The 57,671-nt window shown below is 46.4% G+C and carries 49 protein-coding genes (1 of these 49 running past the window's edge); 25 read left to right on the top strand and 24 right to left on the bottom strand.

Translation table 11 applies throughout. The features are described 5' to 3' along the window. The 4 genes in view from BLV62_RS21400 to mnhG are tightly spaced (at most 2 nt apart) and all read left to right on the top strand, a layout consistent with a single transcriptional unit that may run on beyond the window. Window positions 1-231, top strand: partial view of a proton-conducting transporter transmembrane domain-containing protein gene (locus BLV62_RS21400; protein WP_089764157.1) — the final stretch only. Its footprint begins 1,302 nt before the window's first position; 231 of the gene's 1,533 nt are visible here — the last part of the coding sequence; the start codon falls outside the window, past its left edge; the stop codon is at window positions 229-231. 2 nt (window positions 232-233) lie between these two features. Next, window positions 234-710 (top strand): Na+/H+ antiporter subunit E, encoded by a 477-nt coding sequence (locus tag BLV62_RS21395; RefSeq protein WP_089764156.1) that lies wholly within the window; start codon window positions 234-236, stop codon window positions 708-710. Beyond that, a complete protein-coding gene (locus BLV62_RS21390) occupies window positions 707-982 on the top strand; it encodes a monovalent cation/H+ antiporter complex subunit F (RefSeq protein ID WP_089764154.1) in 276 nt (91 codons plus the stop codon). Before BLV62_RS21395 ends, BLV62_RS21390 begins: the two co-directional genes overlap by 4 nt. Beyond that, window positions 975-1,343 carry a monovalent cation/H(+) antiporter subunit G gene (mnhG, locus tag BLV62_RS21385; protein ID WP_089764152.1) on the top strand — a complete coding sequence of 123 codons (369 nt, stop codon included), beginning with the start codon at window positions 975-977 and terminating at the stop codon, window positions 1,341-1,343. Before BLV62_RS21390 ends, mnhG begins: the two co-directional genes overlap by 8 nt. A 75-nt stretch (window positions 1,344-1,418) precedes the next feature. Here the strand turns inward: mnhG and BLV62_RS21380 are convergent, their stop codons facing one another. Together BLV62_RS21380 and BLV62_RS21375 are read right to left on the bottom strand one after the other, a co-directional pair. Beyond that, window positions 1,419-2,384: a phosphatidylinositol-specific phospholipase C gene (locus BLV62_RS21380; protein ID WP_089764150.1), complete on the bottom strand. Its 966-nt coding sequence runs from the start codon at window positions 2,382-2,384 to the stop codon at window positions 1,419-1,421. Between the two features lie 154 nt (window positions 2,385-2,538). Next, the gene (locus BLV62_RS21375) at window positions 2,539-2,970 is read right to left on the bottom strand and encodes a PepSY-like domain-containing protein (protein ID WP_089764148.1); all 432 of its coding nucleotides are present in this window, start codon (window positions 2,968-2,970) and stop codon (window positions 2,539-2,541) included. A 307-nt stretch (window positions 2,971-3,277) separates the two neighbouring features. On the opposite strand from BLV62_RS21375, the gene BLV62_RS21370 reads away from it, so the two are divergent. Next, window positions 3,278-4,183: an alpha/beta hydrolase gene (locus BLV62_RS21370; RefSeq protein ID WP_089764146.1), complete on the top strand. Its 906-nt coding sequence runs from the start codon at window positions 3,278-3,280 to the stop codon at window positions 4,181-4,183. A 305-nt stretch (window positions 4,184-4,488) separates the two neighbouring features. Here the strand turns inward: BLV62_RS21370 and BLV62_RS21365 are convergent, their stop codons facing one another. Both BLV62_RS21365 and BLV62_RS21360 read right to left on the bottom strand, forming a co-directional pair. Then, window positions 4,489-5,571 (bottom strand): acyltransferase family protein, encoded by a 1,083-nt coding sequence (locus BLV62_RS21365; protein WP_089764144.1) that lies wholly within the window; start codon window positions 5,569-5,571, stop codon window positions 4,489-4,491. Window positions 5,572-5,594: 23 nt separating this feature from the next. Continuing rightward, window positions 5,595-6,692 (bottom strand): acyltransferase family protein, encoded by a 1,098-nt coding sequence (locus BLV62_RS21360; protein WP_089764142.1) that lies wholly within the window; start codon window positions 6,690-6,692, stop codon window positions 5,595-5,597. 147 nt (window positions 6,693-6,839) lie between these two features. On the opposite strand from BLV62_RS21360, the gene BLV62_RS21355 reads away from it, so the two are divergent. After that, window positions 6,840-7,748, top strand: a complete 909-nt coding sequence (locus BLV62_RS21355; RefSeq protein ID WP_089764141.1) for an SAM hydrolase/SAM-dependent halogenase family protein — start codon at window positions 6,840-6,842, stop codon at window positions 7,746-7,748. On the opposite strand, the gene BLV62_RS21350 is transcribed toward BLV62_RS21355, so the two are convergent. Further along, on the bottom strand, window positions 7,731-8,330 hold the full coding sequence (locus BLV62_RS21350) for a hypothetical protein (RefSeq protein ID WP_089764139.1): 600 nt from the start codon (window positions 8,328-8,330) through the stop codon (window positions 7,731-7,733). The genes BLV62_RS21355 and BLV62_RS21350 overlap by 18 nt on opposite strands. Before the next feature lie 38 nt (window positions 8,331-8,368). Next, window positions 8,369-9,115 carry a DUF4184 family protein gene (locus tag BLV62_RS21345; RefSeq protein WP_089764137.1) on the bottom strand — a complete coding sequence of 249 codons (747 nt, stop codon included), beginning with the start codon at window positions 9,113-9,115 and terminating at the stop codon, window positions 8,369-8,371. Window positions 9,116-9,287: 172 nt separating this feature from the next. On the opposite strand from BLV62_RS21345, the gene BLV62_RS21340 reads away from it, so the two are divergent. After that, window positions 9,288-9,812, top strand: coding sequence for a YceI family protein (locus tag BLV62_RS21340; RefSeq protein ID WP_089764135.1), 525 nt, complete (start codon window positions 9,288-9,290; stop codon window positions 9,810-9,812). Between the two features lie 65 nt (window positions 9,813-9,877). Then, window positions 9,878-11,128: a DEAD/DEAH box helicase gene (locus BLV62_RS21335; RefSeq protein ID WP_089764133.1), complete on the top strand. Its 1,251-nt coding sequence runs from the start codon at window positions 9,878-9,880 to the stop codon at window positions 11,126-11,128. Between the two features lie 125 nt (window positions 11,129-11,253). Here the strand turns inward: BLV62_RS21335 and BLV62_RS21330 are convergent, their stop codons facing one another. From BLV62_RS21330 to BLV62_RS21310, 5 genes are all read right to left on the bottom strand, one after another. After that, complete coding sequence (locus tag BLV62_RS21330; RefSeq protein WP_089764131.1) at window positions 11,254-11,841, bottom strand: YceI family protein; 588 nt, start codon at window positions 11,839-11,841, stop codon at window positions 11,254-11,256. Window positions 11,842-11,867: 26 nt separating this feature from the next. Continuing rightward, window positions 11,868-12,302 carry a DoxX family protein gene (locus tag BLV62_RS21325; RefSeq protein WP_089764130.1) on the bottom strand — a complete coding sequence of 145 codons (435 nt, stop codon included), beginning with the start codon at window positions 12,300-12,302 and terminating at the stop codon, window positions 11,868-11,870. 51 nt (window positions 12,303-12,353) lie between these two features. After that, window positions 12,354-12,806, bottom strand: a complete 453-nt coding sequence (locus BLV62_RS21320) for a MarR family winged helix-turn-helix transcriptional regulator (protein WP_089764127.1) — start codon at window positions 12,804-12,806, stop codon at window positions 12,354-12,356. Between the two features lie 151 nt (window positions 12,807-12,957). Beyond that, window positions 12,958-13,698, bottom strand: coding sequence for an SDR family oxidoreductase (locus BLV62_RS21315; protein ID WP_089764125.1), 741 nt, complete (start codon window positions 13,696-13,698; stop codon window positions 12,958-12,960). Window positions 13,699-13,793: 95 nt separating this feature from the next. Continuing rightward, window positions 13,794-14,306 (bottom strand): DinB family protein, encoded by a 513-nt coding sequence (locus BLV62_RS21310; RefSeq protein WP_089764123.1) that lies wholly within the window; start codon window positions 14,304-14,306, stop codon window positions 13,794-13,796. 95 nt (window positions 14,307-14,401) lie between these two features. On the opposite strand from BLV62_RS21310, the gene BLV62_RS21305 reads away from it, so the two are divergent. Then, a complete protein-coding gene (locus tag BLV62_RS21305) occupies window positions 14,402-16,624 on the top strand; it encodes an alpha-L-rhamnosidase N-terminal domain-containing protein (RefSeq protein ID WP_089764121.1) in 2,223 nt (740 codons plus the stop codon). Between the two features lie 72 nt (window positions 16,625-16,696). Here the strand turns inward: BLV62_RS21305 and BLV62_RS21300 are convergent, their stop codons facing one another. Continuing rightward, a complete protein-coding gene (locus BLV62_RS21300) occupies window positions 16,697-17,083 on the bottom strand; it encodes a transmembrane 220 family protein (protein ID WP_089764118.1) in 387 nt (128 codons plus the stop codon). A 1,022-nt stretch (window positions 17,084-18,105) separates the two neighbouring features. On the opposite strand from BLV62_RS21300, the gene BLV62_RS21295 reads away from it, so the two are divergent. From BLV62_RS21295 to eboC, 6 genes are all read left to right on the top strand, one after another. After that, window positions 18,106-21,330, top strand: coding sequence for a SusC/RagA family TonB-linked outer membrane protein (locus tag BLV62_RS21295; protein WP_089764116.1), 3,225 nt, complete (start codon window positions 18,106-18,108; stop codon window positions 21,328-21,330). Window positions 21,331-21,360: 30 nt separating this feature from the next. Continuing rightward, entirely contained in the window at window positions 21,361-23,133 is a 1,773-nt protein-coding gene (locus tag BLV62_RS21290; protein ID WP_089764114.1) for a RagB/SusD family nutrient uptake outer membrane protein, read from the top strand. Window positions 23,134-23,371: 238 nt separating this feature from the next. Then, window positions 23,372-24,865 (top strand): FG-GAP repeat domain-containing protein, encoded by a 1,494-nt coding sequence (locus BLV62_RS21285; RefSeq protein ID WP_089764112.1) that lies wholly within the window; start codon window positions 23,372-23,374, stop codon window positions 24,863-24,865. Window positions 24,866-25,292: 427 nt separating this feature from the next. Then, complete coding sequence (locus BLV62_RS21280; protein WP_211117910.1) at window positions 25,293-26,189, top strand: EboA domain-containing protein; 897 nt, start codon at window positions 25,293-25,295, stop codon at window positions 26,187-26,189. Between the two features lie 13 nt (window positions 26,190-26,202). Then, window positions 26,203-27,189 carry a TatD family hydrolase gene (locus BLV62_RS21275; protein ID WP_089764110.1) on the top strand — a complete coding sequence of 329 codons (987 nt, stop codon included), beginning with the start codon at window positions 26,203-26,205 and terminating at the stop codon, window positions 27,187-27,189. Between the two features lie 94 nt (window positions 27,190-27,283). Further along, the gene (eboC, locus tag BLV62_RS21270) at window positions 27,284-28,162 is read left to right on the top strand and encodes a UbiA-like protein EboC (RefSeq protein WP_089764107.1); all 879 of its coding nucleotides are present in this window, start codon (window positions 27,284-27,286) and stop codon (window positions 28,160-28,162) included. A 233-nt stretch (window positions 28,163-28,395) separates the two neighbouring features. On the opposite strand, the gene BLV62_RS21265 is transcribed toward eboC, so the two are convergent. Both BLV62_RS21265 and BLV62_RS21260 read right to left on the bottom strand, forming a co-directional pair. Then, the gene (locus BLV62_RS21265) at window positions 28,396-29,034 is read right to left on the bottom strand and encodes a response regulator (RefSeq protein ID WP_089764105.1); all 639 of its coding nucleotides are present in this window, start codon (window positions 29,032-29,034) and stop codon (window positions 28,396-28,398) included. 10 nt (window positions 29,035-29,044) lie between these two features. Continuing rightward, window positions 29,045-31,030 carry a tetratricopeptide repeat-containing sensor histidine kinase gene (locus BLV62_RS21260; protein ID WP_089764103.1) on the bottom strand — a complete coding sequence of 662 codons (1,986 nt, stop codon included), beginning with the start codon at window positions 31,028-31,030 and terminating at the stop codon, window positions 29,045-29,047. A 595-nt stretch (window positions 31,031-31,625) separates the two neighbouring features. Here BLV62_RS21260 and BLV62_RS21255 point away from each other — a divergent pair. The 3 genes from BLV62_RS21255 to BLV62_RS21245 are packed head-to-tail and all read left to right on the top strand — an operon-like array spanning window position 31,626 to window position 35,412. Further along, window positions 31,626-32,780, top strand: coding sequence for a 3-dehydroquinate synthase (locus BLV62_RS21255; protein WP_089764101.1), 1,155 nt, complete (start codon window positions 31,626-31,628; stop codon window positions 32,778-32,780). Next, a complete protein-coding gene (gene eboE, locus BLV62_RS21250) occupies window positions 32,781-33,989 on the top strand; it encodes a metabolite traffic protein EboE (protein ID WP_089764099.1) in 1,209 nt (402 codons plus the stop codon). 55 nt (window positions 33,990-34,044) lie between these two features. Beyond that, window positions 34,045-35,412 (top strand): alkaline phosphatase family protein, encoded by a 1,368-nt coding sequence (locus tag BLV62_RS21245; protein ID WP_089764097.1) that lies wholly within the window; start codon window positions 34,045-34,047, stop codon window positions 35,410-35,412. A 133-nt stretch (window positions 35,413-35,545) separates the two neighbouring features. Here BLV62_RS21245 and BLV62_RS21240 read toward each other — a convergent pair whose 3' ends face one another. Then, window positions 35,546-38,590: a DEAD/DEAH box helicase gene (locus BLV62_RS21240; protein ID WP_211117912.1), complete on the bottom strand. Its 3,045-nt coding sequence runs from the start codon at window positions 38,588-38,590 to the stop codon at window positions 35,546-35,548. Window positions 38,591-38,838: 248 nt separating this feature from the next. On the opposite strand from BLV62_RS21240, the gene BLV62_RS21235 reads away from it, so the two are divergent. Together BLV62_RS21235 and BLV62_RS21230 are read left to right on the top strand one after the other, a co-directional pair. Then, complete coding sequence (locus tag BLV62_RS21235) at window positions 38,839-40,176, top strand: Gfo/Idh/MocA family protein (protein ID WP_089764093.1); 1,338 nt, start codon at window positions 38,839-38,841, stop codon at window positions 40,174-40,176. A gap of 234 nt (window positions 40,177-40,410) precedes the next feature. Then, complete coding sequence (locus BLV62_RS21230; RefSeq protein WP_089764091.1) at window positions 40,411-41,190, top strand: sulfite exporter TauE/SafE family protein; 780 nt, start codon at window positions 40,411-40,413, stop codon at window positions 41,188-41,190. 4 nt (window positions 41,191-41,194) lie between these two features. Here BLV62_RS21230 and BLV62_RS21225 read toward each other — a convergent pair whose 3' ends face one another. From BLV62_RS21225 to BLV62_RS21215, 3 genes are all read right to left on the bottom strand, one after another. After that, a complete protein-coding gene (locus tag BLV62_RS21225) occupies window positions 41,195-41,551 on the bottom strand; it encodes an MmcQ/YjbR family DNA-binding protein (protein ID WP_089764089.1) in 357 nt (118 codons plus the stop codon). Between the two features lie 289 nt (window positions 41,552-41,840). After that, window positions 41,841-43,631, bottom strand: coding sequence for a DUF885 domain-containing protein (locus BLV62_RS21220; protein WP_225889668.1), 1,791 nt, complete (start codon window positions 43,629-43,631; stop codon window positions 41,841-41,843). 133 nt (window positions 43,632-43,764) lie between these two features. Then, entirely contained in the window at window positions 43,765-45,132 is a 1,368-nt protein-coding gene (locus BLV62_RS21215; RefSeq protein WP_089764087.1) for a 3-keto-disaccharide hydrolase, read from the bottom strand. Window positions 45,133-45,322: 190 nt separating this feature from the next. Here BLV62_RS21215 and BLV62_RS21210 point away from each other — a divergent pair, with 190 nt between their 5' ends. The 4 genes from BLV62_RS21210 to BLV62_RS21195 all read left to right on the top strand — a co-directional run bounded on the left by BLV62_RS21210 (window position 45,323) and on the right by BLV62_RS21195 (window position 48,771). Continuing rightward, entirely contained in the window at window positions 45,323-45,904 is a 582-nt protein-coding gene (locus BLV62_RS21210) for a DJ-1/PfpI family protein (protein WP_089764085.1), read from the top strand. A 169-nt stretch (window positions 45,905-46,073) separates the two neighbouring features. Next, window positions 46,074-46,958: an ATP synthase F1 subunit gamma gene (gene atpG, locus BLV62_RS21205; RefSeq protein ID WP_089764083.1), complete on the top strand. Its 885-nt coding sequence runs from the start codon at window positions 46,074-46,076 to the stop codon at window positions 46,956-46,958. A gap of 119 nt (window positions 46,959-47,077) precedes the next feature. Continuing rightward, complete coding sequence (gene scpB, locus BLV62_RS21200) at window positions 47,078-48,301, top strand: SMC-Scp complex subunit ScpB (RefSeq protein WP_089764081.1); 1,224 nt, start codon at window positions 47,078-47,080, stop codon at window positions 48,299-48,301. Between the two features lie 17 nt (window positions 48,302-48,318). Further along, window positions 48,319-48,771, top strand: coding sequence for a DUF6265 family protein (locus tag BLV62_RS21195; protein WP_089764079.1), 453 nt, complete (start codon window positions 48,319-48,321; stop codon window positions 48,769-48,771). 2 nt (window positions 48,772-48,773) lie between these two features. Here BLV62_RS21195 and BLV62_RS21190 read toward each other — a convergent pair whose 3' ends face one another. The 6 genes from BLV62_RS21190 to pheT all read right to left on the bottom strand — a co-directional run bounded on the left by BLV62_RS21190 (window position 48,774) and on the right by pheT (window position 55,232). After that, entirely contained in the window at window positions 48,774-49,559 is a 786-nt protein-coding gene (locus tag BLV62_RS21190) for an SDR family oxidoreductase (RefSeq protein ID WP_168927943.1), read from the bottom strand. 73 nt (window positions 49,560-49,632) lie between these two features. Beyond that, window positions 49,633-50,247 carry a 3-keto-disaccharide hydrolase gene (locus BLV62_RS21185; RefSeq protein WP_089764075.1) on the bottom strand — a complete coding sequence of 205 codons (615 nt, stop codon included), beginning with the start codon at window positions 50,245-50,247 and terminating at the stop codon, window positions 49,633-49,635. Window positions 50,248-50,359: 112 nt separating this feature from the next. Then, the gene (gene rny, locus BLV62_RS21180; RefSeq protein WP_089764073.1) at window positions 50,360-51,925 is read right to left on the bottom strand and encodes a ribonuclease Y; all 1,566 of its coding nucleotides are present in this window, start codon (window positions 51,923-51,925) and stop codon (window positions 50,360-50,362) included. A 173-nt stretch (window positions 51,926-52,098) separates the two neighbouring features. Next, window positions 52,099-52,392 carry a cell division protein ZapA gene (locus BLV62_RS21175; RefSeq protein WP_089764071.1) on the bottom strand — a complete coding sequence of 98 codons (294 nt, stop codon included), beginning with the start codon at window positions 52,390-52,392 and terminating at the stop codon, window positions 52,099-52,101. Between the two features lie 14 nt (window positions 52,393-52,406). After that, on the bottom strand, window positions 52,407-52,715 hold the full coding sequence (locus tag BLV62_RS21170) for a hypothetical protein (RefSeq protein WP_089764068.1): 309 nt from the start codon (window positions 52,713-52,715) through the stop codon (window positions 52,407-52,409). Window positions 52,716-52,802: 87 nt separating this feature from the next. Continuing rightward, window positions 52,803-55,232, bottom strand: coding sequence for a phenylalanine--tRNA ligase subunit beta (gene pheT, locus BLV62_RS21165; protein ID WP_089764067.1), 2,430 nt, complete (start codon window positions 55,230-55,232; stop codon window positions 52,803-52,805). 509 nt (window positions 55,233-55,741) lie between these two features. Between pheT and dnaB the strand changes: the two genes are divergently transcribed. Next, window positions 55,742-57,298, top strand: coding sequence for a replicative DNA helicase (gene dnaB / locus BLV62_RS21160; RefSeq protein ID WP_089764065.1), 1,557 nt, complete (start codon window positions 55,742-55,744; stop codon window positions 57,296-57,298). Window positions 57,299-57,671 lie beyond the last annotated feature (373 nt).

The raw sequence follows: 57,671 nt of genomic DNA, 5'->3' as shown, positions 1-57,671 counted from the left end.
CAGGAGATGGAAAATAAGCTGACAGATGATTTTAGTGGAATGAACTGGAAGAAGCGGGGAATGCTGATAACCCCTGTTGTATTCCTGGCGGTTCTTTCGTTGTATATAGGATTTTTTGCGCAACGTATCAATGTATTATCTGAAAGGATAGCGAACGACCTGCTGCACCCCGAACCATATATACAGGCGGTGCTGGGAGCAGATGCAGTTAAAACACCTCAAAGTGAATAGGCATGATAAAACAATTTCTATTAAATATTATGCTCACCCTCATTTGGGTTATGCTAACAGGGGAACTGGTAGTAGTGAATTTTGCATTTGGGTTTATTTTGAGTTATGTGATATTGTGGATAGTGGGAGAAGAAGATGACTCCAAGAGATATTTTACCCGTGTGCCGGCGATCATCAGCTTTATTTTCTTTTTCATTTATGAGATGCTGAAAGCTAACCTGCATGTGGCGTATGATGTGATCACGCCCCGCTTCTTCATGAAGCCTGGAATTGTAAAATACCCGCTGGATGCAAGAACAAACCTGGAGATCACTTTCTTTACTAACCTTATTTCCCTGACCCCGGGTACCCTGATACTGGATGTAAGCGATGACAAAAAAGTTGTTTATATACATGTGATGTACCTGGAAGATAAAGACGCCTTTATCCAACAGATCAAAGGAGGATTGGAAAAACGTTTGCTAGATATTTTACGATGAACCTGAACGAATATTTGACATATGTTGTATTGCCTATCCTGTTGCTGGCTGTGCTGCTGGTAGCATACCGCTTTTTCAAAGGGCCTGCCATTGTGAACAGGGTAATAGCGCTGGATCTGCTGATCACCATCGGTATAGGGATCATTACCATCTACAGTATCCAGACGGGGCAATCCACGTTCCTGGACGATGCGATGATACTGGCGCTGATCGCATTTTTGGGAACGATAGCATTTTCTTATTACCTGGAAAAAAAGAAAGAGAATGAGTGATATATTAATCATGTTTTTATGTACCGTTGGATCGATAGTGGTGTTGATTGCGGCAATCGGGATAGCAAGAATGCCGGACTTCTACCTGCAATTGTCTGTCACTATCAAAGCAGCTACGTTGGGTATAGGTTTGTTGCTGGCTGCAGCCGCTGTTTTCTTTGCAGACGTTTCTATCAGTACCAAGGTACTGGCTATCATCTTCTTCCTGGTATTAACGGCCCCGGTAGCAGGACATATGATCGGAAGGGCGGCTTACCTGATAGGAACAAGGCTTTGGAAGCATTCGGTGGTAGACGAACTGAAAGGAAAGTATAACGACCAGACGCACCAGTTGGAAAGTGAGGAAGGGGAGAAACAATGACCTTTTGCTGTAAGGGCGGGGTTGCCCCCGCCCAAAGACCTATGATCAGAAACCAGAAATTATCAGTATCGCCAGCTAGAAGTTTGTATTAATGATAAGGGTATTCCTGCTGGCTGTGGCGAAATCCATCGGTATAACTCCATACCTGCCATGAGTGTTGGTAGTAAAATAAGTATCAGTCTTTGGATTGATCGCATTTGATACGGTAGTGATACTCGGAATGCCAAAGATCAGGGATTTATATCCGCTGGTGTAGTTAAGGTAAAGTACAGAAGAACTACCGCTGTAGGCTTCTGAAAGTAAGTTAGTAATGCTTGTCCACTTTCCGTTATTGTCAGGAACCACGTACTGATCCTGTACCCTCAGATTGGCGTTGCCGTTATTGATGGAAAAAGTAGTGTTGTCGGCCCAGTTGGTGGCATCAATACCCTTTGGAGTATTGCTGGCGCCGAACCTGCGGAGCAGCACAATTTTTCCCCTTACGGAACCCAGGGTTGGGATAGTAGCGCCCAGTACCCATTTGCTGGGATTAGCCTGTGTGTAGCTATCGAAGGTTTGCTCAAACGACCGGGTGTTGTTGCTTGGGTCGTACTCTTCTTTGACGCTCATGATAATGGTTTCCGTAGGATTGGTTGCAAGGAAATCGTAACAGGCAGTTATTACATCATTGAAGTTAAGGTTTTGATAGATGGAGCCATGATGAATGGCAAATGCATCTCCAATGTGCCTGCATCGGATGTCGAGATACCTTGTACCGGCGTCTAATTGTTCACGGATAGATAGGTTCTGGCATTTTGCTGTACCACTGACTGGTTCTACACGTGCGCCGCTGTCGTGGGTGCCGGGAATGGAAAGCGCCGATAACGAAGTGTTGTCGTTAATAGCTCCCATCCATGCAGTTAGCGAAACGGTGAGTGCAGATGCAGTGATCAGGCTGTTGTTGCTGTTCTCTGGTAACCTGGTTTCTGGATTTGTGAGGTCTTTTTTGCAGCTGAATAATCCTAGTGTCAGCAATGCCAGTAAATAGGTGTGACGCTTCATAAGAGGAATTTTTTATGTTATATAAACATAAGGCGGCCCGCTGCGGAAATAGCGCGGTAACATTTTTTTAAAATACCCAACCATTACTTTTTACTTAACCGTTTACGTAATAAACTGCCGGGGTATTCCATGCCTCTTTCAGCAAACAGCCTGTTCACCAGAAAGCCTCATCGTTCAGGATAGCGCCATCAGGGGAGAAGATCACCTTTGCATCCGCAGGGCGACCATCCAACTCAACCTGGTAATAGATTTTACCGCTATTATCTACTTTATCCACATCGTCTATCGTATATCCTTTGTATTGTTTCCGGATAGCTTTTAAAACAGGAACTGGCAGCTCGGCGACGGGAATTTCCATTTTGTAAATGGTGAGGCGTCCCGTTTCATCAAAACAGGCTTTGTGGTCCGCTCGCCCGATTTCAAACTCGGCCTGGTAAATATCACCTTTTCTTTCCCATTCCGTTTTGGCAGCGGCAGGGAATTTTGCTTTGAATGTTTTCATAACGGCGTTGGGTATGTCGTTGCCCTGGGAATGCCCGGGTAGATAAGCCGGTAAGATTAGAAGTAAAGAGATAAAGTATTTCATGGTCCTGATGATTTAAAAGTGATGATTCTACCGGGTTAACCGCCTGCCGTTTTATGCCCGTTTCCTGCCTGGCTTTGCCATTTGTTCATGCAGCCGGTTGCCGCTTTGCTGCGTGGTCAGTAACTACGCTTCTCCAACAGGTTTAACCTGTACGATACAATGATTACAACAACGGCGATAAATTGTTGCGTGAACGCTGTTTTTGTTAATCAGTTGTTAAGCAGATCCGCTTTACCTCGGTGAAACAAACGTCCAGGCCCTTTGTTCTACTTTCATATGCTTAAATCCAGTTTCTTAAACAAAGATCATGAAAGTATTAACATTAGGATTGTTATTAGCCATTTTAGGAACCGCCGGCACACTGCAAGCACAACAGGAAATCCCCCTTTATAAAGATTCTATTCCCAATAGTATTGGTAAACTAACCACAGAAGATATTCCGACGCTAACCATTTTCAAACCTGCACCCGGTAAAGCCAACGGTACTGCTATCATTATCTTCCCGGGAGGCGCATACGCTTTCCTGGCATTCAAAGAAGAAGGGTTGGATGTGGCAAAAGCATTCGCCGATAAAGGTGTAACCGCTTTTGTATTGAAATATCGTCTCCCATCTGATACTAAAATGAGAGATAAAAGCATAGCTCCATTGCAGGATGCCGAACAGGCAATCCGGGTGGTAAGAAGCCGGGCCAGCGAATGGGGCCTGGATAAGAACAAAATAGGAATTGCAGGTTATTCTGCAGGAGGACATCTAGCCGCAACACTGGGTACGCATAGCTTTAAAACGCTGATACCCAACCCCGAAAAAACAGACCTACGCCCCGATTTCATGATACTGGTATACCCCGTTATCAGTATGCAAAAAGGGCTCGCACATGAAGGCTCACTGAACAGCCTTTTAGGACCTAATCCCTCCAAAGAGAAGATAGAATTCTTCTCCAACGAAGAATGGGTGAACAATAACACCCCACCGGCTTATATAGCCCATACCAACGACGACCAGGTAGTGAACGTAAACAACAGTACTGTATTTTATCAAAGCCTGGTCAAAGTAGGTATACCCGCGGAACTTCACCTTTACCCGACAGGCGACCATGGCTTCGTACAACGGGAACCGACGGAAGACTGGCTGGCCCCCATGCTTTCATGGATGAAGCGTGGCGGCTGGTATCCCGCGAAAGCTAATAGTTCCAATACAGGAAAAGCAGATTAACAAGAGGTCAGATTCACACTTTTTATGTATGCTGCCGGTCATTTTTATGCCGGCAGTTTTTGTCTGGTCGTCTGGAAATAAGCTATAACGGCTGCCCGCCCACCGGTAAAAAATATCCTGCTCAATCCCCCATTAATCATATTGCACCCCGCAATCATCCAACCTATAAAAAGGCTGTTGATAAGAATGGGCAAACTGGCTTTGCAAACGCATCGCATGGATATACGTAACAGATACAACGGCTAAAGCCCGCAATACCTGTATACTGTTTAGTTTCATAAATATCCGGCCAGTTACTAAACCTGTTAGGCTGTCAGCTTTTGCACAGGTGGATGGAAATAGGCGATAACAGGCTTTTCAATCGTTTTGTAGAAAAGCAGTCCTCCCGCTACCCCCAGCATCATTTGTAAAATAACCGCCAGATCAGCGTTGAGGAAGAAACCGATTTTAACATAAATGAACATCAGGATATAATACACGATCGGATGGCACAGGTAAATAGAGTAAGACGCATCGCCAAGCAACAGCACAAAGGGATGGCTCCATAACTTGCGCCATACCCCGGCCTTTTCCAGGAAAACTGACCCCGCAAATAGGAACAGGCTGGGCACTCCCCAGAGCAGGACCCTGTTCAGTTGATCATCGGCCTGCAGGATGTTCGGCAACTCCGCGATGTCTTTGAAATTATGGAATATATTGAAGATGTACCCGCCCCCTCCAAGCGCGAATAACATAAATGCAACGCCTCTTCCTATACGAACATGGTTGTATACCCAATGCATGATCACCCCAAACAGGAATTCAAGCAACAACGGGTGACTGTAAAAGGTTACCCAGAAATTTGGATGGTAGATACGACCCAATGTCACTATTACAACTATCAGCACCACGAGAAAAGGAACTTTATACTTTATCCTCAGCAGGATAGTTAGGCAGAAAAAGAGATAGAACATCCATTCGAAGCTTAAAGACCAACCAACGCCCAGTACCGGTACAAACGGGTGTAACTGGGGTTCAATAACAGGAATGATCAGCAGCGCATTTAACGCCCTGATAAATAATTCATTCAATCCCATCCGCGCATCCAGGAAGCATATCAGCACAAAATATATAGCCGTTGCCAGGTAGTAGACAGGATTGATGCGCAGGAAACGTTTTTCCAGGAACTTAAGCGCGTCGCTGGTTCCGCTATAACGTCCCGCAACATGACTGATAATAAAACCCGATATCACGAAAAAGAGATCTACCCCAATAGCCCCAAGGTTTTGCAGGTAGTAAAAGCTTTCCTGGAATGACCTGGCAAACATCATTTGAAGGTCGATAGAGTGCACATGCGTTACCAGTATTACAGCTAACGCACGTAACGCCTGAATGCTGTTAATTTTCATAGCGCATGCTTTGAATGGTTAACCTATGCGTTGGCATAAGTTGTTGGGGTATGAGGGGTTTCAAACATAGCCAGTAAAGGGATTTCCACTTTCCTGTAAAATAATATACCCAGACCCCAGGCAATAGGCATGTGCAGCCAGATATTCAGGTCGGGGTTCGGCGCTTTCCCTATTTGTATATATCCCATGATCAACAGGAAGTAAACGGTCGGGTAAACCAGGAAGATAGAATAAGCGGCATTGCCGGTCAGCAAAAACCAGCGGTTGTTCCAGACCGGCATCAATTTCCCGTTGCGTTCCATCTCTATGCAACCTGCAACCAACATAACAGCCGGAACTCCCATCAACAATACATGTCTTAATTCATAGATCTGGTCAAGATCTCCCTTTGTTCTGAATATATCATTATCTCCAAAGAAGATGTTATAGATATAACCTGCTACTCCCAATATCAGGAAAGCTGTAGCCGCATATCCGGGTATCTTCCGCTCCCTGTACAACCAATAGATAAGCAGGCCGGATAAATACTCCAGCATAATAGGACTGGTAACATATTTAGCACGGAACTGCACATAAGCAGTAATATAAAAACCAGCTATGCTTAATACTAACAGCAACAGACCTAATACCAACAATTTCTTTTTGATCCTGAAAAAGATGGTTAATGCAAATAAGATATAGAAAAGCCAAAGAAAGGTGAAGGGCCACGAATCTACCAGCAACAGGTAAAATTGCTGTTGCGCATTTAGTACCCTGAATGGAAGGAACATATCGCGCAACCCGGATAATACCAGCACGAAAGGAAAGTTCTTATGAAGGAAGCATACAAACACCATAAAGATCAACGTGCCGATATAGTATAATGGATTGATACGCAGAAAGCGGTTCTTTAAAAACTCTATCCCGTCTTTCTTCCCACTGTAATAATAGAAAGAATAGCCAGTCATAAACCCGGCGATCACCATGAAAAGGTCGAGGCCCATGAAACCGAAATAACGCAGATGAAAGAATTGTTGTTGTTGCGATTTGGCAAAGGTAGACGCCAGTTGTATAGCTCCGGCGTAGATCAGTAATAAGATGGCAAAGGCGCGGAGGAACTGGATACTATTTAGCTTCTTCATATTACGGGATGTTATTCGAGGGTGAAAGGATTGTAACCAGATAAAGTACCAAGTTAATGGCGCCTGCTGTAATAGCACTTCAGTCATATTTTTTGGATTACAACTTCATTGCGTAATTTCCGGGTAATTATAATATGCTTATTTGCCATGAAAACTATCCGGTTACTGCTGCTTTCTTTTCTTCTTGCCTGCAACCTGGCCGCATTCGCCCAGAACAAAACAGTGGTCATGCAATCTGATTTTGGATTGAAAGACGGCGCTGTAGCAGCCATGAAAGGCGTGGCTATTACAGTTGATCCCTCGCTCAGGTTATTTGATCTAACCCATGAAATTCCCGCTTACAATATTTGGGAAGCAGCCTATCGCCTGGAGCAAACAGTTGCCTACTGGCCCAGGGGAACTGTATTTGTTTCGGTTGTAGACCCTGGCGTTGGAACAGATAGGAAGTCAGTTGTTCTGAAAACCAGGTCCGGGCATTTCATTGTTACACCCGATAATGGAACGCTTACCCTGGTAGCCTCCTCGCTCGGTATAGCAGCGGTACGGGAGATCAATGAAGCAGTGAACAGGCGACAAGGCTCCAAAGGCTCTTACACTTTTCATGGTCGGGATGTTTACGCCTATACAGCGGCAAGACTGGCGTCAGGCAAGATATCTTTCGAACAGGTAGGCCCTTTGCTGGCGGCAACGGTAGTTACTTTGCCTTACCAGGAAGCCACTGTAGAGAATAATGTGATCAAAGGAAATATTCCCGTGCTGGATGTGCAATATGGCAACATCTGGACTAACATCGGCCAGGATATTCTCAATACGCTTCATCCCGGGTATGGAGATGTATTTCACGTCATATTCTATCACCAGGGTAAGAAAGTATTTGAAACAGACGCGCCATATGAACAAACATTCGGGGAGGTGCCGGTAGGGCAACCTTTGGCTTACCTGAACAGCCTGATGGAATTATCGTTTGCTTTAAACCAGGGGAATTTTGCTGCCGTACACCAGATTGGCAGCGGAAACGAGTGGAGCGTGGAAGTAAGTTTACCAGCCAAACGTTAACTGTATGCCTATCACATCGGCATCATGTTTAAGAAAGCTCTTCATGTATGAGCCCCTTGCTTCAATGTAATTGTTATCATTTTTTCCGAACCGGAGCCTGAAACCACCGTTGAGCACAGGACCAGCGGCGCTTTGAGTTGTTTCATCGTAGTTCAGGTAGCCGTAGCTGTCTACCTTCTCCTTGGTAACAGGACCAAAATGATACCCTATACCGCCGCCAACAAAACCCCCGAACAACTGTTTGTTGTCAGGAGTTGATAAACCAGCGAAATTGAAATTGACCACTAAAGGGATATCTATCATAAAGCGGAAGTTTTTAAGATAGGACGCATCGTAGTAGTAGCCGCCATATTCGCCGTCTTTCGCAACGCCTCCCAGGCTCATAGGCAAGCCAACGGAGATCGACATCTTCTCTTTTTCCATGAAGTTATACCGGACAGTGTATGCCAGGCCGGAGCTGATAGTGGTTTTAGACTGGTAGCGGTCCATGAAGCCATTGATGCCAAAAGTTTGCATGAAAGACTGGGATACAACAATATGTGTGCTGAACAGGCAGAATACTAGCAGTACTATTCTTTTCATGGCGTGGAAGTTGACAGTACTCAAATATACAGCAACTATTAAGAAAGAATAGTGACGGTATGTTTGCGGAATGCAAATACGCTGATCAATAATCCGTAGAAAGCCCCGCCCAATATGATGGCCAGGTAATCCATCCCCTTGCAGTCGATATGGTGGAAAATTTCATTCATGATAAGTATCAGGCTTGCTGTAATTGCCGAGGTTGCCCAGAACCTGGTTTTCACCGGCAGAGTGGCGCTGGGAGCATCAGCTAACGGCATCTTCATATAATACCAGTATAATACCAGCAATCCTGCTATCGAGGTGAGATATTGAAGCAAATACCAGGCTTTCATCGTATGCCCGAGAACGATAGTGTCGTTTTGCAGGGATGGAAGCAATAAAACAAAATAACCGTCTTCATGGGTAAACCCATCCAGGAAGAAATGGGTCAGCACACCAAGGATCAGGGAACTGATCACAGTCAGTGAATTTGCTTTAAAATACCTGTTCCAGTTGAAGTCGTGGAATGCTGACAGCCTGCCGCCCAGGAACTTTGGTAAATAGAAGCCGAGAGCCTGTTTTACGCCATTATGGTACAGGAATGCCAGTACTATTCCTAACGGGATATCGTAAACAAATATTCCCCACCAGGTATGCCCCAGGGAAAAATAGGGGTTGAGAAGGATAAAGTAAAAGAAATCAGGGACCATGCTTCCTATAATGAGGCCGGTAGCAGAAAGGTATTTGTTATTCGTGGTAGTGAATGGAGTTACTATCGCCGCATGTGAAATAGTGAATGGCATCGGTTAATGGTTATTGTTTGCGAAGTTAGGGGATTGGGATTGATTAATGCCAGGCTTAAGGAAATGTTAAAGGTTTTTTGGTCCAAGCTTTTCGGATAATTGTCCACGCTTTATATATGTGATAACACGTAAATTTATTAGGTAATTCTTTGAAAACAAAAAAATAAGATCTATGACTAATTGGATAATTGATGAATCACACAGCGAAATTGGATTCAAAGTAAAACACCTGATGATCACCAATGTAAGTGGTTATTTTACAAGGTTCAACGGACAGGTACAGACAGCGAGCGATGATTTTCATGACGCCAGCATTTCTTTTGAAGCGGCTGCAGACAGTATCGATACGCAAAACAAGCAGAGGGACGAGCACCTGAAGAACGGCGAATTTTTTGACGCTTCCAACTATCCGAAGATCAGTTTCGTTTCTAAAAAAGTGAAAAAGATCGATAATGAAAATTACAAGTTAACCGGCGATCTGACTATTAAGGGCGAAACTCATCCCATTGAGCTGGACGTGCATCACACCGGCCTGACTGTTGATCCTTACGGTCAGCAAAAAGCAGGCTTCTCGCTTAAAGGCCGGTTGCACAGGACCGATTACGGCCTGCGTTGGAACGCAACCACGGAAGCAGGAGGCATCGTCTTGAGCGATGAGGTAAAACTGAATATGGAAATCCAGTTGGTTCGACAATAGATTTTCTTATAAAGCTGCGTTGCGAGGAACCCTTTCGTTATCTTTGTGGTTTCCAATAGCAGCACATGAAGTTTGAACAATATAATCTTGCTCCAGAAATTAAGGAAAGTCTGGCAGCCATGGGGTTTAAAAGACCTACAGACATCCAGTTTAAGGCAATACCTTCTATCCTTAAAGGGGATGATGTAATGGCTATTGCCCAGACCGGAACTGGGAAAACCGCGGCTTTCGCCATTCCGATCCTGCATAAATTATTGCAGCAGGAACAAAGATCGAGGAGGCCGCGATTTGGTGTAAAGTGCCTGGTAATGGTGCCTACGAGAGAACTGGCTATCCAGATCGCGGAGGTATTCCAGTCTATTGCCGAAAGAACAGACCTGGTTGTGCTTGCCCTTGTTGGCGGAGTAGACCAGGGGCCGCAGGTAAAGATGCTCGAAAAAGGAGTGGATATACTGATCGCTACTCCCGGTAGAATGTTCGACCAGCTTCACCAGGGAAACCTGGATCTCAGCGGTGTGCAAACATTAGTGCTCGATGAAGCAGACCATATGCTGGATCTGGGATTTATCAAAGACATCAAAGATGTTATCAAACATATTCCCCGCCAGCACCAAACCCTTTTCTTCTCGGCTACGCTGAACAAGGACATCAAAGACCTGGCTTATTCAGTAGTGAATAACCCGATCAGGATACAGATCTCGCCAAAAGATCCCGTGTCTAAGAATGTAACCCATGCGGTGGCATATGTAGGAATGGATGATAAGCGCTTCTTCCTCGAGCGCCTGGTGAAAGAATTTCCCGAAAGTAAAATCCTGGTGTTTGTTCGTACCAAGGTGAGAGCCGAAAGAGTGGTAGCCGCAATGGACCGTGTCGGTATTCAGGCGGTAGCGATGCACGGGGGAAAAGAACAGGACGACCGTTTAAAGGTCATGGCTGATTTTAAAGCAGGTAATCCGAAAGTTCTCGTGACAACGGATGTAAATGCACGGGGAATTGATATTCCTAATGTTGATTATGTTGTGAACTACGACCTGCCTGATGTTCCTGAAAATTATGTTCACCGTGTAGGCCGTACAGGCCGTGGTGTGCAGAAAGGACAGGCGGTTTCTTTCTGTAGTGAAGAAGAAAAACCTTTATTAGCTGAAATTCAGAAATTCCTGGGTAAAGAGATCACAGAAATGAAGATCAATAAAGATGATTACCGGGAAACCATCAGCTTTTCTGAAGATATCCCCAACGATAACTGGCAGCTGTTGATAGACCAGCATAATAAAGAGATGGAGGCGTTGAAGAAGAAAAAGAAAAAGAAGAAATAAAAGGAAGAACAAAGTAAAAAGAGGTTATCTCAAAAGTAATCTGAAGGAGTTGCTCCATATCAGGGCCCGGATGGAACCGGGTTAACAATTACTTTCGGGATAACCTCTTTTGTTATATAAACAGTTTATTTTTTTACTGCTTCCACGTTAACGGTGATGTCAACGTTCGGAGCTACTGCATCTACGCCGGAAGGTAGCTTGTCGGCATATTTGATGCCGTAATCCAACCTGTTGATAGTGGCTTTAGCAGTAAAACCAGCCCTTCTCAAACCCCATGGATCAGTGATCACGCCATTGTAAGTAACATCAAAGGCTACACGTTTGGTAGTGTTGCGGATGGTCAGGTCGGCCAGCAGCACATATTTGTTGCCTGCTACTTTTTTCATTGACACGCTTTTCAGTGTAATGGTCGGGTACTCGGCAGCATTAAAGAAATCGTCAGTTTTCAGGTGGCCATCGCGCTGATCCACGCCGGTAGAAATGCTGGCTACATCAACGGTGAAATCTACTTTCGCGTTCTGGAAACTGGTGCTGTCGGCAGTTTCGATAGTACCACTGAACTTGTTGAAATGGCCTTGTACGAAACTTAAACCTAAGTGCTTAACGCTGAAAAGGATGCTGGTATGCGCAGGATCGGCATTCCACTTTACCTGTGCAAAAGAAGCAATACTTGCTAATACCATCAGGGCAGTAAAAAAGAAACTTTTTTTCATGTTGTAGTGTGTTAATTATTGTGGGATTATTTTGTTAACTGACGATCAACAGACCAACGGCCGGCGCCTTTGAGAATAAGGGCCAGGCAGATACCGATCACCAGTAAGTGATATTCAAATCCTTCGCCTGCCTGGTTGCCTGCCCAGTTCATAAAGAACCCGTTCGGCATGTGCACATTCATCGCTACCACCATGATCACTGTAAGCAAGGCCGCCCATATCCTGGTAGTGAAGCCCAATAAGATCAGTAATGATCCTATACTCTCTGTGAAGATAACAAGAAAAGCGAGGATGGCAGGAGTTCCCTGTGAAGTGAAATACGACATAGTACCGCTGAAACCATGGCCACCGAAAGCGCCGAACATCTTCTGCGCACCATGCGGGAACATTACCAGGGCAACGAATACACGCACAATAAAGGATACAAGGTTATCGTCTGTTTGCAATAAACGTTTAAACATAGTATTTAAGTTAGTACTTTAATTGTATATACAAGAGTTATAACAAAAAAATTAGTCGCGCAGTTTATCCAGGATCACATTAATGTGATTAGCTTCTTCAACCGTTAATTTGCCGGAAAAGCTTTTATGCAGCTCCTCCATCAAAGGGTCCAGCGTACCAAGCAACTCCATGCCTTTATCAGTGATCTCGATTTCTACCTTACGCCTGTTCTGATCGCATTGCTTCCTCGTCAGCAAACCTTTCTGGCGCAGCTTCTCTACCAACCTGGTAGCATTGCTCATCTTATCCATCATCCGCTCCTGGATGTCCAGCAGGTTTAAAGGGCGAGGCCTGCTTCCACGAAGTATCCTCAATACATTGAATTGCTGAGACGACAGGTCGAACGGCTTTAATACCTGGTTAGTACGTACTTCAAGCCAGCTCCCGGTAAATATAATGTTCAACATGGCGCGTTGGTATTCGTCCTTGAACCTGGGTTGTTTTAATTCGTCTTCCAGTTTCATAATTACAATTACTATTGTTGTCTATACAACAAAGGTATATACATTTTTCAGAAATTTGCAAAGATTTTGATTTTTTGGAGTAAGTGGTTGATTTATAACGATGTATTCCGGAATAACATCCTGGGGTTATCTCAAAAAGTAAACAACAAAACTAACTATTTGTTCCCCCGTCTATGGTCAGGGCTGTACCGGTAATATAACCGCTGTCGGGACCTGCAAGGAACGCTACCAGCTCGGCTATATCCTTTGCAGTACCATAATGCCCCAACGCAATATGCTGACGCTGGAAATCAGAGAATGGCCCATCTGCCGGGTTCATATCCGTATCTACCGGGCCGGGTTGCACCAGGTTCGTGGTAATTCCCCTGCTGCCAAGATCCCTGGCCAGCCCTTTGTTAAAAGCTGTTAATGCGGATTTGCTCATACTGTATAAAGTGCCATGAGAACCCACAACCCTGTCGGCCATGCAGCTTCCGATAGTGATCACCCTTCCGCCTTCCGGCATATGCCTGAGCGCTGCCTGCGTACCTACAAAAACAGCCCGGGTATTAATGGCCATAGTGGCTTCATAATCTTCCAGGGTGTAGTCTTCAAACGCTTTTGCAACGTAGATGCCGGCATTGTTCACGAGAACGTCTATACGTCCGTAGGCGGCTGCCACTTCATTGATCGTATTGGCCAGTGAAACCGGGTCTGCACTATCTGCCGGCCTCGAAGCAACATCCAGGCCCTCTTCCTGTAAGGCAGCGATCAATGCCTCTGCTGCCGCCGCTCCCTTTACATAAGTAAAAATAACCGTGGCGCCTTCTCTTGCTAATTTGGTTACAATAGCTGCGCCCATACCTTTGCTGCCCCCTGTTACGAAGGCAATTTTGTTTGCTAGTCGTTTCATACATGAACTGTTTTACACTCGCAAAACTAAACTACAGGCAGGGCCGGGAGAAGAGCGGCTATAATTGTTAATTACTAACCAAATTGTAAGCGCCTCTATAATTGGTACTTTTCACGAAGAATGTTCAGGTGGTGTATTTGGTGGCCAGCTATTATAAATCCAACTCCTAAAACAGACATTTCCCATTTCCAGCAGATGCCTGTTCTCATCAGGGCTGCGGGGGTGAAGCTATAAAACAAAGCAATGGTTGCTTTGCGCAGCGAGATCAATTCATCCAGCAAGTCTTTCACGGTTCTGTGCCCCGTTTCGGCATTGTCGGCAAACAAGTCCTGGTCCATACCCGGGATGGTTTGCTTGTCATTTCTCGCAAACATCAACGCTCTGTATGTAAAAACCCTTTCTGTATCAATGATATGCTGGAACAGGTCCTTTACTGTCCACTTCCCCGGGGCATATGCATAACTACCCTTTTCTTCCAGCGCTGCTCCATCTAATGCGAGTACGGCTTCCAACGATGCTTCCAGCGCTTCGGCCAGGTCAACATCCGGCACAAGGTTGATATACCTGCTGAAATATCCCGGATCTGTAGTGATGGCGTCTTTTTTCATGCCCCTGTAATTTGAAACGTTAAGATAAGAAAAGTAATCTATTTTCACGTTATGAATATATTTAATATATTTGATGGTCCTACAACCATATAACTATGAAATACTGGCAACGATGCAAGTTGTTACTTGTTTTGAGTGGCCTAACGCTATCTCTTCATGCTGAAACATCTTCTTCACCTGCCCGCTGGGACGCCAGCTGGATCTCCCTGCCCTCGGCAGACCGGGCCGGGTATGGCGTATATCTTTTCAGGAAGCAATTTGACCTGACCAACTACTCGGGTCCTTTTGTTATTCATTGCTCTGCAGATAACGGGTACCGCCTGTACGTAAACGGGAAATTTGTGGCAATGGGACCGGCAAAGTCCGACCTTTCCAACTGGTATTATGAAACAATAGATATAGGACCTTTCCTGAAATATGGCGTTAATACGCTGGCTGCAGAAGTCGTGAATTTTGGTGAGTTTAAACCGAGATCGCAGTTCTCGCATGCTACAGGGCTGCTGGTACAGGGCAACACAGCAAAGGAAGCGGCTATCATCAATACCGGTACCACCTGGAAAGGGATGGAAGACGCTTCGGTTACTGTATGGCCTGTGAGTACCAGCGGCTTTTACGGCGCTTACCCCGGCGACAGCATTATCTCTCAATACAAATTCTGGGGATGGGAACAACCTGGGTATGACGATTCGAAATGGGAGAAGGCCGTGGTTACAGGACCCGTAGCGTTGCAGGGAAACAGTTCGCAGAACTGGCGATTGCTTGCTCCCCGTGAAGTGAATGCACTGATGATGGAAAAACGCCGTTTTGTGCAGTTGAAAGAAAATGGAGAAGTGAAGCCGTCCGGCCGCTTCCTGGAAGGCGTACAACCCCTGACCATTCCGGCCAAACAGAAGATCAGCCTGCTATTTGATGCCGGCGAACAAACTGCCGGCTTTCCTGAACTGCTGATCAGCGGCGGCCTCGATGCCAATATCAATCTTACTTACCTGCCGGATTATACAGGCGTTACCACGCTGCAGGACTATATACGCCCTGATGGCGCTTCCAGGCGCACTTTTATCCCAACCGGCTACCGGACCTTCAGGTACATACAGGTAGATATTGCAACGAATAAGGCGCCGTTAACCATACATGATTATTGTTACCAGGATACCCGGAACCTGCTGACAGACAGATCTGCATTCGCTGCATCTCCCGGTCTTGATACGCTTTGGAAAGCAGCCAGACACCTGGCCCTGGCGGGAGCGCAGGATAATTTATATGAAGATACCTACACGGAGCAGCTGCAATACATCAGCAGCGCACGTATTCATGGCCAGGCTATAGCCGCATTTACCGGCGACCTGCAACTTTTCAGGCAAGCCATCTGGCTGGCCGACCAATCGCGCATCCCGGAAGGTTTGATCCGCGACCGCTACCCGTCTGACGACCGGGTAGTGAGCGTTTCCTCTTCCCTGCAATGGATAGGAGCGTTGCAGGATTATTTAATGTGGAAGGCCGACAGGCAGTTTGCGAAGCAACTGTATCCTGGCGTTAAGCAGGTGATCGGCTGGTATGAGAAATATGCCGATGCTAATGGTATAGCGAATGCTAATATGCCTTACCGGAATGAGGCGCCTGCCGGTACCTGCGCTTACCAATACCTGCTGGCATTGCGCCAGGCGGCACAGATTGCAGGGTTTTGCGAGCAACCGTCCGACTCTGCCGGCTATACGAAAACCGCCGACAGGTTGAGGGAAACATTATACCAGCAATTATTCAACCAGGATAAGGGGTTGTTCACAAGTGCCAGCGGCAGGGAGGTTTCCAGGTATGTAACGGCTTTGGCAGTACTGGCCCAGGCAGTTCCTCCCAAACAAATTAAAAGTGTGATACAGCATATGCTGGCCGAAAAACCAGCGCCGGATGAAACCCTGTATGAGAAATACTTCATCGGGAGAGCGGTAATGGAATCAGGGTTTACAGAACAATCGATGAATGAACTGCAGCCCATCCAGGCCATGCTTGAACAGCATCATCCTGCGTTTTTCAGGTCGGGGGCCTCTATGGTCAATCTGTGGTTGCTGGGAATTACAGCAGGCATACAGCCGGCTTCTTATGGCTATCGTACTGTGCTTATTGCACCGGAACCTGGTAATTTATCGGCGGTGCAGGCAACAATGGTGCACCCCGACGGCAATACGATGGGCGTTGATCTTCAGTTCCGGAATAACCGCGTTAAAGGAAAAGTAAACCTGCCATTTGGCGTCACGGGCAAGTTCCGCTGGCGGGGCAAAGAAATAACGTTGCATGGCGGACCGCAAGAGGTTTCGTTATAAACTAAAAAAGGGAAGAGGGGACTATTAATCCCCTCTTCCCTTTTCAATATCTTTCAGATAGATGATCTTCGTTTATCTTACTCCCCTGCGTGCAGCACTTTTAGCAACAAAATAGTTAATAGCCAGCAATGCGATGCAGATAGCCAATCCAAAGAATTCCCTTGTCTCTTCTATCCATGGTTTTGTAGCCTTCATTGTTTCCGCGAGGTTTTCTGCATTGTGTTTGGTAAACCAGTCAATTACCCCGTTCTGATCCACCAGTTTATAAATAGCATATGCGAGGTAAACGACAATCCCCAGGATATACAGTTTCGGGTAAAACCTGTTCCTTGCCGCAAGCCCGCAAAGCACCGCAGAATAAAGATAGATGGGCATCCACACGTAAGGATCAGGATCATTATATTGCAAGCCGGCAAACAACACGAACAGCAGGCAGAAGACAATATTGATTATTTTCATGTCTAAAAAATTAGGGCTTAAACTTACACAAAAGAATTACAATTATGATAGGGAAAAATGATTAATGGTAGTGGTAAATTCCCAGAAAGTAATGATTCTTTAACCAGCTTTATGATATTTTTTTATCCGCGGAGTGCGGATTAGTGGTATGACAGCATGTAAATTTGTCATTTTTAAAAAAATTGTTTAACTCTTCCTTGTCTGGCCAGAATTAATGTTCTAAATTAGTTTAACAAGACGATTCCACGTGAGAACCAAAATCTGTAATTGAGTTTGTTTGTTGCCAGGCTATGTTTCTCACAATTTGAAGTCCATATCATTCACCTTAAAACCAAGCCCGAATGGAATAGGGATTTTTGTTGGTGTTGTTGTCGGAATTAGATGTTTGATCACTTGCTTTTTTTGATAGGCCGACATGACACTTTTTTAATTGCAGCTCATTAGTGTATTTGGAAAGGAAATAGAATAGGATCATCAGTTATGACTGGCGTTAAGTCCCTCGACAGCCAGACCGGTATTGTTAGTTTGCTAATGAGTATTGCCAATTATTCTTTTCGTTAAATCAATTGTACACAGCGACTTACCAGCTGCAGTGTGATGGGGCTTTTTGTGCCATACCGGGTAAAGTCAATGTATGCATTGTTAACCCGCTGAATACTTTCTCAGCGGGATAGGGTATTGTATGCCTGCGTGGGAAGATTTTATGTTTAAAATTAATAGTTAGGAAGCCTTATAGAATCTGTTGATCGAGCGATAGGCCAACGTATAACCGTTAACGTATGATAGTAAACAAATGCTTTTCAAATGACCCTTAAACGCTTTAAATGGAGAGAAGTATACTCAGGGAATAGCGTACTCGCCATATAATTTAACGTATACAGCATTGCTGTAGCCAAATATTTGACCTGTTAAACGCATGTTATAACGGGATCAGAACACGTATGCCTTGTAGTGTCGGATTCACCGGTCTGATACTGCTTATTTTCTAACAATTTTCTTAAAACGTTACCCTTATTCACGTTATGAAGAAGCAATTTAGTCGCGCATTGGCCGCACTTTTCGGTCTGTTACTACTGTTTGCCCACAGTGGTGTATTTGCGCAAGCACCAGTTACGGGCACGGTTACCGATAAAGCATCAGGTAACCCGTTGCCGGGAGTTTCGGTGGCTATTAAAGGCACCAACAAAGGTACCGCCACAGATCCTTCAGGTAAATTTAACCTGACCGTTAAGGCCGGGCAAACACTCGTTTTCTCATTCGTAGGTTACGATCCTCAGGAAGTGGTAGTAGGAACAGGACCTGTGAATGTGCAACTCAGTGAAAAAGTAGGTTCTCTCGAAGAAGTAGTTGTAACCGGTTACGCCAGCCAGAAAAAGAAAGACCTCACTGGCGCCGTTTCCGTGGTGAAGGTCGAAAACCTTACCAAACAACCCACTTCCCAGATCGCCAGCCAGTTGCAGGGCCAGGTATCGGGTGTGACCGTGCTGGGCGGCGGACAGCCAGGCCAGGAGCCGCAGGTAAAGATCAGGGGTATCAATACCTTCGGTAACAATACCCCGCTTTATATCGTAGATGGAGTGCCTATCTCCAACCTCGCAGATGTAAACCCTAACGACGTTCAGACCATGCAGGTACTGAAAGACGCAGGCGCTGCATCTATCTATGGCGCCAGGGCAGCAAACGGCGTGATCGTGATCACTACCAAAAGAGGTACAGGAAAAGTAAAAGTAAATTACGACGGTTATTATGGCCGCCAGGTGCCTCAAAGCGGTAACGTATGGAACCTCCTGAATCCACAGGAACAGGCGAACCTGAAATGGATGGCTATCGCCAACTCACCGGGCAACCCATTCGAAGATGCGCAATATGGTAACGGCAGCACTCCTGTACTGCCAGACTACATTGCTCCGGAAGGTTTGAAAGAAGGAGATCCACGCGTAAATCCTGACCGTTACTTTGTAAATCCTAATTACAAAAACGCCGGCGACCTGGATAAATTTTACCGCATCACCAAAGCGAACAAACAAGGTACCGACTGGTTCCATGAAATATTCAAACCAGCGCCTATCACCAGCCATAACGTTTCTGTTGCCGGGGGTGGAGATATCGGAAGCTATTTCTTCTCTTTCTACTATTTCAATCAGCAGGGTACTTTATTAAACACTTATAATAAACGCTACGCTGTTCGCGCCAACAGTTCATTTAACGTAACTGATCATATCAGGGTAGGTCAGAATATGGAGTATTCTATCATCAACAACCCGCAGATAGGTACGCTCGTTGAAGGTAGCGGTATAGGTATGGCCTTCCGCGAACTGACCATTATCCCGGTTTACGATATTAAAGGCAACTACGCAGGTTCCAGCGGTAAAGACTTAGGTAACGCCCGTAACCCTGTGGCGATCCAGGACCGTTTCGGAAGAACTAAAACACTTGCCAGCCGCTTGCTGGGTAATGTTTATGCAGAAGCCGACATCCTGAAGAACTTTACACTGCGTACCAGCTTCGGTGGTGAGATTTATTCGTTCAACAACCGCAATTTCACATTGCCTGAATATGAAAACGCAGAAAACAATAAGGTGAACTCCTACACGGAAACAACCGGTAACGGTTATGACTGGACATGGACCAACACCCTGACCTATCATAAGAACTTCTCGCAACAACATGACCTGAAAGTAATGATTGGTACAGAAGCTTACGATAACCAATTCCGTACGCTTACCGGTACAACTACCGATTACTTCTCTTTCGATCCTAATTTCGCTAACCTCAGCACCGGGGCCGGTACGCCAACTAACGGAAGCGATTTCGGAAGCGATGGTCTGTTCTCCCTGTTTGCAAGGGTAGATTACGCCTTCAAAGATCGTTACCTCGTAGGAGCCCTGATCCGTCGTGATGGTTCCAGCAGGTTCGGTTCCAGCAACAGGTATGGTAACTTCCCTGCAGCCAGTGTGGCATGGCGTATTTCTCAGGAAGAATTCATGAAGAATATCAGCTGGATCTCTGACCTGAAGATCCGCGCCGGTTACGGTATCATGGGTAACCAGATCAACGTTACACCGAGCAACCAGTTCATTGCCTACGGCTTCGACAGAACTTCCTCTTTCTATTCTATCAACGGCGCTCCTACCACCAGCAAAGGATTTATCCGTCGCCAGATCGGTAACCCTAACGCAAAATGGGAAAGCAACGTGAACTCAAATATCGGTATCGATGCGACCCTCTTTAAAGGCGTGCTCGAATTCACATTGGATTACTATAACAAAGAAGTACGAGACCTCCTGTATAACCCGGAATTAGCCGGCGTATTCGGTGCCGCAACCGTACCATTCACCAACGTGGCAAAAATGAAGAACCACGGTTGGGATCTCTCTATCACTTTCACCAAAGACCTGGCAAAAGACCTGAAGTTAACTGCTAACGGTGCTTTAACTACTTATAAGAACGAAATCCTCGCGATCTCTGAATCAGCTCCATACTTCGACCTGGAAAGCCGTCGTTTCGGTTCTCCTATCATCAGGAATGCTATTGGTCAGTCGATCAGCGAATTCTTTGGTTACAAGATCATCGGGTTCTGGGACAGCAAAGAAGAAGTGGATGCTGCCAACGCCGCCGCCAAAGCTAAATACCCCGACCTGAAAGAGTACCAGCTGGGCGCTGCTATGGGCCGCTTCAAATATGCTGATGTGAACGGCGATGGTAAAGTAGATGCAGATGACCGTACTTTCTTGGGTAATCCTAACCCTAAATTCTCCTACGGTCTGAACCTCAACCTGGCTTACAAGCAGTTCGATCTGAGCGCCTTCTTCTACGGCGTACAAGGCAACAAGATCTGGAACCAGGTTAGATGGTGGACAGATTTCTATCCTTCTTTCGTAAGCGCCAAGAGCAAAACTGCGCTGTATGATTCATGGAGACCAGATCATAAGAATGCAACTGCTCCAATCCAGGAAGTCAGCTCTTCTCCAAGTACCTCCGGTGCTCCAAACTCTTACTTTGTTGAAAACGGATCCTACCTGCGCCTGAAAAACATACAGGTTGGTTACACCTTGCCTTCTTACCTGTTGAAGAGAGTGGGTGTCGAAAAATTCAGAGTTTATGTACAGGCTGCGAACCTGTTCACTATTACCAAGTACACAGGTATCGATCCTGAAGTAGCAGGTAATACACAGTCATTCGGCCTTGATGAAGGCGCTTATCCAAACCAGCGCCAGTATTTGATCGGAGTTAACGTGGGCTTCTGATTTTTTTGTTGAACTGAAAAATTGAATCAAATGAAAACATTAAGATATTCAGGTATCATTCTTTTATTAACGGCAGCCTCCTTTACTGCGTGTAATAAAAGCTTTCTGGATCGTGATCCTAAAGGTATCCTTACAGAAGAGATCGTGGCAAACAGGGATGGTGTGAACTACCTGTTGCTGGGCGCCTATGCAGCGCTGGACGGACAGGGAAATGGCGCCGCCCTCGGCGGTGGCAACCCCTGGGAAGCCGCTCCTACCAACTGGGTTTATGGCAGCGTTTGCGGAGGCGATGCGCACAAAGGTAGTAACGCCGGCGACCAGGAACCGATCAACGAGATCGCTAAAAGCATACATACTGCAGCCAACGGTTTCTTTAACACAAAATGGAAAGCAGTTTACGAAGGCGTTAGCCGTTGTAATCTGACCCTTACCAAAATGAAACAGGCTACAGACATGACGCCCGACGAACGCAAATCTGTAGAAGCACAGGCCCGTTTCCTGCGCGGACACTATTATTTCGAACTGCGGAAAATGTTCGGCAACATTCCGTATGTATCCGATAGCACAACTGATGTTCGTGTAGCCAACGATAAAGAAGTATGGCCTTTTATTGAAGCAGATTTCAAATTTGCAGTGGATAACCTGCCAGTTAACTGGTCTGGCGGCGATATAGCCAGGGCTAATAAATCTGCAGCGCAGGCATACCTGGCTAAAACTTATCTCTACCAGGGCAAGAACCAGGAAGCTTACGACCTGTTCACAACCGTGATCAATACCGGTCAAACTTCTGAAGGCCTGAAATACGACCTGCCTAAACGCTACGAAGATAACTTCGATGCAGCCAGGAAAAGAGGAAACCCCGAATCCGTTTTCTTCATCGAAATGACAGCAAACGATGGTACCAACACCATTGCCAACGCCAACGCAGGTGAAATGCTCAACTTCCCTTACGATCCAAGTCCTTTCGGCTGTTGTGGTTTCTTCCAGCCGTCGCAAGACCTGGTGAACTCTTACAGGGTAGATGACAATGGCTTGCCTTATCTTGATGATTATAACGATCATCCGATCAAATCCGATAAAGGCATTAGCAGCGATGCTCCGTTTACGCCGGATACTGACCCTATCGATCCGCGTTTAGACTGGAACGTTGGTCGCCGCGGTTTGCCATACCACGACTGGGGTAATCACCCGGGCGCTAAATGGCAACGCGACCAGGGTTACGGCGGCCCTTATTCTCCAAAGAAAATGGTGTACTGGAAGAAAGACCAGGATAAATACCATGATGCACACTCCTGGGCTCCCGGATCTGCCATCAATGTAAACCTGATCCGCTTTGCAGATGTACTGTTGATGGGCGCGGAAGCCGCAGCGCAAACCGGCCATCTTGATATCGCCACTGAGTGGGTGAACAGGGTGCGCAGAAGGATGAAAAACAATCCTTCAGAATGGCTGCATAAATTCAACGATGCTACGCAAACTTTCAGTACCACTGAATTTGCCGCTAACTATAAGATCGGTGAATATCCTGTTTTCTCAAGCAAGGATTATGCAATGAAAGCCATCCAGTTCGAACGCAAGATCGAGCTGGCAACAGAAGGGCACCGCTTCTTCGACCTCTCAAGATGGGGTATTGCTGATAAAGTGCTCAACGCCTACTACGACTATGAGCGTACTATCACCCCCGACCTGATAGGTGCAGTGTTTACTAAAGGCAAGAACGAATACTTCCCTATTCCTCAGCGCCAGATCGACCTGACACTCCAGAACGGTCAACGTGTGCTGAAACAGAATAAAGGGTACTAGTTTCACGCAAAGACGCCGAAGGGAGCAAAGGACGCAAAGGAATTTTTATTAAGGAAAATAAGAAAGCAAAGGGAGCGAAGAATTATGTTATATACAGAATCTTCACTCCCTTTGCTTTCTTATTTTCCTTAATAATCTTATTTTCCTTAAAAAAATCCTTTGCGTCCTTTGCTCCCTTCCGCGTCTTTGCGTGAAATCTTCGCTGAAAAGTCTATCTTACTCTAAATAATTTTAGTACATGATCCGCCGTCTTAGCGCAGGAATACTCATATTATCGGGGTTGGTTGCCTGCCAGCAGCCCCCGAAAGGAAAGGTTTTAGCAGATAAATATTGTACGAGCTGTCATATGGCGGTAACGCCGGATATGCTGGATAAGAAAACGTGGACTGATCATGTTTTGCCTAACATGGCCCTTCGCCTGGGGATCAGGGTATGGTCGGGCAACCAGTATTACCCGCCGATGCCGGGAGATAAGCCGGCCGCCATCAGTATAGATGACTGGAATACGCTTGTTGCTTATTTTAAGGATAATGCGCCGGATAAATTGCCTGAAGCTAAGGCACCAGCCTATAAGAATGATTGGGCGAATTTTGAGCTTAAAATCCCAAAGTTTACAGATAGCGCCTTTGAGGCCGCCACAACCATGGTCAGCTTCTACCCGGAAAACGGGGCAATATTGACCAGTAACGGGGAGAATATGCTAACCAGGTGGAATAACAAACTGGAAGCGGAGCATACCTGGAAACTGCCGTCCCCGGCGGTTGCCGCGCTGTACAAAACGGATTCCGCCGGGCATACGGAAACCATATTGACGGAGATCGGCAATATCAGGGCGTTAGACGCGTCGGCAGGCATTATCACCAGACTTGATGTAAACGATACAGCGAGCAAACAGAAAGATATCATGGCGTTCTTTAAACGCCCCGTTTCTACACTGGAAGCAGATTTTAACAAAGATGGACTGAACGACCTGCTGGTTTGCGCATTTGGACACAACCAGGGAGGGCTTTACCAGTTAAGGCAGATGCCGGACCACTCGTATAAGCAATTGCCGGTATGGGAGATTCCCGGGGCCATTCACGCAGAGACCGGCGATTTTAATAACGACGGTTTCACGGATATCATGGCGTTGTTTGCGGCCGGCGACGAAGGTATCTGGCTGTTTGAAAATGACGGGAAAGGAGAGTTTAAATCGAGGAACCTGTTAAGATTTCCGCCGCTTTATGGTTCTACAAGCTTCCAGCTGGCAGATATGAACGGCGATGGAAAGCTGGATATCCTTTATACCTGCGGCGACAATGCAGATTATTCGATGGTGCTTAAACCTTACCACGGAATTTATGTCTATATTAATAAGGGCGACTGGAAATTTGACCTGGGATGGAAGTTCCCGGTGAACGGTTGCACGAAAGCTGTAGCGGCAGATTTTAACGGAGACGGGAAGCTGGATATCGCATCAATCGCCTTCTTTGCTGACTTTAAGAACCGTCCTGCAGAAAAGTTCTTGTACTTCGAGGCAGATCCGAAAACACTAAATTTTACTGCACATGCTATTCCTGTTGAAAAAGAAGGAAGGTGGATCAGTATGGATGTGAAAGATTATGATAAAGATGGAGATCCTGATATCGTACTTGGAAACTATGCTGCCGGATTTCTTATACTCGATCAGTATAAGCCTGACTGGAAAGAATATCAACCTTTTATAGTACTGGAGAACAAATACGGGAAATAACTATTGCGTAAAATTGAATTGTTTATTTGGAATAAAGGTAGAAATACGTATCTTACGGTCGCATTCTATCGGTTGCATTTTTAATACGAACGGAGTCGATGCTTATGGAGAAAATTTCATTCTTTTATGGTGTTTTTCCTGCATGTTTAGGTTTGAGATAAATGAACAAATAAAAATTTAACATAACAGTTTTTAACGTTATGTATTAAGATATCCTGATGCATAATCAGGTTTTAGAATGGCGGAAGGAGAGGCAGTGATGCCTCTCTTTTATTTTATACCCCTGCCAACGTTCTTCCTCCCTGAAGGATATTTTTTTCAGCTTTTTTAACCTTCTATCATAAAAAAGGCGGCGAATGTGTGAAAATCCCCTTATAACTGGTAATTTTATTCTGTAATCAGCATTTCATATTAAAATAGGATATCAGTGGCGGAATATGTATACGACGTGGAAAGCGTGAGCAAGCTGCTAAGAAAGATCATTCAGGAGAACGGTAGCGAGAAAGCAAATAACTGGTTGCAACAACGGTACGAAAGCCAACAGTCAACCGGCGTTATAGCCCAGTTTAACCAGACATTCACTGCTATTCCACGATTCACAGGAAAGGAAATCATTCACATCCAACCTTCAGAACAGGAACAATTACAACAATTGGTACCGGGTTTTTTCGTAGGGGGATGGACGTTAGACAGACTGGCAAGAGTATGGTGGTTACTTCAATTGCCGGCAAAAGACAAACAGGCGTATATCACCGCAGTGGAAAACCTGTTCAATGCTGCCGAAATGAACGAACTGGCCGCCCTTTACAGCGCCCTGCCTTTGCTGGCATGGCCCGAAGAATGGACCGGCCGCACTGCCGAAGGCATCAGGTCCAATATCGGCGTTGTCCAGGAAGCAATTATGCTGGATAATCCCTATCCTGCCAAATTCCTTTCAGAACCTGCCTGGAACCAGCTGGTAATGAAAGCTATCTTCACAGACAAACCTCTTCACAGGATCATAGGCCTGGATGAAAGAGCCAATACAGCCCTGGTAAACATCCTGGTAGATTTTGCCCATGAACGCTGGGCTGCAGGACGGACCCTGGATCCGATGCAATGGCGTATACTCGTCAACTTTGTGAATGAACAAAACCTGCCGGATATCACCAGGGTTGCTCATTCCCTCGTACCGGCCGAAAGGGAAGCCGCCGCGCTGGTATGTGCCCAAACCAGCTACGAACCAGCCAGGAAACTGGTGCCGGCCGACCTGGCAACAGCCATCCAAAACGGTGAATTAACCTGGAACACCCTGGCTGCAAAAATTTATAATAATCAAAACTGAAAATTTGACTGATATGTGCGGAATTCATGATTTAACAGAGAAAGATCTTCAACCCTTAACTTTTGCTCCTGCCTATCTCGATAAAATAAAAGGCATGCGTTTCTTTGATCCGCATGTGCACATGGTTTCAAGAACAACCGACGATTACCAGGCAATGGCAGATGCTGGCGTTGTGGCGCTGATAGAACCCGCCTTTTGGTTAGGCCAGCCAAGAACAGGAGTGGATACCTTCAGGGACTATTTCAGCAGTTTGCTGGGATGGGAACGTTTCCGCGCTTCCCAGTTCGGTATCAAACACTACTGCACCATCGGACTCAACTCCAAGGAAGCTAATAACGAAAAACTGGCGGAAGCCGTAATGGAAATACTCCCGCAGTTCATCTATAAAGAAGGGGTAGTAGGCGTAGGAGAAATCGGGTTTGATGATCAGACCGCCCTGGAAGAAAAATATTACCGGGCCCAGTTAGAACTGGCCAAGGAAGCCGGTTTGCCCGTTCAGATACATACTCCCCACCGCGATAAAAAGAAAGGCACCCAAAGAAGCATGGATATCGCTTTGGAACACGGCCTGGATCCTCACATGGTCATTGTAGACCACAACAACGAGGAAACTGTAAAAGAGGTGCTGGACAGGGGTTTCTGGGCTGCTTTTACTATCTATCCTTTCACAAAAATGGGCAACGAAAGAATGGTAGAAGTAGTGAAACAATATGGTAGCGAACGAATTATGATTAACTCCGCCGCCGACTGGGGGATCAGCGACCCGCTGGCCGTACCTAAGACCGCAGCTTTAATGCACGAAAGTGGTATTGACTTGAATGATATTCATTTGGTAACTTACGCCAACGCTGTAAAAGCTTTCGCGCAAAGTGGGCAAATTGACGAAGCAGATTTTGATCTGGCTAAAAATATTGATCAAAGTGAAAAATTTAACGGAAGTTCCATCCTGCGCGGAGGACAACAGCCCCGAATTGATAAAAACACAACCATCATCCGGTAGCCCAGAGAGCATCGTTTCTGCTGGCAATAAACCATGAAAACCTCATTAGACGGTGACTTATATTGTTAGCAAATTGATTGGATATCTGCGCCTGATGCGACCAGCCAATATTGTTACTGCGGTAGCAGACATATTGGCTGGTGTGGCTATTTCAGGTTATTTACTGAATGTCTCCTTCGACATTGTAACACTCGAATTTATTCTGCCCGTCGCCTGCCTATGCCTGGCTACCATCGGGTTATACGGCGGTGGCGTAGTGTTTAACGACGTTTTTGATGCAGAATTAGATAAGATTGAACGACCAGAACGGCCTATCCCAGGCGGTATCATATCTAAAACACAAGCCATTATTTTAGGTGGCTATCTTTTCCTTGTAGGCATTCTCGCCGCTTTTTCAGTAGGCGGTTTGGCCGGCTACTCCGGTTGGCTCGCAGTAGCCATCACCATCAGCTGTATCGTTTACGACAAGTGGGGTAAACATCATGATATACTGGGCCCATTGAACATGGGCTTATGCCGCGGGCTTAACCTCCTGCTTGGCATCAGCATCGTTCCCGCCGCCCTCGAATCTTACTGGTGGATGGGATTGATCCCTATCCTGTATATCGCTGCCGTAACAAATATCAGCAGGGGAGAAGTGCATGGGGGCAACGCCAAAACACTGCGGCTAACTGCATGGATCTATGCAGCGGTATACGGAACCATGACCGCACTCGCCATTATTCATCATAAGATCTGGACTGCCGCTCCTTTCATCATACTGTTCGCGGTGATGATCAACCTGCCCCTGTTCAGGGCCATGAAATCACCTACAGGGCCCAATATCGGTAAAGCAGTGAAAGGCGGCATCATTGCACTGATTGCGATGAACGCCGCATGGGTAGCGGCATTCTCCACATTGCCATACGCATTGCTCGTACTGCTCCTGCTGCCCATCTCTATGGTGCTGGGCCGCTTGTTCGCCGTCACGTGAGTTTCACGCAAAGGCGCGTAAGGAAGCAAAGAGGCATAAGGATTTTTTTTAAGAGACATAAGGATTAAAGCGAGTATTATTAAGAATTACCAATTTGTTTCTATTGAAACAGAAACCTTTTTATAGTTCTTAAAAACATCCGCTTTAATCCTTATGTCTCTTAAAAAAAATCCTTATGCCTCTTAAAAAAAATCTTACGTCTCTTTGCTTCCTTACGCACCTTTGCGAGAAACTCACTCGATGAGGCCGCGTTTATACGCTTCTTTTACAAGGCCGGCCGTGTTTTTTACGGCTAGTTTCTGGGTTAGGTTCAGGCGATGTGTTTCTACGGTTCTCAGGCTGATGAATAGTGTGTCGGCTATTTCCTGGTTGGAGTATTCCTCTGCTATCAGCTTGAGGATCTCCTTTTCACGGCGCGTAAGCGGGATGCTGTAGCCGCTGCGTTTCTGGCCTGTAAGCATTTCGTCGAGCAGGAGGTGTTTGACGGATTCGTCGAGGTATGCTTCACCTGCGTACACGGTTTCGATAGCTTCGCAGAGCTTTGGCGGCGTTACGTTTTTCAGCAGGTAACCGGATGCGCCATTCCTTAGCATTTGCTTGATATAATGGGATTCCATGAAACTGCTTAATGCAATGATCCTGACGGCAGGATGATTTTTCTTCACCATTTTACAAAGCTCCAGGCCATCCAGGTCGGGCATTTGAATGTCCAGCAGTAATACATCCGGTTGCACTTTGGGCAAAGCGTCCATTAACGCGGTAGGGATATTGCTGTCGTACACTAATTCAAATTGCGGATAAGGAGCTAACATTGCTTTTAAGCCACTGATCACCAGCAGGTGGTCATCCGTAATTGCGATTCTGATAGGCATAACGATGAAATTAAAAGACTGGTTGTAATTGTATTGGTTGTGTGGCAGAAGTATTGAACTCGATATACACCGTAGTTCCATGTCCGGGGATGGCGGTGATGGTCAGTTGCCCGTTCAGTGATCTGATCCTTTCTTCCAGGTTCTTTAACCCGATCCCTCTATGCGGGTGGGTTGATTGTTCAAATCCAACTCCGTTGTCTTCTACCGTGATGGTGAGCAGATGCTGATGTTGTGTGACCTGCACCAGCGCCTCCGTGGCCTGCGCATGTTTGATGATGTTATTCACCAGTTCCTGCACGATCCGGTAAATAGATAGTTCAAAGCTGCTTTTCAGCTGGCGTATTTCCCCGTTGGTGTAGAAGCTGATCTGAAGCTGCCTGGAATGACTCGCATTTTTACAGAAAAGTTCCAGCGCATTCGCCAGTCCCAGCCGGCTTAACTGGTCGGGCGCCAGGTTGTGAGCAGTTTTGCGCACCTCAATAATGGCCTCATCCAGCATTTGCAGGGCATGGTTATAACTTTCATTCTCGTGTAGCCAATCCCGTTCGTTCCTGAATGCACAGAAATGCATCTTCACGGCCGAAAGCAATCCTCCTACTCCATCATGCAGCTCGCGGGATAAACGTTTTCTTTCTTTTTCTTCTCCCTTCATCATCGCTTCAAGTATTTCCACTGTTCTCTCGGCTTTCAGCATCTGCAGGTGCTGGCGCTGCCTGTAGCTTTTCTGCCTGAAACGGTACCAGACCAGGTAGCCAGCAATAACGAGGAAGATAAGCCCGGAAAGAAAGATGCCGATCCAGGTATTTTGCTGTTGCAGCTGCAGATCCTTTTTTGCCAGCAATAATTGCTGCTCGGCCAGGTCCCTGTCCTTCTTCTCCGACTGGTATTGCAGTTCTAGTTGCTGCACCATTTTCCTGGAGTTGATACCCGTAAGGGAATCATTCAGTTGTTCATATAGTTGCCGCAGGGCCAGGGCTTCTTTATAATTCTTTTGCGCTGCCTGGTTGTCGGAAGCTGCCAGGTAGGCCTGTTTCAGCAGGTCGCTGGAGTGGCACTGCCGGGCAAGGGTAAGCGCTTTATCCAGGTAGGTATTGGCCTGCCGGTATTGACCGCTGCTGTACAACGCCTTCGCATATCCCAGGTAGAGTACAAGCTGGTTTTCTGCGTCGGGGATGGGCCATAGCTGCATGGCTTTTTGATAGGCTTCTATGGCTTGCTGATGATGTTGCTGGTTGGTATAAACCCGGGCCCGGGATGTAAGCGCGCTTAGTACTAACAGGCTGTCGTCTGTTTGCCTGCTGATAGCTAAGGCTTTATCATATAAGCGGTTGGCGGCAGGGAAATCCCCGCTGTAATTCTTGCTGTTGCCCATGTTTACCAGGGCAAGCGCCATGCGCCTGAGGTTCCCGGATTTGCGGCCGCTGTCATAAGCTCTGCTGGCGTAATGATAGCCTTTTTCATAATCGCCCAGCGCAATAAATACGGTAGCCAGGCGGTTGATGACCAGGCCGCTGATGCTCTGATCGTCGAGTTGTTCCGATAGTTTGAGAGCTTCCAGGTAGGCTTCCGCGGCGGCCGGGTAGTTGCCCATCTGCTGGTATTCCATGCCCTTGTAACAGATAGCCGTGGCCCTGTCTGAATGCAAACCCAATGAATCGTAGATGGATATTGCTTTTTCGAGCAGCTTTAAGGAAGCCATGTATTCTCCTTTTACATCCTGGATATACATGTAATGACAGGCGAAATCGGCGATGCCCTTGCGGTAATTGAGAGCAATGCTGACATTCAGTCCCCGTTTAAAGGCTTGCGCTGCTTTGCTGATCTCCTCGGGCAAGACGCTTAACCCGTAAGCATAACAGGCGTTCACGGTATTGCTGTCGGCCGGCTTTTGCTGCATTACCAGCAACAAGCTGTCGGAATACGACAATACCGGTACTTTAGCCGGCTGGCTAGTCCATAACCAGCTATGAATGGTCAGAAAAACGATTCTCCACATTCCTGTAAAACTTGTGCAACTTTCGTTGCGATGTTAATAAAGGCTATATCAGGTACACGCACAATGGATAATCCGATGCAGGAAATTCCTGTCCGATGCAGCCGCATTCGGCAAAATATGCACACTGTATGCAACAAAAGATGCGATGAACAACCGATGTTACAGGGTTAACGGCTACATTTAAAAGTGTATTGACCAGTCAAACAATTGTTAATTCTCAGGCTGTAAAAAACCTCTTATTTCTACAGTAGCGTAAAGTTCAATATTTCTCTTTTAATACACAATAGGCGCTGTGACGAGCGGAAAGGCCAGGCGACGGAATGAGGTGGGGCGCTGGTTGTAATTCGCTACAGAAGCGGGTTTGTAGACAAACGGTTTATATCAGTAGAACTACGCAATTTATAAATTACTGGTTTTTACCGTTGCCCGCGGCATAGGAAATAAGTTCCTTTGTGAACCGATAAATGATTCTACAGGCTAACCCCAAAAGATGAGGCTCCGATCCCGGAGCCTTATTCTTTAGTAAAAATCACATTTTTTATATGTACTTTTAATGGCTATAGTTTATTTAAGTAGATGATGGGGAATTTAAGCCATGGAATATATACAACAAAAATTTGATGTCAGCTTTTCTTACAACGTATTCTTTAGCAGCCACTTATTTGATTTAGACAATAAATGTTTGTCCTCCTTCTTAGAATCAAATGCTGCCGTTGCCTATACTAAAAAATTGTTGGTTGTGTTGGATGGAGGTGTCGCAAATGCCCATCCTGGCCTTTCTGAGAAGATCAGCACTTACCTGGGCCAGGTAAAAGGCTTTCAGCTGGCGCCGGAAATCATCACTATCAGTGGTGGTGAACAGGTAAAAAATGACCTTCCCTTGCTCTTCAGCCTGGTAGATGCTATTGATAAGTATAAGATCGACAGGCATTCCTATGTGATAGGCGTCGGCGGCGGATCGCTGCTCGACCTTGTTGGCTTTGTTGCCGCAATTTCGCACAGGGGCGTGAAACATATCAGGATACCCACCACCGTATTATCGCAAAACGATTCAGGTGTAGGGGTGAAAAATGGAGTGAATTATAAAGGAAAGAAAAACTTCCTCGGTTCTTTTGCTCCTCCTGCAGCCGTATTTAATGACGCTCATTTCCTGACCACGTTGGACGACCGCGACTGGCGTTCAGGAATGGCGGAAGCAGTAAAAGTTTCCCTGATCAAAGATGCTGAATTCTTCAACTGGATCGCTTCTACCGCAAGCGCTATCACAGCCGGCGACAGGGAGGCGATGCAGGAACAGATCATACGTTGCGCCGCCTTGCATATACAACATATCGGCGGAGCAGGAGATCCCTTTGAAAGCGGATCATCCCGCCCGCTGGACTTCGGGCACTGGAGCGCACATAAGTTAGAACAACTAACCGATTTCTCTCTGCGCCATGGAGAAGCAGTAGCGATTGGCATTGCAACCGACACCGTATACTCGTACCTGTTAGGCTGGTTGCCGGAACCCGATATGCTGAAGGTGCTGAAAGTGCTGAAAGATATGAAGCTCCCGGTATGGCATCCGCTGATGGAAAAGCAGAACGGAGTGCCGTCGCCGGTGGTAGCAGGACTGGAAGAGTTCCGGGAACACCTCGGCGGACAACTAACCATTTCCCTGCTTCGTGCTATAGGTAAAGGAGAAGAAGTTCATCACATGGATCTGGACCTGCTTTATAAAGCAGTTGAGATCTGTAAAAACAATCAATAAATGAAAACAGCAGTCGGATCACTCTCTTATTGTACAAATATCCATCCCGGTGAAAAATGGGGGGATCATTTTGAACAACTGAAGAAATACATTCCAGCTGTTAAACAGCAAGTGTCGCCGGATCAGTCTTTCGGCATAGGACTAAGGTTGGCAAATGCCGCCAGCCTGGAATTAAGCAAGGAAGAGAATTTAACCGCGTTTAAACAATGGTTGAAAGAAACAGATACTTATGTATTTACCATGAACGGTTTCCCGTATGGTGGATTTCATGATACGATTGTAAAAGGAAATGTTCATGCACCCGATTGGACCAGCGCCGATCGCGTATCCTATACCATTCGCCTGTTCAGGATCCTGGCAGCGCTGCTGCCTGAAGGAATGGAAGGCAGTATCTCTACCAACCCGCTTTCCTATAAATTCTGGTGCAACCGTTGCGCGGAAGAAACCAACGCGTTCGTTGAAAGCGCTACCCTGAATATGTTGCTGGTGGTAGAACAGTTGGTGCGCATCCATAAAAGCGGGGGCCCAATCATGCACCTGGATATTGAACCGGAACCGGATGGCATGATGGAGAATACTGATGAATTCCTGGACTGGTATTTTAATTCCCTGCTGCCGCTGGGCATACCTTTTATTGCAGATAAATTCCAGGTTTCTGAAACGGAAGCCGCTTCGCTGATCAAGCAACATATACAGTTGTGCTACGACGTTTGCCATTATGCGCTGGTATATGAATCGCCGAAAGATGTTTTGGAGAGAATGGAGCAACATGGCATTCGGATAGGAAAGCTCCAGATCAGCGCTGCGCTGAAGGCAAACCTGCCTGCGCAACCTGCCGGAAGGAAAGAAGTGATAGATGCCTTCAGGAAGTTTAACGAGCCGGTTTACCTGCACCAGGTGATAGCCCGGAAAAACGACGGAACCTTCATTCATTATCCTGATCTGCCGGAAGCGCTGGAAGATGCAGACAACCCGGCGGTGACCGAATGGCGCTCGCATTTCCATGTTCCTGTATTCCTGGAAGATTTCGGGGTGCTGCATTCTACCCAGGAAGATATCCGGCAGGTGCTGGCATTGCAAAAAGAACGGCCGTTTACCCAACATATGGAAGTTGAAACCTATACCTGGGATGTTTTGCCTCCTGCCTACAAACAGGAAATGGGCAGCTCAATTTCCAGAGAATTAAATTGGATTAAGAGTCAACTATAGCCCAATTTGCTAACTTTGGTTTCCCAGCCGGAATTTTAGCTCGGCGTTTGAATCTATGAGAAAAACAGTAGTAATAGACGTAGTAGGGCTATCCAAATCACTATTGGATCATCTGCCCTTTATCAAGGAGTATACGGAGAAATGGCATTTGGCTACAGTAAACCCGATGTTGCCTGCCGTAACCACCGCAGTACAAAGTACTTATCTCACCGGCCAATGGCCGAGCGAGCATGGTATTGTCGGCAACGGGTGGTTCGACAGAACGGATGCAGAAGTGAAGTTCTGGAAACAGTCTAACCGCCTGGTAGACGCTCCCAAGATCTGGGACAAGGCCAGGAAGCTGGATCCTACCTTTACCTGTTCCCAGATGTGTTGGTGGTATAACATGTATGCAAATGTGGACTATTCCCTTACTCCCCGTCCTAACTACCTGGCCGACGGCCGTAAACTGCCGGATTGTTATACTACTCCCACTTCCTTACGCGACCTCCTGACAGAAAAACTGGGTAAATTCCCGCTTTTCAATTACTGGGGGCCAACTGCCAGCATCAAATCCAGCCGCTGGATCGCTGAAGCCACTATCATCACAGACAAGCTATATAACCCGACCCTCACTTTTGTATACCTCCCGCACCTGGATTACTGCCTGCAAAAATTCGGACAAGACCCGGTGAAGAATGCAAAAGAGCTGAAGGAGATCGACGACCTGATGAAATACCTCGTTGGCTACTACCAGGAGCAACAGGTTAATCCTATTGTTTTGTCGGAATATGGTATTACCAACGTGAATCACCCGATCCATATAAACCGCGTATTAAGGGAAGCGGGATTGATTACCCTGCGCGTGGAAAACGGCCTGGAATTGCTGGATGCAGCTGCCTCCAAGGCATTTGCGGTATCCGATCACCAGTTGGCGCATATCTACGTTAATGATCCGTCCTGCTATAAGCAGGTGCGTACCTTGCTGGAAAACACGCCGGGTATTGAGCTGGTACTGGACAGGGAAGGAAAACGTCAGCACAATCTCCATCACCCCAGAAGCGGGGAACTGGTAGCCGTTGCCGATGCCAACAGCTGGTTTACCTACTACTATTGGCTGGACGACGCCAAAGCGCCGGATTTTGCAAGGGGAGTGGAAATATTTAAGAAGCCGGGTTACGACCCTGTGGAAATGTTCCTGAACCCTGCCGACCCATTTGTAAAACTGAAAGCTGGTTTTGCGCTGGTGAAAAAGAAACTGGGTTTCCGTTATGCAATGAACGTGATTCCATTGGATGCTACGCTGATCAAAGGGTCGCACGGCCGTTTAGAGGCCAACCCTGATTTCCATCCGCTGATCGTGAGCCCGCGTCCTGTTACTGCAGGGGCTATCCAGGCAACGGATGTATATTCAGTGATCTGGGATAACCTGACGGGCGAGTAGGTCCATTCTGAAAATAGATTTTGCAGACTGCATAAGTGAAAAAGCATTTTAGTAAAACTGCGTGTACTCATCTCAAACAGTTTTACTAAAATGCTTTTTTGTGATAGTAAGATTATCGTGTTTTGCAATCAGATCAGGCATTATTTGCCTTCAGGCCTGCGGCCATTGTATCAAAATACCTGCATGTAGCCCACAGGTTCCGGTTCCCGATCACATAAAAGCGTTTTTTCGCTCTTGTAAGCGCAACATTAAGCATATTCGGGTTGCGTGCAACCCAGTTTCTTGCCCCCTGCGAATGGGGATTCCCGCCTAAAACAAGGGATACAACATCTGCTTCCTTACCCTGGAACCGGTGAATGGTGCCACAGGAAATGCCGCTTTTATACCGATACTCCGATACACATACATTAGCAACTGATTTGAAAGGAGAGATTACGAAAATTTCGCCATTAAAGCCCGTAGCCCGCAATGCATTGATCTTTTCATCCAAAAGCGCCAGTTCCTCTGTCAATACATGTTTGTTAATTGGAGGCTCATTGGAAACGATATGAAACCAGGTGGAATTGCCAATATAACCATCCTGCAGGTTGTCTTTCGTTGCTTTAACCATTTGCCCGGAATAGGCGATCCTGTTAGCTATATCAAACATCGGGTTATCACAGCGCCTGTGTGTACGTAACGGAAAACCTGTCCATATTTTTTGGTCCGCATCACCGGTTAACATGTAGGTGCCTTGTTTGGAAACCCTGTCGGCCAGTATCTGAACAGAGCTGCCGCAAGGCGACCATACCTGCTCTACTCCTTCCTGTTGCCGGAGTTTGTATACCAGTGCGGAGGGAATCGTTACTACAGGCTCAATTTGAAGCGGGTCGCCAACAACGATGCATCTTTTGCATCGCCAGATTATGCCGGCTGCTGATTGAGGAGTTGCCTGCCCGGCCTCGTCCAGCAGCAACCATCCAATGCTTTCCTGCCGCATTGAGGCAAATAACCGGCTAACCGACGCAAGGGTCGTGGAAATAACCGGTATGCAGAGAAATAACGTGCTCCATAACGTTTCCGCAATGGCCTGATCCACTTTGGCCCGGCCTTCTGTCATCTCGAAAAAGAGATTGAGGTTATTTCTTACTTTTTTGGCGTTTGACAGTATGTAATACTGATGTAATTCCAGGCTTTTCAGGAAAATATTGCTTCGCAGCCTGTTTATTGTTTCGGAAGAACAAGGTGTTCTAAGCTGGATGTTTTCGAGAGGGGCCGTATAAAACTCTTCATCAACAATGTTGGAGTGACTTATACCGTAGTTTTCAGACAATTCCTTTTTGAGTTCAAGATATTGTTCAATGGCTTTATAGACCGTTATCAATTTGCTTTCCAGGCCGGATATCCTGGTCTGATTGCCCGAAACTTCAGAACGAATGGAATTGAGCTGCTTGGTTAGCATCATCTTTTTATTGATATGCTCCTGCAACACCCTCATATTCTGGTCATAGCCGGTTCGCCATCCCTTGTATTGCCCGGTATTTAAAAGCTTATGGAAAAAGAAGAAGGCGGGTTTCTGTTCTTTTATAAGGTCCAGCAGCTTCCTGGTAAGCTGAATCAGTTCATCTGTTTCTTTCAATTGGCTATTGCAACGGCTTTCTTCGCCGGAAAGCTTTACGACATTATCCTGGAGCACGCGGAGTTCATCCTCATATTCGTTTTTCAACTTCCTGTTATGCTGGAAAACAGGATACTGGTTATGAAAATAGCTGGCTGTTTGTTTGAATGCATTGAAATCATTTATCAACTCTTCCAGTTCATCCCGTACGGTTTCAAATTTTTGCTGGTATATATAGGTTTGATCATGGTCCGGGGATTTATAGACCGACCAAAGCAGGTCCTGGAACCCTGGCATCTCATTTTCTACGTCGCTCAGCCAGAACTTCCATTTGAAATTGGCCCTGTTCTGGGCATTGGCAAGAGGCGCGCTTAAAGTGCCCCAGCTTTCGCCGTCGATCAGCCGTTGTGCATAATCTGCAAAATAGTTGGCGTCTTTGAATTCTGTGGCGTCTATTTTATCGGTTGACGGCAATGCTTTGGTGATGTTTTCAACTGCTGCGTTATTGTTGCTGGCCACTACAATACCACTGTCAGCCAATGCGTCGGAGATGACTTCGTAATATCCGCTGAAACTGTCTTCCCTTTCAATTTTTGTATACCTGCCAAACAGATTATCGGGGCTGATCTGCATTAGCTTTTGAGCCCTTGCAACCACCACTTCAGCAATGATGTCCAATAGCAAGGTAGTTTTACCGGTACCGGGCGGGCCGTTGATCCCCCTGATGCCAGCGCTGTTTTTCAGGTCTGTAAGGGTTGTATTGACAGCCCCTGCCTGGGCGGTATAAAGGCCATGCTGAATTTTTGCAGGCCATCTTCCCATGGGCATCAGAGCCGGATCGATGCTTCTGCACAAATGCACTCTGTCTGCTATCATATCTTCGCGCGGCAACTGGTCTACAGTTAAGCTTAGATAGCTGTTCAGCGCTGTACCGTAATGTTTCCTGTCAATGTTGATGAGTGTATTCAGGTCATTCAGGTAAAAACTGTTGAGAAAGCTGGTATCAGGTTCGGCGTCTTTGGGCACCTCTTTGGCGACGACATAAATTTCAATGGGCGTCTTATTCCAGTCTTTTGTTATTTTTTCCAGGTATTTTATTTCCTCCTTCAGGTACTGCGGGATAACCGGTGGTCCTTTTCTTTCTGATTCTTCATCGATAACCGCGGGAATATTGTAACGCAATTCAAAGTCAGATTGCGCCTCATCGAGCTTTTGGGGTACTTTAGATATGGAGACATTCGACTCCAGGCAGTTTATGCCAAATATAAAAGCAGCGGGAATATAGCTTTTGCTGTTGGGTTGTCCGTTCTGATCCAGTATAATGGCGGACAGACAGGTATCTCCGGTTACCGGTTCTTCCCAATCGCTTGGCGGGTCTTCAACATCCAGCAATCTTTCAATGGTGTCGATAACGTCTTTCTTTGCTATCCTGCCGAAAAGTAATGTATAGCGCCATACATTGGCCCGGGGGTTCTTGAGGGGCTTGTTGGTTTGCCATGGAAAAGAGGCGGCGGTCAACAAAGAACAATCGTTATTGAAATCGGGCAGGTTGAATACTTCAACATCCCGCCAAAAATTCAAGATATGCTGTTGTTTCAATAGTTATAGTTTTCGTAAGGCATAGAATAGATACCGAATATAGTAAAATTATTTGTCGATGAACCTGGTACCGGGATTCAAATGAAGTGGTTTGTTCGTTTATCCGGTTCAAAAAAACTTTCCCTCTTTACAGGCAAAAACTTTGCTTCTTTAACCGCAATTTATACTTTTACGCAATCGATTGCTAAAATTACCACTTCAAACCAAAAGCACTAACAACTTATTACGTTATGAAAAGAAGAGATTTCATAAAAACCGGGACCATGGCGGGTATTGGCGCCGGTATCACCTTCCTTAACTTTCCTGTTTTCGGGAAAAATGCCCCCAGCAATAAACTGGTACTGGGGGTTATGGGCGTGAACTCAAGAGGCAACTGGCTGGCCCAATGCGCGGCAAAACTACCGGGAGCTGAAATCGGCTACATCTGTGATGTGGAAGACGGCGCGATCGCCAACGGCCTGAAAGCGGTTGCCAAAGCGCAGGACCGTAAACCTACCGTGATCAAAGATATCCGGAAACTGCTGGAGCAAAAGGATTTCGACGCTTTGCTGGTAGCGGCGCCGGACCATTGGCATGCACCGGCTGCAATCATGGCCACAGCGGCAGGCAAACATGTGTATGTCGAAAAACCTTGTGCGCATAATCCGCAGGAAGGCGAATGGCTGGTAGCCGCAGCTAAAAAGTATAATAAAATGGTGCAGATGGGCAACCAGCGCCGTTCCTGGCCCAACCTGCAACAGGCGGTGAAAGAAGTGAAAGAAGATAAAGTGCTGGGCAAAGTTTACTATGGCCGCGGATGGTATGTAAACGACCGCCAACCTATCGGGATCGGGAAAAAGATCCCGGTGCCGGCAACGCTCGACTGGAACCTCTGGCAGGGCCCCGCGCCGCGTAAAGACTATCTCGACAACATCGTGCATTACAACTGGCACTGGAGATGGAACTGGGGCACTTCTGAAACCTGCAACAATGCTACGCACGAACTGGATTGCATCCGCTGGTTCCTGGATGTAGAGTTCCCAACCAAAGTAACTTCCGCAGGCGGACGTTATGCCTACCCGAAAGATGATTGGGAAACCCCCGACACCCAAACGCTGAACTTCGAGTTCGAAGGCGGCAAAGCTGTTGCCTGGGAAGGCCGCAGCTGCAGCCCTTATACTCTTGAGGGCAGTGGTCGCGGATTTGCCATATTCGGAGAGAATGGCACCCTGTACAACAATGGCGGCGATGCTTATAAGATCGTGGACAAAAAGGGTAAGGTGATAAAGGACGTAAAACAGGCAGCTAACCCTAACCAGAGTGTAACCAACACCGTTAGCCCGGCGGGCGAGTTCTATGATGCTATCCACATCAATAACTTCCTGGAAAGCATTCGCGGCAACGCTACCCTGAACTCCGAGATCAACATCGGTTATCGCAGCACCCTGTTATGTTTGCTGGGCAACATTGCACAACGTACCGGAAGGGTATTGCATACTGATCCAAGCAACGGGCATATCCTGCACGACAAGGAAGCCATGAAATTATGGCAAAGAGAATATGAAAAAGGTTGGACTCCCAAAGTTTAATTCTTATATTTGTTGCCATAGCCAGGATAGCTTGACTATGGCAACAAATTTCCAGAAAAGGCTTTACCCTATTAGTTTATAGACTTAAAATAAATATAATAAGTTGTTATCTCCCATAACTTTTAGTTATCCGTTTTATTTGTTTGTGGAATACTGATCCCCTAATTTTGGCCTACCTGTAATTTTTAAACCAACCATAACCCACGTAGGGCTGATTCTCGGAGGAACGATTGAATGGAACTTCTACAACCTGAATACCTGTCAGTGATCCTGATAGGCTTAGTTGTTGGCTATTTGTCCGGCCTGTTAGGCAAGGGCGGCAGCGCCATCAGCACACCTGCTTTGCAGATATTTGCCGGCATTAATCCCTTCTTTGCGCTGGCATCTCCTTTACCCGCTTCTATCAGCAGTACATTATCCGCAGCTGTAGTTTACAGCAAAGAAAAGTTGTTCAATAAGAAAGTAATATTGCTGGGAGCTTTGTTCGGGGTACCTGCCACCATTGCCGGCTCTTATTTAAGCAGCTATTTGCCCGGAAAAACGCTGATGATATTCACTGCATTGTTTATTGTAGGTATAGGCTGTTCTTTGTTATATGCTTTCCTGAAGAAGAAAGCGCCGGAAGAGGAGCGTTTGGAAGAGACGGAGATAGCGGCGGCGCCGCTTATTTCAGCCACTATATTTATTGGCTTGCTGGCCGGCCTCCTGGCCAATGCAGGGGGTATCCTGTTCAGTTCGTTTTTTATAAGAAAACTAAAAATGCCTATCAAACAGGCATTGGCATGTGCAGTAGTATTATCTGCCATTTTATCGGTACCGGGCGCTATTACCCATTGGTGCCTGGGGCATATCGATTGGAATATTGCTTTATTGCTTTCCCTTACAGCGTTCCCTGCTTCCTACCTGGGTGCAAAAACGGCAGTGAAGATGAAAACACCGGCACTTGAAAAACTATTTGCGGGCACCCTGGTTATATTCGGCATTTACGACCTGTTCTTTACCCTGCTTAAATAACAGCTCAGGCATGTACGCGGCTGTTCAGTATCTTTTCCTGCTCAAAAGGAGGTAAAGTGTTCACAGTTATTTCGTACGCTTTCTGTAATAGTTGGTGCAGCTGGTTTTCCGGCAGGGTATCGTCTTGCTTTACCTGTACCCAGTGGTACCTGGCCAGGTGAGGAGCGGGTACAATGTCGGGCTGGGAGATCAGTTGATGAAATTTATCCTGCGCGCATTTAAATGAAATCCTGTGCGGAGGGTTCATGGACAGCATGCAAAAAAGTTTTTCTCCAACATAAAAACGGAGTTCATCATCCCATTTCCGTTCTGTGCTCACGGATGGGAGGTTACGGCAAAAATCCAGGGTATGATCAAACATAAAGCAGGTTTTAAAGAATAATATAATGATTGTTTTTTCAAACAATTGTGTCCATGTCTCGCTTGTCCGCCTCCATGCATAACAGGAAACAGACGTGGTTAACTTTAGTAAGCCGTAAATAGTGAATGAAACTGCCTTATAAAATTATGAAATAAAATGCAATACTTTATGTTAAAATGGAAATGCGTTTTATAAGATTTCCGGACAAGCGCATCTGTTGCAATAAAACATCGCTGTCTTAATGAAAATTTAATCCTGCGATTGCCCGGAAACCCGGAATATCAGGGTTTTAGTGCTGCGTAGCGGCCCAGCGCGCCATCTTGGTTTCCAGGATAGACAACGGCACGCAACCATCTTTCAGCAATTCGTCGTGGAACGACGACAATTTAAACGCATTCCCCAGTTCCTTCGTGTATTTATTTCTTAATTCATGGATCTTCAGCTCTCCCAGCTTGTAAGACAGGGCCTGGCCTGGAATGGCCATATAACGCTCTATCTCCGCGGTCGCTTCCTGCAATGACACCGGCTCATTGTCCATCATGTACCTGATAGCCTGCTCCCTTGTCCAGCCTTTGGTATGCAAACCAACGTCCACTACTAAACGAATAGCTCTGTGTATCTCATCCGTTAAATGACCGAAATAGCTGTAAGGGTCTGTATATAACCCCAGCTCTTTACCCAGGCTCTCGCAATACAGCGCATATCCTTCACCGTAGGCCCCGATCCAGGTGAACCGCCTGAACCTGGGAAGGGAGTCGTTTTCCTGCTGCAGGCTGCACTGGAAGTGGTGTCCTGGTATGGCTTCATGCAGGAATAAACATTCCATGCCGGTATAAGAGAAAGTTTTAGGGTCCAGGATAGGTACATAGAAGACTCCTGGCCTGGTGCCGTCCGCACTTCCCTGGATATATTCCGCCGATGCAGAGGCTGCCCTGTAGGCTTCGGTCTGGCGGATTTCAAAAGGCGTTCTTGGCAGGCGGCCGTACATTTTCCTTACCTGCGGCATAATTTTGTCTTCGATGGCCTTGAACGAATCAAGGATGGCCGCCGGTGTATTGAATATCCTCAGCTTTTTATCAGTACGCATCAGTTCAAAGAAGGCCGGCAGGCCGCCTTTAAACCCGGTGCTGTTCTTTGTCGCTTCCATTTCTTCCCGGATCCTTGCCACTTCTTTCTCTCCCAATGCAAATATTTCCTCAGGTGTTTTTTGGGTAGTGGTCCAGGATTTTATCAGGAAGGCATAATAGGCCTTGCCGTCTGGCAAGCTGTCGATCCCGCTGCTGTTGCGTGCCGCCGGGAGGTACGTTTGCTGCATGAATTGCTGCAGTTTGGCGAACGACGGCAATATAAACCGCTCGATAGCGGCGGTATACTCCTCTTTCAGCGCCTGTTTTGCCGCGCTATCCAGGGAAGTAGGCAGCATTTTCAGCGGTCCGTAGAAGATGTTGTTGGCCGTGTCTTTCTTTGCCAGGGCGCTTAACTGCGGGATGGTTTTTACAACCAGGCTTTTGGGCAATACATAACCGGTGGCAATACCACGCTGCATATTGGCAATGGCGGTATCTGTCCATACGGCAAAGAGCTCCATACGTTTCATGAAGTGCTGGTAATCTTCACGGGTTTTAAACGGCTGCGCCGAGGTGCCGGAGCCATATTGGGCCAGCGACAGCGGCAGGCAGGTGAACTGCTGCACAGGCATCAGGTTATCATGAAAAGTTAAGCCTTCGCGGTTGATGCTTAATTCTCGTTCCAGCATATCGTAGGTGATGCGGTCGTTCGGAGAAAGCGCGGAAGTATCGATGCCTTTAAGCGCCGCCTGGAAACCGGCATAAACGGAGTCGCACCTTTTCCTGTATGAATCGCTGATATCAACAGGCAGCTGGTCATTGTACTGGTTTTCCCCGTTCTGGGTAGCTTGCATGGGGTTCAGGGCCATACTGGCATCATAATATTTCTGGGCCAGGTGGTGCAAAGAGTCCTGCATGGCGGCTGCAGAACTTTTGGAGGCAGGCTGGTTACAGGCGGCGACTAACAGGGCGCTACCCAGCAATAGCCCGGAAACGACGTTTTTTACCATCATTTTAGAAGGGTTTAGATTGTTGTTATCTGTTTCATAAGCGACTTATTCCTGTACTAAAATAAAAAAAGCACTCCGAAGAATCGGAATGCTTATTTAGAACAGTGAACAATGAAAAAAAAGATTAAAAAATATCTTATTTAAGTGTTTTTATGCGAATGCTTTTGAAAGATACTTCATTTCCGTGGTCCTGCAAGAGGATATGTCCCTCAGGCCACAAGCCAAAGTTCTTCCAGTTTTTGTACTTGCTGATGGCTACCAGGTCTTTAAATTCCTGGGATCCTCTCTCATATTCAAGCACTTTAAAACCATTTAACCAATGTTCAACGTGGTTATTTGGATACACAATAATACGACCTTTGTTCCATTCTCCAATAGGGTTGATGGCACGTTTTTCTTGTTTTCTTGTCATAAGATCGTAAAGGCTTGCTAATGTGCGGTTTCCGTTACGCCCCAATTTCGCATCCGGGTGCTTTTCATCGTCCAAAACCTGGTACTCCAACCCAATGGCCGATTTGCCATTTGTTTCGTATCCTTCTGTCACAAAATATTTCACGCCACTATTGGCTCCCGGGGTCAATTTGAACATAAATTCCAGCTCAAAGGCGCTGTATTGCTTCTCTGTAATGATATCGCCGCCGCTTCCTTCTTCATCGCCGGTAGAATGTTCAATTGTCAGTACCCCATCATGGATGGTCCAGCCTTTGTCAGGGAAACTTTTCTTGTATACCCCTCTCCAGCCTTTGCTGGTTTTTCCATCCCACAATAATTCATAGCCATTTTTCTTTTGCTGGCCGGAAACGGTATTGTCAACATTGTTAACAACATAGATATTGTCGTACGGCGAATACTGCGAAGGTTTTGGATTATTAATGATCCTGATATTCCTCCAGTAAATATTCTTGTTATTGTCGCCGGTGGCTTTGCCTATACCATGTACCTGCAATGCAATAAAACCTTTTGGCAGGGCGGTATCTACCAGGTGCGCAGTTGGTACGCCATTCACCCAGGTACGGATCTCGTTGCCCCGGCATTCGATCCGGTATTTATTCCAGTCATCTTTCTTAAAAGCATTCTGGCCGGCGGGATTCAGCTCCATCGGGTATTGCCATCCTCTTCTTCCTTCTTCATAAATACCTCCGCTCCATTTACGGTCAGAGGGATCTATTTCCATCTGGTAACCGAATACACGGCCATTCTGGTAGTCGGGCCGGCTTTGGCTCCGGAACTGGATGCCTGAATTAAAAGGGGCTCCCAGTTTGAATTCCAGTTCAAGGATAAAATCTCCATACTCTTTTTCAGTGGCCAGAAATGAATTAGGCGTATTCAATACGGTGGTCCCAACTATTTCGCCGTTTTCAACGTGGTATTTTGCTTCTCCTCCCAGCTGTTTCCAACCTTTCAGGTCTTTACCATTAAAAAGTTGCTGCCACTGGGCTTTTTGAGCAACAACAGCTCCGTACATGCATAGCAGGGAGCCGCATAAAAGGATTGTTTTCTTCATAACAAAAAGGGAATAAGACGACCAAAGTAATCAATGAATTTGATTTTAGCAACCGATTGCATAAAATTAAATTTATTTAACACTCTGCCTGTTTCAAATTTTTCAAAAAATCTTAACATCTAACTGGCAGCAGGCACTGGTATTCTAAAAATACTCTTCTTATCTTCATAAGGATCAAAAATTTTAACCCATGGCTCAAAAGAAAATTTTATTACTGACAGGAGATTTCGCGGAGGATTACGAAACAATGGTTCCATTCCAGATGTTACTGATGATCGGGCACGAAGTACATGCCGTTTGCCCGGATAAAGCGGCGGGCGACAAGATAAAAACAGCGATCCACGACTTCGAAGGCGACCAGACCTATAGCGAGAAGCCCGGTCATGGTTTTGTGCTCAATGCCACGTTCAACGACCTGAAGGCGGAAGACTATGATGCGCTGGTAATTGCCGGCGGCAGGGCGCCTGAATACCTTCGGCTGAACAAACACGTGATCGACCTGGTAAAACATTTCTTTTCGGCAGATAAACCGGTAGCTGCGGTATGTCATGGTATCCAGATCCTTACGGCGGCGGATGTGGTTAGGGGCAAAAAGCTGACCTGCTATCCTGCGGTTGCACCGGAAGTTACGGCTGCCGGCGGCACCTATGTAAATGTGAATGTTACAGAAGCGGTAACCGACGGGAAACTGGTAACAGCGCCAGCATGGCCGGCCCACCCGCAGTGGATCGCAGCTTTCCTGAAAGTGATCGGTACTACCATTTCATTATAATAATTTAGTATTATTAAAGATTTGATTAGCAGCACGTAAAAGAAAGTTGAAATTATCTCTTTGCGGATTTACCAAATTAAATGAGCATTGCTTACCTTTGCAGCCAAATTCAGGGGTTTACTCCTGTTTTTGGTTCAATAATCCGTAATTAGTAATTGATTTTCATTATATGTCCGGACAGCTTAAAGAAGTTCGTAACCGAATCAAATCTATTCAATCTGGTCAGCAGATTACCAAAGCCATGAAAATGGTGAGCGCGGCGAAATTAAGGCGCGCCCAGGATGCTATCATGCTGATGCGTCCTTACGCGGTGAAGTTGCAGGAGATGCTTCAGAATATTGTTTCCAACAGCGAAGGCAATATCGATACTCCATTGGCAGCTCAACGCCAGGTTGAAAAAGTGCTGGTTGTGGTAATTACTTCCGACAGAGGTCTTTGCGGCGCATTCAATTCTAACCTTATTAAAACTGCCAAACGCCTGATCCGTGAAAAGTACCAGGAGCAGTTTGAAAAAGGAAATGTGGAGATCCTCCCTATCGGTAAAAAAGGATATGAGCATTTCCTGCAAAACGGTTATAAAGTAAATGACAAGTTCTGGCACCTGTTTTCTAGCCTGACTTTTGATAATGTGAAAGAAGCGGCAGCTGTAGCATTAAACGGGTTTATCGACGGCACCTACGACGCAGTGGATATCGTTTACAGCGAATTCAAAAATGCAGCCACCCAGGTATTCGTAACAGAACAGTTCTTACCAATCGCGAAAGTAGAAAGCACAGATAAAAGCGGTCTGAAAGCCGATTATATCTTCGAACCGGAAAAAGACACGCTGATCGCGGAACTGATGCCAAAAATCCTGAATACACAGTTCTTTAAAGCAATGTTAGACTCTAACGCTTCTGAACATGGCGCCCGTATGACCGCTATGGATAAAGCTACCGAGAATGCGAGCGAACTGCTCAGAAACCTGAAGATCTCCTATAACCGTGCACGTCAGGCAGCCATTACTACCGAGCTGACAGAGATCGTAAGCGGTGCGGCAGCATTGGCAGGTTGATAAGCTGGTGTGAGGACTTTTTACTACTAAGTCAACAACTGAATATATTTTTCAGATTAGGGTCAAAGACTTATTTTAGTCTTTGACCTTTTTTGTAAATCTACCTTTTCTGTTATAGTATGGAAATATCACAGATCATCCCGCATGTGGAAGCATTAATTTTTGCGGCCGACAGGCCCTTGCCTTTGCAGGAAATCGTAGATCTGCTCAACAATGCACTGGCATTCCTGGAAGACCGCACTAACCCGGATCAGGTAGAAACTGCGCTAGAAGCCATCAAGGAAAAATACAGTTCCGAATTCTATGCATTCGAGATCCGCCAAAGCGGCGGCGGTTACCAGTTCCTTACAAAAAAGGAATATTACCAGACCGTTGCCCAGCTCAATGGGGATAAATTCCTCAAACGCCTTTCCACAGCCGCCCTGGAAACCCTGGCCATCATCGCCTACAGGCAGCCTATTTCCAAAGCTGAAATCGAATATATCCGCGGTGTAAGTACCGATTACTCTATCCAGAAACTCCTGGAAAAAGAACTGATCGTTATCACCGGCCGAAGCGAAGATCAACCGGGCAAACCCTTATTGTACGCCGTTTCCCGGGCATTTATGGATTATTTCGGCATCGCTTCCGTGGCTGATCTGCCTAAACTGAAAGAACTCTTCGATGAAGAAGTGGTACAGCCTACCCTGATGAACGATGAGTCTGAAAACTCAAATGGCAGTTATCCACATCCGCAGGATAATTCACACCATTCGCTGATGGTATCGGAAGACGGGGAACTCCTCGACCCCGATCATCAACTGGACCAGTTGTCGGAAGAACAGGAAGTGCTGGCTTCCGAAGATGAAGAAGTGGAGCCGGATGATGTGATCGTACCATTCGATGAAATTATCGAAGAAGTCAATGAAGAGCTTTCTGAAGAAGGGCCCTCTGCAGATGCTGAAAATACAGCCTCGCCCGACGATACATCAGATCCTGAAGGTGATGAAGATCCTGATGATATAGTAGAAGATGAGATCTCCGCTCCGCAGGAAGATGATGAAGCAGAGGAGGAAGAAAATGAAGAAGATAATGATGTAGAAGGGGAGGAAGAGGATGATGAGGATGAAGAAGAGGAAGAGGATGATGAGGAGGATGAAGATGAAGATGAAGAAGAAGATGATGATGATGAGGAGGAGGAGGAAGATGATGATAATGACGAAGATGAAGGGGATGATGAGGAGGAGGAAGAAGAAGATGAAGAAGATGAAGAAGATGATGATGAGGAGGGTGATGATGTGGATGATGATGAGAAAGAAGATGACGAGGACAGTGATAACGACGATGACAAAGAAACTAAATAAACTAACACTGACCTGCCATGAAACAATTCCTATTCACCTGTGTCCTGGTTGCTTTTGCAGCCTTCGCATCCGGGCAATCAGCCAATGATTTCCAGAAGCTCGAATGGCTTGTTGGTAAATGGATAAAGGTAAATACGAAACCTGGCAGGTCAGGGTTTGAAAGGTGGGAATCAACAAACCCCGGCTCGATGAAAGGACTGGGACTTACCCTGAATGGAAGCGATACTGTTTTTATAGAAAGACTGCAACTACTGGCCAGGGATAACGCCATTTACTATGTGGCCGATGTTGGCGAGAATAAAACCCTCACCTATTTTAAACTAACTTCTATCAGCAACAACGGCTTTACCTGCGAAGACCCCAACCACGATTTCCCCAGGAAGATCGTTTATGAACTGGCAGGAAAGAAACTAAAAGTAACAACCTCGGGCAACGGCAAGTCAACCGATTTTTTCTTTGAAAAAGAATAGCGTTAATTCCCCTTCCCGGCGATCCAATAAAACAAAGGCCGGCACCATTTTTTGATCCAATACAACAATTTCTCTTCCCGCGCTATCAACACTATCTTTTTTCGTTTATTCATTGCCTTTAGTATCTGCGCAGCGCAGTATTCTACAGGCAGTCTTTTTTCCTGGTTGGGATCGGGCTGGCCATAGGCGCGTCCGTCGGCGGTGATAGCCGAATAACTGATAGGAGTGGCGATCCGGCCTGGACAAACAATTGTAGTGTACAATCCTGGGATGGGTTGTTCTGTCTGCAATGTTTCGAAATAACCCTGTAAGGCATGCTTGGCGGCATTATAGCCCGAACGCCAGGGATATCCCATGAGCCCGGCCATACTGCTTAAAACAACTATCTGCCCGCTTTGCTGGATCTGAAACTGCGGCAGCAATGCCCTGGTGAACATAACCGCCCCGAAGAAATTCACTTCCATCAATTGCCGTATGGCGGCAATGGAAGTTTCTATCAATTTGGAACGTTGGGTAACGCCTGCACTGCTGATGAACACATCGATCCGTCCGAACAGCGCAATGGCGGCTGCAGCTGCTTTATTCACCTGCTCTTCGTTGGTGACATCGGCCTGTATTACTTCACAGGAAGAGGTATGTTGCAGGCAGGCCAACTGAACTGCCTGCAGGGCGTCGATGTTCCTGGCCACAAGTATCAGCCTGGCCTGTTGCCTGGCCAGTAATAGCGCTAACTCCCTGCCTATGCCGGAACTTCCGCCGGTGATCAGTACAACCTGGTGTTTATACATGGCGATAAATATAAAAAAACAAAGCAACATGGGTTGCCCGCATGTTGCTTTGCCAAAGTGATCAGACCGTTGATCAGGATTTCAACGGTACTATTTTAATGTTTTTCCATCTTACTTTAATACCGCCGCCAGAGTGAATTTGCAAGGCGATCTGGCCAGTGCCGGCGCCAATCTTTTCATCTTTCAGCGTGATCATTTCATGGCCATTTAACCAGGTTGTTACCTGGTCGCCATCTACCCTGATCTTCATGGTATTCCATTCGCCCATTTTCAGGTATTGTTCTTTCTCTTTGTCGGGCTGAATAAGCCATCCGCGGCCATAAGACTCGTAGATGCCGCCTGTGTGCATGCCCGGAGGCGCTACCTCTGCCTGCCAGCCGGCTACTTTCGTACCTTCAATGGAAGAGTGAAAGAATACCCCGCTGTTGCCATCCGCTTCCTGTTTGAATTGCAGGGTGAGTTCAAAGTTTTTGAATTGTTTATCGGTTCCTAAATAACCATATTCTTTATCCGGACCGCTTTCGCAGATCAGTTCTCCCTTTTCCACATACCATTTCTCTGTGCCGTAAATTTTCCAGCCATCAAGATTTTTTCCATTGAACAAGGATTGCGCTTTTTGGGCAAACACGTTACTGGTTCCCAGCAGGATAGCTGCTCCCAGCAGCAATTTGAATACTCTTTTTTTCATAACACTGTCGTAGTTTATTGTTGATGGATACTTGCGTAACAAAAAAGTCCTCCGACCTTTTGGTCAGAGGACTCAATATAATATCAAATTCCTGGATTTTTACATCCAAAAATTATCTTGCAATGTTAACTGCTCTTTTTTCGCGGATCACAGTTACCTTGATCTGACCAGGGTACTGCATTTCAGTTTGGATCTTGTTCGCGATTTCGAAAGATAGGCGATCAGCATCTCCATCGGATACTTTTTCACTTTCCACAATGATACGCAACTCTCTACCGGCCTGGATAGCGTAAGCTTTTTCAACGCCTTCGTGGGCTAGGGCCAGGTTTTCGAGGTCTTTAATTCTTTGCAGGTAGCTTTGCATGATCTCCCTGCGGGCTCCCGGACGTGCGCCGCTGATAGCATCGCAGGCCTGAACAATAGGGGAGATGACGTACTGCATTTCCATTTCGTCGTGGTGCGCGCCGATAGCATTCACTACTGCTGCGTGTTCACCGTATTTTTCAGCCAGTTTAGCGCCTAACAGGGCATGGCTCAGTTCTGTTTCTTCATCCGGTACTTTACCGATATCGTGCAGGAGGCCTGCACGTTTCGCCAGCTTAGGGTTCAGCCCCAGTTCTGCAGCCATTACAGCGCAGAGGTTAGCGGTTTCTTTAGAGTGCATCAGGAGGTTCTGGCCATAGGAAGAGCGGAAACGCATTTTACCTACTAACCTGATCAGTTCTTTATGCAAGCCATGGATACCCAGCTCAATTACAGTTCTTTCGCCTATATCCATTACCTGTTCTTCCAGTTGTTTCTTGGTCTTTTCTACTACTTCCTCGATACGGGCAGGGTGAATACGGCCATCCTGCACCAGTCGTTGCAGGGATAAGCGGGCAATTTCACGACGTAACGGGTCGAAGGAAGATAATACGATCGCTTCAGGGGTGTCATCTACGATCAGGTCTACACCGGTAGCCGCTTCAATAGCGCGGATGTTACGACCTTCACGGCCAATGATCTGGCCTTTGATCTCATCACTTTCCAGGGTAAATACAGTGATGGTGTTTTCGATGGTCTGTTCGGCAGCGGTACGCTGGATAGACTGTATGATAATTTTCTTAGCTTCTTTGTTAGCTTTCAGCTTAGCGTCTTCGATGATTTCCTGGATATGTGAAAGCGCTTTGGAACGGGCTTCCTCTTTCAGGCTTTCCACCAGCTGGTGCTTGGCTTCTTCGGCAGTTAAACCGGCTACTTTTTCGAGGCGACGGATATGCTCTTCCTGGTGTTTTTCCAGTTCTCCGCGTTTGATGGTCACTAATTCCATCTGGCGGTTGAGAGTTTCTTTAATGGCTTCGTTTTCGTTGATTTGCTTCTGTAACTGCTCGTTTTTCTGATTAAGGGATTGTTCTTTCTGCTTAATGCGATTTTCAGACTCACTTAATTTCTGGTTACGCTGCAGTACTTCTTTTTCATATTCACTTTTTAACTGCAGGTATTTTTCTTTCGCTTCCAGCAACCTGTCTTTTTTCAGGTTTTCTGCACTTACCTGTGCATCCGCAACAATTTTCTTAGCCTGCTGCTCCGCTTCATCTATTTTATGCTGAGTGCTTTTGGCGAAGATCACCTTACCTAACAAAATCCCAATGATCAATGCCAATATTGCAGCTATTGTCGTTATTAGAGTACCATCCATATTAATTTAATTAATCTTGATTTATGTAGTATCCTCATACCCAATCTGCTGCTAATACGCAACAGGGGCGAGAACTGACCCGCGAAAATACAAAAAAATAGCAGTTAAAGCGTCTTTGATACGTGATAATTAGCCAATTAGCTAATTGGTTGTTAAGCAATGGGTAACGTGAATCAACCCAATGCCTGGTTGATAATTTCTTCCAATTTTTCCAGCTTTTCCTGCAGAAAAGGCGTAGTGCTGGCCTGCGCTTTTCCGCCGCTGGTCACAGGATGGGTGGCATACATGATCAGGGCCATAGCAATATAGTCCTGCAGGTCTTTCCCTGCATAAGAAGTCTTAAAATCAACAATTTTTTCATTCACTTCTTTCATAATACGACGTACTTCCTCTTCTTCTTCCGGTTTTATCTTGATCCGGTAAGAACGATCAGAAACGACAATATTAACTGGAATAAGTGTGTCCATTTTGCCAGATTTTATTAACCATTCAGTAGGGCGATGCAGCGGTCAATCTCTTTAATATACTCATTGATCTTGCCCCTTACTTCCTTCCTGAAGGCCTCATCTTCTGTATTAACATTTTGGCTACCCTGGGTAGAAGCTGCGATCTTCATTAAATGCAGCTTTTCTTCCAATTGCTCTATCGACTGTTGTTGCTGTTGTAGTGCCTGTTGCTGTATTGTTATTTCTTCCCTGAGCAACACATTCTCGCTTTGCACCTGCTGTAATTTTTTGACCAGCAAATGCAATTTATCTTCAATGCGTTGAATGTATTGCTCAAGTGCCATTTTATGAAATTACGGATTACAACCGACGTTTTTAACTAATGAATTGTAAATTACTGAATTATACGCTTCAGCAGCACTTTCAGTTCATTATTTACGGATTTCCGCCTGTAACTGCGTCTCAAATGCTTTGATGAGCTTCTCCATTACAGCATCTATCTCCTTGTCTGTCAGTGTTTTCTGTGGATCAAGGAACGTAAAGCTCACGGCATATGATTTCTTGTTGGCCCCCAGTTTTTCGCTTTCAAACACATCGAAGAGGTTTATTCCCTGTAAAAGCGGCGATTTCACCCCGCGAACTGCTGCTTCTACCGCTGCAAAGTTCACCTGTTTGTCCAATACCAGGGCCAGGTCGCGACGCACGGCCGGGAACCGCGGTATTTCCTTATAGAAGCTATCGGTTTTCTTCAGCAACTGCAGGAGCTTATCCCAGTCGAACACGGCAAACCAAACCGGCTGCTTGATATCGAACTGTTTAAGTTTGGCAGGTTTTACCCCACCCAATTTCACCACTGGCTGGTTCTTTACTTTGATCTCCCAGCCCGGCTGCAGGCCTGCGTCTTCACTTTCTGTCCAGGTAAGCTGCTGGTAGCCCAGCTGCCGGAGTATATTGATCACATATCCTTTCAGGAAGTAGAAATCCACGTTGCTGGATTTATGGATCCAGGTTTCGTCTGTTTTCGTACCTGTCAGGTATAAGGCCAGGTGATTAAATTCGCCGTATCCCTTTTCCAGCGCTGCATATGTTTTACCGAATTCGAAGAACAGGAGGTTCTCGTTCTTGCGGTTCAGGTTATGCGCAATACTTTCCAGGCCTGTTTCCAGCATAGACGGGCGCATGATGTCCAGTTCCACTGTCAGGCTGTTCATCATTTTCACCGTATGGGCCAGCACCTCTTCAGGATAGTATTTGCTGTTGGTGATAGAGTTAGTGAATATTTCGTTGAACCCGTTGGAAGCCAGGTAGTCGGCTATCTTTTCTTTCACCTGTTCCGGGTCCGGTTGTGCGGACAGGGCAGGAGAAATAGTGATCTTGGAAGGGATCTCGATGTTGTCCAGTCCATCTATCCGCATTACTTCTTCCACGATATCTGCCGGCAGGCTGATATCAGGCTTGCTGAACGGAACAGCAACTTCCAGTCCTTCCGCGTTGGCAGAAAGGATCTCGAATCCCAGGCTGGAAAGGATATTTTTGATCTTTTCGTCGCTATAGTTCCCTCCGCTCAGTTTACGTATATAGTTATAGGTTACCGAAACATGGGTTTTAGGCTTTACAACCGGGTAAACGTCTACGATTTCGGAAGCGATCTTACCGCCGCCGAGCTGGCAGATAAGGTCTGCCGCCCTTTGGAGGGCGAAAAGCACGTTGGAGATATCCACACCTTTTTCGAAGCGGGTAGCCGCATCTGTACGCAGTCCATGACGGAAAGAGGTGGTACGGATACCGCCGGCGCTGAAGAAGGCGCTTTCCAGGAAGATCTGTTGGGTAGTATCGGTTACGCCTGAATGAAGACCGCCGAATACTCCGGCAATACACATTCCTTCGCCGGCGCCGTTGCAGATCATCAGGTCGCTGGCGTCCAGCTTGCGTTCTTTGCCATCCAGGGTTGTGAATAAAGTATCCTGTGGCAGGTTCTTTACCACTACTTCGTTGCCTTTAATGGCTGTTGCATCAAAAGCATGCAGCGGTTGACCTGTTTCGTGCAGGATGAAGTTGGTGATGTCTACGATATTATTGATCGGGCGAACGCCGATAGCGGTCAGTTTGTTTTTCAGCCAGTCGGGCGACGGGGCTACTTTAACGCCGGTGATGCTTACGCCGGTATAACGCGGGCAGGCATCGGTATTTTCGATCTTTACGCTGACAGGGAGCTGGGTACCCGCTTTAGGTAAAGCGTTGATGGCCGGCAGCTGTACCTGGTATTTGCCGGTATTTTCCAGGTTGTTCAGGAATGCGCAAACGTCCCTGGCTACCCCTATATGGCTCATAGCGTCCATCCGGTTAGGGGTCAGGCCAATTTCGAAGATGTGATCCTGTGCGGGTTTAAATACTTCGCTGGCAGGGGTTCCGGGTTGCAGGGAAGGGTCCAGTACCATGATCCCCGCATGACTGCTGCCCAGGCCTATCTCATCTTCTGCGCAGATCATTCCCTGGCTTTCTTCGCCCCGGATCTTGGCCTTTTTCATGGTCAGCGGTTCCCCTGAAATAGGGTAAATGGTAGTGCCAATGGGGGCTACTACTACTTTTTGTCCTGCTGCTACATTGGGCGCGCCACAAACGATATGTAATGGTTCGCCACTACCAATATTTACGGTGGTAAGTTTCAGTTTGTCGGCATTGGGATGTTTTTCGGCCGTCAGTACTTCGCCGATAACCAGACCGGCCAGGCTGCCTTTTACAGCTTCAAATTTTTCCAGGCTTTCTACTTCCAATCCAATACGGGTTAAAATAGTAGACAGTTCCTCCGGTGTAGGCTTTACCGGTAAATAATCACATAGCCAGTTGTATGAAATCGTCATTTATCTGATCGGTTTATTATAAGTGGCGTAAAGTTAAGAAATATGGGGACTTTTCCCGCAATGGAGGCGGGAATGTTGGAAGAGCGGGGGTTTTAGGGAATGCCCTGGAAAAGACCGGGTTTCGGCCCTGGGATAAGATCATTTTTGCTGTGATTGATATTTCCGAATAGAATGTGGAAAATCTTTTTGCACAATATGTGTGAATAATCGGACCTTCGCATGGGGATTTCCAGTTAATTGGTGGATAACTACTATCTTGTCAGTGGATAACTGACAAATTGCTTGTGTATAACCTGTGCGTAGGGCTTAATAAATTTAGTAGAGAAAGGAAGAAGGTTAATTAAAAAAATGCCTTTACCTTAGTTTTTACGGCTTGAAAAAATTTACAATTCCTTAAAGTAGCGCCACCCTGATGAATGCGGGAAAATGCATATATCAATTGTAAAATCAACTGGAAAGGCCCATTGACAGTAACCTTTTATTAACTTTTTATAACAGTCAAACCATAAATGGATCTCAATCTCAAGAAGGACCGCAACATGCGGAGAAAACCATCCATTGACGTTTCATCCTTGGTGTATGGCAAGATACCACCACAGGCAAAAGAATTGGAAGAAGCCGTTCTGGGAGCTGTGATGCTCGAGAAAGGCGCCTTCGACACCGTTATAGAAATTTTAAAAGCTGAATGCTTCTACGTAGAAGCACACCAAATCATCTTCACCGCAATGACCAAACTGGCAGCCAAGTCCATGCCGGTTGACATCCTCACGGTAACGGAAGAATTACGTTCTATGGGTAGCCTCGAACAGGTAGGCGGCCCCTTTACCGTAATGAAACTGACCAACATGGTCGTTTCCTCCGCCAACATTGAGGCCCATGCGCGTATCATTCTTCAAAAGTTCATCCAGCGCGAACTCATCAGGATATCAGGAGAAATCCTTTCCGAATCCTATGAGGATACCGCCGATGTATTCGACCTGCTCGACAGCGCCGAATCCAAACTGTTTGAGGTAACCAATAACCACCTTCGCAAGAACTATGATTCTATCGACCGGGTATTGGTGAATACCATGAAGAGAATTGAAGATCTCAGGAACAAAGGAGACGATATTACCGGGGTGCCTTCCGGGTTCCCGTCACTCGATAAAGTAACCTATGGATGGCAGCCTACCGACCTGATCATTATCGCGGCCCGTCCTTCCGTAGGTAAAACCGCCTTCGCCCTGAACCTCGCCAGGAATGCAGCCCTGCACCCCCGCTTTCCAAAAGGTGCAGCCGTATTCTCGCTGGAGATGTCTTCAGGCCAGATCGTACAACGTATCCTCTCCGCCGAATCCGAGATCAAACTGGAAAAGATCTCCAGGGGTAAGCTGGAAGAATACGAAATGAAGAAACTGATGACCCACGGTATCGAACGCCTGGCAAAGGCTCCCATCTTTATCGATGATACCCCGGCCCTCAATATCTTCGAATTACGTGCGAAATGCCGACGCCTGGTACACAACCACGGCGTAGGCGTGATCATCATCGACTACCTGCAGCTGATGAGCGGAAGCGGCGACGGCAGAACAAACCGTGAACAGGAGATCAGTAAGATCTCCCGCGACCTGAAAGGACTCGCCAAGGAATTACAGGTACCGGTGATCGCACTGTCGCAGTTGAGCCGTGATGTGGAAAAACGAAAGGATGGCAATAAGATGCCGCAGTTGAGCGACCTTCGTGAATCCGGTGCGATCGAACAGGATGCCGATATGGTAATGTTCCTGTACCGTCCTGAATACTACGAAATTAACACCAACGAAATGGGCGAATCCAACAAAGGTGAAACCCACGTGCGTATAGCCAAACACCGTAATGGTCAGTTAGATACCATCAAGCTGAGAGCCGTATTGGAATATCAACGCTTCGAAGATGATGGTAGCCTGGAAAACCCGGGTGGAGGCAATCCTTTCGCAGGCATTCGCCCTCAGCAAGGCGGCAATGATGAAGCCAAATTGTATATCCAGAAAGGTTCCCGCATGAATGACATGAACTTCGATGAAGGTTTTGAAGATGCTCCCTTTTAGCACCTGAAAGATATTTGCTAAAAGCCGGCATCGATAAGATGCCGGCTTTTTTTATGTGTGCCAGGCATGTGTTATATCTCTAGGGTGCAAGTCCCGAATGCGCTTTGTAGTAGGAAGCATTAGCCAATAGCAAGGGTGTCCACTGTAAAGTGGAATCTGAAGGAAGCTGGCGGCAAACATCCGGGCCGACGAACAGAAACTGTATACAAGGCGGGGTTACAAGGGTGATGTTGCATAAGAAACAAAAACCCGATACTACACAGATTGTAACAACGTAAATGCAGCGGCTACATGGATGGAAAGCGATAACACTTACCCTGGGAGGCCCTGTTTTTTTTACAGGGAGTCAGCCGAGGTCATAGTAGGCAGGGAA

It is taken from the genome of Chitinophaga terrae (ex Kim and Jung 2007) (assembly GCF_900107795.1).
Classification (GTDB): domain Bacteria; phylum Bacteroidota; class Bacteroidia; order Chitinophagales; family Chitinophagaceae; genus Chitinophaga; species Chitinophaga terrae.
Note: the sequence above shows the minus strand (reverse complement) of the source record. Positions and strands in the feature narration are given on the sequence as shown.

What these genes read in the sequence shown, in the direction of transcription:
- BLV62_RS21395 (WP_089764156.1), top strand. Translation starts at nt 234, where the DNA reads ATGATAAAACAATTTCTATTAAATATTATGCTCACCCTCATTTGGGTT.
- BLV62_RS21390 (WP_089764154.1), top strand. Translation starts at nt 707, where the DNA reads ATGAACCTGAACGAATATTTGACATATGTTGTATTGCCTATCCTGTTG.
- mnhG (WP_089764152.1), top strand. Translation starts at nt 975, where the DNA reads ATGAGTGATATATTAATCATGTTTTTATGTACCGTTGGATCGATAGTG.
- BLV62_RS21380 (WP_089764150.1), bottom strand. Translation starts at nt 2,384, where the DNA reads ATGAAGCGTCACACCTATTTACTGGCATTGCTGACACTAGGATTATTC.
- BLV62_RS21375 (WP_089764148.1), bottom strand. Translation starts at nt 2,970, where the DNA reads ATGAAATACTTTATCTCTTTACTTCTAATCTTACCGGCTTATCTACCC.
- BLV62_RS21370 (WP_089764146.1), top strand. Translation starts at nt 3,278, where the DNA reads ATGAAAGTATTAACATTAGGATTGTTATTAGCCATTTTAGGAACCGCC.
- BLV62_RS21365 (WP_089764144.1), bottom strand. Translation starts at nt 5,571, where the DNA reads ATGAAAATTAACAGCATTCAGGCGTTACGTGCGTTAGCTGTAATACTG.
- BLV62_RS21360 (WP_089764142.1), bottom strand. Translation starts at nt 6,692, where the DNA reads ATGAAGAAGCTAAATAGTATCCAGTTCCTCCGCGCCTTTGCCATCTTA.
- BLV62_RS21355 (WP_089764141.1), top strand. Translation starts at nt 6,840, where the DNA reads ATGAAAACTATCCGGTTACTGCTGCTTTCTTTTCTTCTTGCCTGCAAC.
- BLV62_RS21350 (WP_089764139.1), bottom strand. Translation starts at nt 8,330, where the DNA reads ATGAAAAGAATAGTACTGCTAGTATTCTGCCTGTTCAGCACACATATT.
- BLV62_RS21345 (WP_089764137.1), bottom strand. Translation starts at nt 9,115, where the DNA reads ATGCCATTCACTATTTCACATGCGGCGATAGTAACTCCATTCACTACC.
- BLV62_RS21340 (WP_089764135.1), top strand. Translation starts at nt 9,288, where the DNA reads ATGACTAATTGGATAATTGATGAATCACACAGCGAAATTGGATTCAAA.
- BLV62_RS21335 (WP_089764133.1), top strand. Translation starts at nt 9,878, where the DNA reads ATGAAGTTTGAACAATATAATCTTGCTCCAGAAATTAAGGAAAGTCTG.
- BLV62_RS21330 (WP_089764131.1), bottom strand. Translation starts at nt 11,841, where the DNA reads ATGAAAAAAAGTTTCTTTTTTACTGCCCTGATGGTATTAGCAAGTATT.
- BLV62_RS21325 (WP_089764130.1), bottom strand. Translation starts at nt 12,302, where the DNA reads ATGTTTAAACGTTTATTGCAAACAGACGATAACCTTGTATCCTTTATT.
- BLV62_RS21320 (WP_089764127.1), bottom strand. Translation starts at nt 12,806, where the DNA reads ATGAAACTGGAAGACGAATTAAAACAACCCAGGTTCAAGGACGAATAC.
- BLV62_RS21315 (WP_089764125.1), bottom strand. Translation starts at nt 13,698, where the DNA reads ATGAAACGACTAGCAAACAAAATTGCCTTCGTAACAGGGGGCAGCAAA.
- BLV62_RS21310 (WP_089764123.1), bottom strand. Translation starts at nt 14,306, where the DNA reads ATGAAAAAAGACGCCATCACTACAGATCCGGGATATTTCAGCAGGTAT.
- BLV62_RS21305 (WP_089764121.1), top strand. Translation starts at nt 14,402, where the DNA reads ATGAAATACTGGCAACGATGCAAGTTGTTACTTGTTTTGAGTGGCCTA.
- BLV62_RS21300 (WP_089764118.1), bottom strand. Translation starts at nt 17,083, where the DNA reads ATGAAAATAATCAATATTGTCTTCTGCCTGCTGTTCGTGTTGTTTGCC.
- BLV62_RS21295 (WP_089764116.1), top strand. Translation starts at nt 18,106, where the DNA reads ATGAAGAAGCAATTTAGTCGCGCATTGGCCGCACTTTTCGGTCTGTTA.
- BLV62_RS21290 (WP_089764114.1), top strand. Translation starts at nt 21,361, where the DNA reads ATGAAAACATTAAGATATTCAGGTATCATTCTTTTATTAACGGCAGCC.
- BLV62_RS21285 (WP_089764112.1), top strand. Translation starts at nt 23,372, where the DNA reads ATGATCCGCCGTCTTAGCGCAGGAATACTCATATTATCGGGGTTGGTT.
- BLV62_RS21275 (WP_089764110.1), top strand. Translation starts at nt 26,203, where the DNA reads ATGTGCGGAATTCATGATTTAACAGAGAAAGATCTTCAACCCTTAACT.
- eboC (WP_089764107.1), top strand. Translation starts at nt 27,284, where the DNA reads ATGCGACCAGCCAATATTGTTACTGCGGTAGCAGACATATTGGCTGGT.
- BLV62_RS21265 (WP_089764105.1), bottom strand. Translation starts at nt 29,034, where the DNA reads ATGCCTATCAGAATCGCAATTACGGATGACCACCTGCTGGTGATCAGT.
- BLV62_RS21260 (WP_089764103.1), bottom strand. Translation starts at nt 31,030, where the DNA reads ATGTGGAGAATCGTTTTTCTGACCATTCATAGCTGGTTATGGACTAGC.
- BLV62_RS21255 (WP_089764101.1), top strand. Translation starts at nt 31,626, where the DNA reads ATGGAATATATACAACAAAAATTTGATGTCAGCTTTTCTTACAACGTA.
- eboE (WP_089764099.1), top strand. Translation starts at nt 32,781, where the DNA reads ATGAAAACAGCAGTCGGATCACTCTCTTATTGTACAAATATCCATCCC.
- BLV62_RS21245 (WP_089764097.1), top strand. Translation starts at nt 34,045, where the DNA reads ATGAGAAAAACAGTAGTAATAGACGTAGTAGGGCTATCCAAATCACTA.
- BLV62_RS21235 (WP_089764093.1), top strand. Translation starts at nt 38,839, where the DNA reads ATGAAAAGAAGAGATTTCATAAAAACCGGGACCATGGCGGGTATTGGC.
- BLV62_RS21230 (WP_089764091.1), top strand. Translation starts at nt 40,411, where the DNA reads ATGGAACTTCTACAACCTGAATACCTGTCAGTGATCCTGATAGGCTTA.
- BLV62_RS21225 (WP_089764089.1), bottom strand. Translation starts at nt 41,551, where the DNA reads ATGTTTGATCATACCCTGGATTTTTGCCGTAACCTCCCATCCGTGAGC.
- BLV62_RS21220 (WP_225889668.1), bottom strand. Translation starts at nt 43,631, where the DNA reads ATGATGGTAAAAAACGTCGTTTCCGGGCTATTGCTGGGTAGCGCCCTG.
- BLV62_RS21215 (WP_089764087.1), bottom strand. Translation starts at nt 45,132, where the DNA reads ATGAAGAAAACAATCCTTTTATGCGGCTCCCTGCTATGCATGTACGGA.
- BLV62_RS21210 (WP_089764085.1), top strand. Translation starts at nt 45,323, where the DNA reads ATGGCTCAAAAGAAAATTTTATTACTGACAGGAGATTTCGCGGAGGAT.
- atpG (WP_089764083.1), top strand. Translation starts at nt 46,074, where the DNA reads ATGTCCGGACAGCTTAAAGAAGTTCGTAACCGAATCAAATCTATTCAA.
- scpB (WP_089764081.1), top strand. Translation starts at nt 47,078, where the DNA reads ATGGAAATATCACAGATCATCCCGCATGTGGAAGCATTAATTTTTGCG.
- BLV62_RS21195 (WP_089764079.1), top strand. Translation starts at nt 48,319, where the DNA reads ATGAAACAATTCCTATTCACCTGTGTCCTGGTTGCTTTTGCAGCCTTC.
- BLV62_RS21190 (WP_168927943.1), bottom strand. Translation starts at nt 49,559, where the DNA reads ATGTATAAACACCAGGTTGTACTGATCACCGGCGGAAGTTCCGGCATA.
- BLV62_RS21185 (WP_089764075.1), bottom strand. Translation starts at nt 50,247, where the DNA reads ATGAAAAAAAGAGTATTCAAATTGCTGCTGGGAGCAGCTATCCTGCTG.
- rny (WP_089764073.1), bottom strand. Translation starts at nt 51,925, where the DNA reads ATGGATGGTACTCTAATAACGACAATAGCTGCAATATTGGCATTGATC.
- BLV62_RS21175 (WP_089764071.1), bottom strand. Translation starts at nt 52,392, where the DNA reads ATGGACACACTTATTCCAGTTAATATTGTCGTTTCTGATCGTTCTTAC.
- BLV62_RS21170 (WP_089764068.1), bottom strand. Translation starts at nt 52,715, where the DNA reads ATGGCACTTGAGCAATACATTCAACGCATTGAAGATAAATTGCATTTG.
- pheT (WP_089764067.1), bottom strand. Translation starts at nt 55,232, where the DNA reads ATGACGATTTCATACAACTGGCTATGTGATTATTTACCGGTAAAGCCT.
- dnaB (WP_089764065.1), top strand. Translation starts at nt 55,742, where the DNA reads ATGGATCTCAATCTCAAGAAGGACCGCAACATGCGGAGAAAACCATCC.